Raw genomic sequence first — 56844 nt, forward strand, 5'->3', positions numbered from 1 at the left:
GCTCAACACAATACCAAGAGAAGGCGATCGCCGCGTCACGCAGCGTCTGTGACCAGGTCGACATGCGCTCAAACCCAATACGGTAAGCAAGCCCGATCAGCAACGGAATGTTCAACAGGCAAAGCAACAGCAACCGCATCGGGTTGGCGTAAAGACCAAGCTCCCACATTTCCATCGTCATCAGCATCGGCAGCGCAAATAACAGTGCACCCCCTAAGCCGCGCGCAAGGCCTGTAAAAAAGTCAGGGTGGATATTGGCAGAAGGAATTGTTGACGTGGAACGCACAATTAATACCTCATCATCGCGACCAGACAGATCTGAAACTTCCACGCCTGCAACATGTTCCCAGTTGTTCCCTTCGCATGCCGCCCATCAGAATTCTTGGGCTCTGTGGAAGTTTTTGGAACTTAACCTCTGGGCGGGAGTTCGGTATGAACATTACATCAGTGGAGAAAACCATGAAAATCAGCGTTTTAGCGCTTGCTGGCGCTTTCCTTGTCGCGCCGTCTTTTGCCTTTGCACGGGATAGTGGTGCCACTTCACCGGAAACCCGGCAGTCTCGACCCCGGATAGCAAAATCCAGATGCACCGGTGAAGGGCGCCAATAGCTTCACCGAAGATCAGGCCAAGAGCCGCATTGAAGAAGCAGGTTACAAGGATGTCACCGCTTTGAAACTGCGGGACGATGGTATCTGGGAAGCCTCGGCGATGAAGGGCACTGAAAGATGGAAGTGCAGCGATTACCAGGGTAACGTCACCAAGAAGGCGATGTAACCCACCCCCTCATAATAACACCTTCATGAACCAGGAGAAGAATATGCGAACTGTTACTGGACTTTTGATAGCTATTCCGCAGCGCAGGATGCGGTTGCACGCCTGGAAAGCGCGGGCTTCCCTTCAGACGATATCTCGATCGTCTCCACCACGATGACAGAGAAGCAATGCCGGCTCCGGAGCGGGTGTGGGCGCTGGCATCGGTGCTGCTGTGGGCGGTGCGGGCGGACTTCTCGCCGGTTTAGGCATCATGGCTATTCCTGGCGTCGGACCCGTGGTTGCTGCCGGTTGGCTCGCAGCGACCCTGACCGGTGCAGTTGGCGGCGCCGTGGTTGGCGGTGTGGCGGGTGGACTGATTGGTGCCCTCACTGAAAGCGGTGTGTCGGAAGAGGATGCGCATGTTTATGCTGAAAGTGTGCGTCGTGGTGGCTCGCTTGTGACTGCGCGTGTCGCCGACGAGCGCTATGCGGAAGCAGACGCCATCCTGGCCGGGACCAACAGAGTGGATGTCGCGACGCGTCGCAAGCTTTATACCGAGGAAGGCTGGCAGCGTTTTGACGCCGATGCTGATCCGCCCGAGGAAGTCGAGCGCGAACGCAGTCGTTACCTGTAAATGAAAGCGGGCGAAAGCCCGCTTGCTATGGAAGAAACGAATTGAATTTCCATTTCTTCCTCATTCGCAAAGGAAAATGTCTGATAATCCGACACTCCAGGATCCACGTAGCCTTTATCCGGCCCCACCGTTTCCCCAGCAACGCCAGGCAAGACCCGGCATTGCTGAAAGATGCAGCCGAACCCGATCACGGTGAACAATCCTATCAGGGTCACAATCGATTGGAGGGACGGCGCGCACTGATCACCGGCGGCGATTCAGGCATCGGGCGAGCTGCAGCGATCGCTTTTGCCCGCGAAGGAGCCGATGTGGCAATTTCCTACTTGCCGGAGGAAGAGAGGATGCGCAGTCGCTCATCGCTTTGATCCGCGCCGAAGGCCGCAAAGCGGTTGCCCTGCCAGTGACATCAGTGACGAAGTCTGGTGCCGCGAAATGGTCGCACAGGCAGCGCATCAACTCGACGGGCTCGACATACTGGTTATCAACGCCGGCCGGCAGCAGTTCCGTGAAGAGATATCCGAGTTGACCAGCGCGGATTTCGACAAAACCATGAAGACCAATCTTTACGCTCTGCATTGGATCGCTCAAACGGCAGAACCATTGCTGCCGGCTGGTGCAGCGGTAATAACTACCGCCTCCATACAGGCATACCAGCCTTCGGAAATCCTGCTTGATTATGCCACGACCAAGGCCGGTATCGTTGCCTATACCAAAGCCCTGGCCAAACAATTCATCAAAAAGGGCATTCGTGTGAATGCGGTGGCTCCCGGACCCGTCTGGACAGTGCTGCAGCCTTCTGGCGGGCAACCCGATGAGAAGGTCGTTCATTTTGGTGAGAACAGCGATTTCGGTCGACCGGGTCAACCCGTCGAACTGGCCCCCATCTATGTATTGCTTGCTTCCAATGAAGCAAGTTTCATCAATGGAGAAGTCTATGGTGCCACAGGCGGCAAGGGCATCGGCTAGATTCTGCCTTCCGGGTTTTCAGATGACTATCCACTATCACAACAAGGGTGCCGGTCGGCACCTTTTTCCAGTATGTCCAACCAGTCAACGGCATGGCGGGAACCAATAGTTATACCCGCCGTTGCCGTCCGTCATGACTTTGCAAACGGAAAGCGAAGTTCTGCAAAATGGATATCGTCGCTCATCGATATCGATTATTATCGTCGGCAATCTGATCACCGCTCTGTTTGTCGCGAAACAGCAATGGGCCTCAGGACCGTTTTCAAGGCCCAGGCGGTCGGTGATTAAAAGGATGGGTCGATCTTCCCTCTATGATCAATTGCAACAAAGGCTCAAGATAGCGCTGCACATGGGTTTGTCCGGTCTTCAAGGTAAGACGCCCACCACTGCCCCAGCGCCGTCGGAACTTGAGACCCCACGAATACGCCGGGGATCGACACAACGCCACCCGGACGACAAGCGAGAATTGCCTGGTTAAGGGCATAGGGCCGCTCACTGGCAGTAAGGCTTGATTGCGGGGTTTCGATCACCCGCCCGCTCCATGACTTTCCATGCCCTGCTTCGATCACCGCATCCGGTCCTGACCGTTGGTCAGATCGATAATCTGCTGCTGAAGCTCCTCATCTGTGTAATCCAACACGTCTGCTCCTGCCTGCCGAGCCAAAGCGAGACGTTCTGGAATGGTATCAATCGCTATGACTTTCTCCGCACCCAATAAAAAGGCCGACTTGATTGCAAAAAGGCCGACTGGACCACAACCAAAAACCACCACGCTCTGTCCGGGCCGAATGTCGCAACTCTCCGCCGCCATATAACCGGTTGGAAAAATATCTGACAAAAAGAGGACCTGGTCATCGCTGAGCCCGTCCGGTATCACGACCGATCCGACATCGGCGAAAGGCACCCTGAGATACTGCGCCTGCCCACCTGGGAAACGTCCGTAAAGCTCGGAATAACCAAAGAGACCCGCCGTTGGATAACCGATCTGCTCAGCCTGCAAGGCAGCTTTTGGATTCGAGCGCTCACAGAGCGAAAAAAGACCACGGCTGCACATTCGGCACCCACCGCACGAAATCGTAAAAGGCACAACAATGCGGTCGCCCACCTTCAACTTGCGGCTTCCTTTGCCGACCTCCACCACCTCGCCCATGGTCTCATGGCCCATAATATCGCCGGCATGCATCCCTGGCACAAAGCCACCATAAAGATGCAGATCAGAGCCGCAGATGGCACAGCTTGTCACCTTGATGATCGCATCGCGCTCATCCTGGATGATTGGATCGTCTACTTCCTCACAACGTATGTCGCCAGTACCGTGCCACGTTAACGCCTTCATTGTCTTCTCCCTGTTTGCAACTGCGAGCATGCCCGCCCACGAGATGGCTGACTGGACGCCCGGGTTTCCGTTCCCATTGTTCTCATTTTCATCCCCCGAACTCGTCCGCGCGGGAACTGTTCCATTTGCACAGGCTTTTGGTTGGGTGGTTTCGCAAAGCAAAGGGAACAAGTCCTTTTCAGCCGGGTTCGGCCATCAAGGCATCACGCCAAAGGGTGTCCCATGCGATATCGAGATATCAATCCACCCAATGAGTGGGGCGAAGCACCAGATCAACGCATTGCCGTCACACCCTCGACCGAAATGTACCTATTTGCCCTGCTTCCCCAGAAAGGGCCGAAGCACAGGATCGAGCCCGATTTCAGGCGGGCGGCTGGTCGCGGCCGCCTCTCCCGCCGATGCGAGACTGGTCGCCGCCGAAACAGAGTTCATGCAGGAAACAGATCAGCAGCCAATGCCCGGCTTAAGCCATAGTTCAGCGTTTCGCGACGAAAAGCTCTACCGTGTCGAGCAAATCGACCAACGCCCCGTCGAAGCGGCTCGCGGTCTGATCGCAACCGAGTTTGATGAGCAATGCCAGTCATTTCTCTCGCTGCCCAACCCGCGTCGTTAGCTGCGAAAAAACCTAAACGCGGTTGCGATTATTCACGCTGCCGCGGATTTAGGAGCGCGGAACTATCATTGCTTCGCAATGTGTTTGGTGGCTTTGACGACCAAGCCAGCCCTATGAGTGCGCACCCATCCATCAACTCGTATAGTCATCGTTGCGCAAACAAGGGTTGGATTGCGCAATGCATAAGCCGCTCCCGTTAAGGAGGGTTCAATATGGGGCTGCGTGGTGACGGCACCAAATTTGCGCCTCCCGCTATCGTCAACGCGCGGGCGGAAGGCGCTTTGCATCCCAGTTTGACCGCAGTTTCCCTCGCCCAGACGCGCAATTTTGCGCAGGACGCGTAAAATTCTGGATCGCCTTCTCGTCTTCAAGCAAAATCAGCCCTTCATCCATATCTGGATCAATTCCGGCACGTTGCAGCAGCGGCAGGGCACCATGCGTGAAAGCGATGTATTTGCAATGCGCAAAGGCATCCGACACGAAATCCCGCGCTGTCGCTTCACCGCATAAGCGCTCTGCAGCCTGTTCCGATAGCACGAGTGCGACTGCGTCAAACAGAACCGATGGACCTCCATCGACCATATAATCCGCAGCAATCAAGCTGCCATCCTCTGCCTCGACACCACCCACCTGCGGGGCAACGACCTCGACCATGGCATCGCCGCCTGCAAACCGATCTCTAAGCGTGTTGAAGATTCGGCATCACGCGCCCACCAGAACGCCGAGTTTCCGTCCCGCGAAGCTCTCGGGGCCATTTTTGATAATACTGAGCGCTGGCGAGGGCTCCAGATCCTGTCGCGGCGTAAGCGCGGGGTCCGCAGCAGCGGGCAGCGCCTGAATACCAAGCTTATCAGCGACGTTGGTTGCCAGACCCTCATCAATGTTAAGCAGGTGTGAAACCATCCTCTCCCGGATCTTCACATTCTCGCATCGACTTAATTCAAACGTCAGCGCGGCGGCGATATGATGCTGTTCCACTGCTGTCTGACTGATAAAAAACTGTCGTGCCTGACTGTAGTGATCCGCGAAGCTTTCCGGACGCAGTCGAAGCTTTTCCCCGCGCACCTCTGCGGGCTGGGTCGCAAACCCCGTCTGCGGATCTTCACGCGGCTCTTCCTGCCATGAATTGGGCTGATAATTCACCCGCCCACGGGATTTCGCATCGCCATGTGCCCATCCTGCTGAAAATGATGAAACGGACATTTGGGGCGTTGATCGGCAGATGTGAAATTGGTGCTGCCAAGTCGTTTAAGTTGCGTATCGAGATAGGAGAAGTTGCGCCCCTGAAGCAGGGGATCGTCTGAAAAATCGATACCCGGGGGCACGTTTTGCGTCATGAAGGCAACCTGTTCCGTCTCGGCAAAGAAGTTATCCGGCATGCGATTCAGCACCAATCGGCCGACCGGTATCGGGCGAGAATCTCTTCAGGAATAATCTTGGTGGGATCCAGCACATCAAAATCAAAACTGTCGGCAAATTCTGGTCGAAGACCTGCAGATTGAGTTCCCATTCCGGGAAATCCCCGGCCTGTATGGCGTTCCAAAGATCGCGGCGATGAAAGTCGGATCCGCCCCATTGATCTTGACGGCCTCGTTCCACAGCACCGATTGCAATCCGAGCTTTGGCTTCCAGATGAATTTCACGAATGTGGATTCGCCCCTGGCATTGACCAAACGGAAGGTGTGGACCCAAATCCTTCCATGAAACGGAAAGAGCGCGGTATGGCGCGGTCAGACATCACCACATGATCATATGCATGGATTCCGGCGTAAGGCTGATGAAATCCCAGAAATTGTCATGCGCTGATTGCGCTTGCGGAAACCGCGATCCGGCTCCGGCTTCACCGCGTGAATGATGTCCGGGAATTTGATCGCGTCCTGAATGAAGAAGACCGGTATATTGTTGCCGACAAGATCCCAGTTTCCTTCCTGGGTGTAGAATTTGACCGCGAAACCGCGCACGTCCCGCGCCAGATCAAACGATCCTTTTGAGCCCGCCACCGTGGAAAAGCGGACAAAAACCGGCGTTTTCTCGCCAGCACGCTGAAAAAGATCTGCCCGTGTATAGGCAGCCAGCGACGCATAATTCTCGAAATAGCCATGCGCGCCATATCCCCGTGCATGAACCACGCGTTCGGGAATGCGCTCATGATCGAAATGAAAAATTTTCTCCCGAAAATGAAAATCCTCCATGAGAGCCGGGCCGCGCGACCCGATCTTGAGACTGTTCTGATCGTCGGCTATCGGTACGCCCTGGGCGGTGGTCAGCCGCGTCTTGCCCTCCTCGACAGTCTGATGAAGCTCTCCTCCCGCCCTCTTTCAAGCTTCTGGTCGTGAATCGTGGCGGTTGCAGGCTGGCTTTTCTTGGCTGGCATTCGCTCTCTCCTTCAAGAACTGCGCTCCTAACCCGCCGATTGGTTCAAGGTTCCCTAACCTTCAAGCCAAAGCTGCTTTTGTCATATCATATCTAGCCAGGAGGTTCAGCGGACATCTCATCCCAAATTGCGACCAATGCAGTGGAGGGAGCGCGAAACATTTTGCAGTTGCTGTGGTTAGGTCAACCGCGACAATGCCGATCCATAACCGGTCAATAGCGGGGGTATGGCCGCCCCCCGACACCAAGAAACAGTCCGGTGCGCCCGGTGCTGGTGTGACAATAAAGGAATAATCATGAGCAGCCGATCACAGAAGCCGTTGAAGCTCTCGCTCTCAACGCGACATTGAAAACGTCTGACAAGCAGTCCTCGACAAAAAGCTGTTATCCTATGTCGAAACTGAGGCTTCATCCGTTTGGTGTGGAAACCGAGCATGTGCTTCTGACAGATTTTACCATTGCGTCTGGCGTCAGCTCGGATGAAGGTGGGGATGATCAATGGCCCGAGCTGCGACAGAAAATCGTCGAAGCCGATATTATTCTGATCGGCACGCCGATCTGGCTCGGCCAACCATCCAGCGTCTGCAAACGCGCTTTGGAACGTATGGACGCGTTTTATCGGAAGCCGATGACAGAAACCGCATGCCCCCTACGGACGCGTCGCGGCTGTCGTTGTGGTAGGAAACGAGGACGGAGCGCATCATGTTTCGGCCGAGCTTTTTCAGGCGCTCAATGATGTTGGCTTCACATTGCCTGCCAACGCCGTCACCTACTGGGTGGGCGAGGCCATGCAGTCCACCAACTTTATCGATCTCGACGAGATCCCCGAAGCCGTTGTGACCGCCACTAGGCTGCTGGCCAATTGTGTTCACCTGGCTGCATGTTTGCGAGACGAGCCTACCGGGCTTCACGTGATACAGGGCGAAACTCCGATAGCCGCTTTCTTAGCCGGAACGCGATGTTGGGATGGCCGTAACCATCACGTCAGTCTGCGGGCAGGCGGGCGGCTGACATAAGGACTTCCTGAAAGCCAAAACCGCCAGGCAACGTCCTGCGCGCGGCTGATCCCGATGCGAGGGCCTGTTTCAATGCGTGGATCCGCCTGTGAAGCGATCAGTTCGAACGGCTGATCAAAAAGTGGCGCGCCGTCAAGCTCAGCGGTAACCCCCATCGCCTGGGCAAGTTTCGCAGGTCCTGAGCCCAAAGCCAACTCATTGCTGGTCCCTCTTCTTTGTTGCATGAAAGCAAGACCCTTGGCGGGTGCTAGCGCTCGCAACAAGACAGCAGAACCATCCAGGCAGACAAAGTTCAAACACCAATGCAGACCGTATATTCGGTAGACATAAGCATGGCCAGGAGGTCCGAACATCGAACGATTTCTTCGGGACGGGCCTTTGAAGCTGTGGGAGGCGGGATCCATCCGGTTATAGGCTTCGGTCTCCACAATCATGCCCCAACTCCCTCAAGCGTTAGCCCCAGCCGATGAGCTGCGGTGCCACTACACTCGCATCGCGGGCAAAGAAAGATTGAAGATCATTATTTTTCAATTGGGAACATCTCCCTAAAGCCGGCGGCGTTCCGTCTTAAGTTGGCGCGACGGGATTGCACGTTCCCGGCAAAACATCAACTGTTCCGACGCTTCCTTGTTCCCTGGCTGCTGACCCTATCGCCCCCTCTGCCGAACCGCAATGGCGCACATTTTCTCATCGGTCGAGAAATTTGCCTGTCAATTGGAGCGGTAGTCAAACGGGCTTGCGCGCCAATTCGCTGCAGGAAAGTTTTTGAACGCCAAAGCGGAAGCGCGGCAATTGTGAATATGCGCAATGAAAACTCTCCCAAAGCCAGGGTTTATCTTCGCGCTTCCGCAGCCCGCGCACGATCCAGATCGTAAGCCACGCGACCAAGGTCGCTCATTGCCGATGTCATGCGCATCGCGGGTTCATGTCGGGGAACAAAGCTGCTTCGCAGTGGTTGGGGGCATGTTCCACAAGAGGAGATTTAGACATGACAGAAGCAAAAGAATGGCTCGTGCAGTGGCTGCGTGACGCCCATGCCGTGGAGGAACAGGCGGAGACAATGATGAATGGCCTCTTGTCCCGGATTGAGAACTATCCGGTGCTGGCCGAACGCATTCAACAGCATGTCGAGGAGACCAAAGACAAGCTTCGCGTCTTGATCAATGCCTTAAGATTCTCGGCGAGTTCCTCGGCGCTTAAGGATGCGGGTGGTAAGATGATGGCGATGGCACAATCGCTGAGCGGGTATTTGCAGGCGACGAAATATTGAAAGGTTCTCTTGCCAGCTATTCGTTCGAGAACATGGAGATCGCCTCCTACCGTATTCTGATTTCGGCAGCCACCTTTCTCGGTGAATCCGACATCGCGCGGCTTTGTGAGCCTTCGAGAAGAACAGCAAATGGCGAAATGGCGAAGATCATCTCGATGAGACGACGCAGATGTTCCTCAACCGCAGCCTACACGAAGGCGTTTCCGAGCGATGACCCTGGCTCTGCGAAAGTGCGGTTGCAGGTCGTGCAACCGCATCGCGTCCAACAAGCCTGCGCAACACGCGGCACAGCCTGCATGAGATTGTAAACGCGATCTTTATTGGCAAATGATGAAAACATAATGGGAGTCTCAAACATGCCTGCCAAGTCAAAGCGCAACAACAAGCAGCGGGTGCGGACCTTGCCGCAAAACGCGGAGACAAACCAAAGCAGAGCTTCGGGGAGCCTCGAAACAAATGGAAAACACGATGAGTAAAAAGCTCGAGGAACTCGCTTCAACCAAACACAAGGGCAAGCCTTCGCATAAGAAAAAGCCTGATCGGGAACAGTCTGAAGGCATCCAGTTCAAATTATGGCCTAGGGATCAATTATCGATCAGTGTGTCTCGCGCTCCTACGCATTCGTTGAAGTTCGCCACGCTTAAATTGCCATAGGCCGTCGCCCGCCTTCCGTTGTAGGACGCATGGCGTGTGATTTATCGAAATGCTAATCTATGTCCTGCTGTAAAGCGGGTTCATTTCTTGCTGTGTTTCACATTATATTCACGACATGCTTTGGCATCCTGTCCCGGCGCGCATTTCCTTAGCTTTTCTGCCTTGCGTTGCGCATCTTCCTGCTGCTCCTGCGGAATTTCGGCGCCGATTTGCTGTTGGGTGGAACAGGTTTAGCGCCCGTAGTGGAATTGTTGCCAGGGACCTCGGGTTCTTGTCCACTTGATTGATTGGGAAGGCCGGATTCTTCAGCCGATACGGCACTCGGCAGATGACACAGTGCCATGGTGAAGAGGACCGCAGCAATGGTGGCAGGTTTCATGGTTCCTCCTTAGGCTGGGCTAGCCCTTGACTGCGCTTGCTCCCCATCTAACATCCCAGCGGTTAGAATGTTCCGCGCCGCTTCTGGCAACGATAATCATTTTGGGTATAGCCCAAGACCTCCAGCGTCGATGGATTGATCGTTCTCCTTATCGACAACGCGTGGGTTGAAGCCTTCTGCGGACAATGGTTGCGACAAAAAAATCATTGGCAGAGAACAGAGCCTCATGATGTTTTTCGCTTTGCCTTCCTCCGCTCACCTCAACATTTAACCAAACGAGAAGGATGACTGCGACCCCGAGCACTGCAGACAGCACTATGGAAGCTGCATGAAGGCCGCTATCAAGCCGCGTGGAAAGCTTTGGCTTGCCAAATCTGTCTCGGCTCTGGATCATTTTAACATTGAAACATCACCAGATAAGCAACCATTGCCAGAAGACCGAGGTCCATGCAAAATCCTGCCCAAGCGTTGGATTGCCCGGTACGCCCAGAATCTACGGCAACAGCAGCAAACCGCATAGACAAGCGGCGAAACTGGCAAAGTAGCGTCTGAAGAAGCGAGGAACCATCTGAAATCCGGATGCGTTATTTTGCAATCAGTTGCTTATAGCAACAATGGTGCGATGGATGGAAACGACATCGTGACGGGGCAGTGTAACTTTAACCTATGCGCGAACAGAGCTGTATCTATGATACTGATATCATGCGGATTTCAAGCATGCTATTTCACGCCAGGTCTGCATGGCTGGAGTTTCATGTGGCTTAGGTCCTTTAAAATCCTGTTGGATGAAACCGGGAAAACAATCTGGCTTAGATTGGGGATGTTTCTGGTCACTCCCACTATGTTTCTACTCTGGAGATGGATTAAGAAGTGCTTTCTTCCATTTAATTAGCTGGAAAAGTCATAATTACATCAATCTCCGTGCCCCTTGATCGGCCGGTCGAGACGACGTTGATTGGCACCAATGGCGCCAGTTCCGGTGTTTGCTATTGTCAGATGGCGGGCAAGGCCGGTCAACGCATGGCGCAGGATATCGAAGGGGTTGTGCCCAAGGGTCCCCTTGTCAAACTGGAAGCCGGAAGTCTGATCGGCGTGTTGTTTCTTGAGCGTGCTGCAACCCTCGTCTGGCCTAGCATCACGGAACGAAGCAATGCCATGAATAGGGACGAGGATCTTTACGGCCGGACCATCATGTGGCGGGAAACCATGCACTCCTCGTTTTTCCTGCTCGACGCGCATTGCATTTTGTCCTGCCGCTGTTCCTCTTCCATAAAAGGTGGTGGACATTCGCAGTGCTGCTCGTCACAGTTCTGTCTTTCGCTGCCATGCGATTGTTTCAGTATCGCCCGTCAAGTGCTGTGCGCGCATTCAGATCGGTGCTTGCCGGTCTCTGCGCCAGCCCTTGGCGACAGCAGACTGCGTCCTGGCGTGGATTACGGTTTTGAATATCGCATTGAAGGCAAAAAGCGCTTCAGACATTAAGGCGTATTCGCTGTTTGTTGCGGATGTCCCCCGTGCAAAGCTCCACGCTTTTGCAGGGTTTTTTGAGTGCGCAGAGCACGGCAGGAACAAAAACCATCTTTCGCGGTTGTTGTCTCAGTGATCAGGTGCCGAGGAGACCGCGGGGCCAGCGACGGTCAAGTTCTTCCTTCTCGTCTCGCGGCAGCAAGACGCTGCGGGTCAGAATTGAGCAGTCTGGCATCACCGCTTTATAGTGGACGTCTCGATGTGGCACTGACAGCTTGATGAGGACAGTCATGGCCCGCGATAAACTCGCAACCTACAAAAAAAAGCGCGACTTTGAAAAGACGCAGGAGCCAAAGGCGCGAACCGGCCAAAGGCCTCGAAGCTGCGCTTCGTTATTCAGAAACATGCTGCGACGCGACTGCATTACGATCTGCGTCTCGAACTTGACGGTGTTTTCAAATCCTGGGCCGTAACCAGAGGACCCTCTCTTGATCCCGGCGACAAGCGCCTGGCGGTCGAGGTCGAAGACCATCCGCTTGATTACGGGGATTTCGAGGGAACGATCCCCAAAGGTCAATATGGCGGCGGCACTGTGATGCTCTGGGACCGTGGTTACTGGACACTAGAAGGAGAACTGACCGCCGGCGAGGCGCTTGCCAAAGGCGATCTGAAATTCACGCTGGAAGGTAAGCGACTGCATGGCAGCTTTGTGCTGGTGCGCATGAAAGCGGATCACAACGGCTCCAAGCGCACCAACTGGTTGCTGATCAAGCATCAAGACGCGTTTTCCGTGTCCGGCGACGGTGCTGCCGTTTTGGACGACAATGACACCTCTGTCGCATCCGCTCGTTCCATGCAGATGATAGCAACCGGCAAAGGCAGAAAGCCGCGCCCTTCATGGTTGAAACTGACGCTATCGCGGCAGACGCCGTTTGGGAAAGCGGTCATGGCCTTGCTGCTAAAAGCGCGAAAAGAACAAAAGGATGTCGGAGACCGCCAAGTCAAAGCCCGCCACCATGCCGGACTTCATCCCACCCAATTATGCGAAACCCGCGAGAGCCGCCGGCTTCGAAAACTGGATTCACGAAATCAAATTCGACGGCTACCGCATCCAGATGCACGTCAATTCTGGCATAGTCACCTTGAGAACCCGAAAGGGTCTCGACTGGACAGAAAGATTTCCAGCCATTGTAAAAAGCGCGGCAGCACTCCCCGACGGCATCATCGATGGGGAAATCTGCGCCCTGGACGAAAGTGGAGCACCTGATTTTGCAGCGTTGCAGGCAGCTTTGTCCGAGGGCAAAACCGATGCCCTGGTTTATTTCGCGTTTGATCTGCTTTTTGACGGCAGCGAGGACCTGCGGCAACTTCCGCTCACCCACCGCAAGCAACGACTCGATCAGATGGTAGAAAGCGTCAGTGAGGATCCGCTGATCCGCTATGTGACACATTTTGAAACAGGCGGGGAAGCGGTTCTGCGTTCCGCCTGTCGTCTTTCGCTGGAAGGCATCGTTTCCAAACAGGCGGACGCCCGCTATGTCTCAAGTCGTTCCGACAGCTGGGTCAAGTCCAAATGCCGTTCAGGCCATGAAGTGGTGATTGGCGGCTATGCCGCGACCAAGGGCAAATTCCGTTCTTTGCTCGTCGGCGTCAATCGCGGCAGACATTTCGTATATGTTGGTCGTGTCGGCACCGGCTATGGCGCAAAAACCGTTGCGGGCATTCTACCGAAACTTCGTGCGCTTGAGGCCAGGAAATCGCCTTTTACCGGTATCGGTGCGCCCAAGGGAGGCACCGATATCAAATGGATGAAACCGCAATTGGTCGCAGAGATACAATTCGCCGGGTGGACGGCAGACGGCCTCGTTCGCCAAGCGGCGTTCAAAGGGTTGCGCGAGGACAAGCCAGCGAAAGAGGTGGTTGCCGAAAAGCCGGCAGCGCCGAGCGACGTCGATGTCCCTGAAAACGACACCGCAAAGCCTGGACTTATTCTCGCCTCTCAAGCAGGCGGCAAACCCAATATCATGGGCGTATTGATTTCGAGCACTGATAAGACACTCTGGCCGGATGCCGGGGATGGAAAGCCGGTCACAAAACTCGATCTCGCCCGCTATTACGAGGCGGTGGGACCGTGGTTGATCAACCATGTCAAAGGCCGGCCCTGCTCGGTGGTTCGCGCGCCCGATGGTTTGCAGGGCGAGCAGTTCTTCCAGCGTCACGCGCTCCCAGGTACCTCGAACCTGATCGAACTTGTAGAGGTGTTTGGTGACAGGAAGCCCTATCTCCAGATCGATCGGGTGGAAGGGCTCGCAGCAGTCGCTCAAATGGGTGGCGTCGAACTGCATCCGTGGAATTGTTTATCCTATGAACCCGAAATCCCTGGTCGGCTGGTGTTTGATCTCGATCCTGGCCCTGACGTGGCTTTTTCGAGCGTTATCGAAGCGGCGCTGGAAATGCGCGATCGCCTTGATCAGCTTGGTCTGGTCAGCTTCTGCAAAACCACGGGCGGCAAGGGACTGCATGTGGTCACGCCGCTTGGCCGCGGCAAACGCAAAAAACTCAGCTGGGCAGAAGCCAAGGGTTTCGCACACGATGTTTGCCAGCAAATGGCCGGCGACTTGCCCGACCGCTACCTGATCAAAATGGCCAAAAGCCAGCGCAAAGGCCGTATTTTCCTGGACTACCTACGCAATGACCGCATGTCGACAGCCGTTGCACCGCTCACCCCGAATGCGCGAGGGCAACGGTGTCGATGATGCTCAACTGGACCCAGGTCAGAAGGGGCCTCGACCCCAAGCGATTTACAATCCGGACCGTTCCCGCGCTGCTCGGAAAGAAAATGGTCTGGGAGGACTATTTTGACGAGCAACGTTCTCTGCGTGAGGCGATAAAGAAGCTCGAAAAATCGATACGTCCACCAGCTTGAGCAATCGTCAGCACTGTACGCGCACCCGCGATGAGAATGGGGTTGCATTCGTAGTGCAATATATGAATCCTTTTGTAACATCGTATTTCTGCAAGTGTTTGCACCACGATTTGTGAAGCTCGGGTGCCCTTCGCGTAACCGGAGCATATTTGTTGGCGGTGGTTTAGTTTTTTGAGTCAAAGTCAGAAATATTAAACCCTGTGCATATCGCGTGTTCCGCATCGATATTTCATGGCTATGGGATTCCTGATTTTGGCAAATCATGATTCTCTTTTTGGTATGCCGAAGAGAACGCTTCCCTCGCCTGAGCATGCTGACACGCTTTCACTGAATGCGTTGCGCAGTCTGGTCACGGGTTTGGTTGAAAAGGCAGAACATGCAGAGGCTCGACTTGAGAAACTGGAAGCTGAGAATGCAGCACTCCGTGAGGAGAATGCCGAGCTGCGTCTGGAAAACACCCGGCTTAAAGTTGAGAACCAACTCCTTCGCGATGAAATTGCGCGGCTGAAAAACCTGCCACCACGACCGCCGTTCAAACCGTCAGGCATGGACAAGGCCACAGACGCGAAGGTTCACGACAGCAGCGGCGGAAACCTCGTGGGCCCAAACTGGACGCGGACCGCGTTGACCGCGACGTTGTTCTTCATGCCGATGTTCCGGCTGGATCACGCTTTAAGGGCTACAAAAGCTATTACGTGCGCGACGTGGTTTTGCGTGCTGAAGTTATTCATTACCGGCGCGAATGCTGGGTGACCCCGGACGGTAAAACAATCCTTGCGCCTGCCGGAATTGTCGGCGGCTACGGACCCAATCTGCTGCGGTTGTGTTTAATGCTTCATGCACAGGGCCAGGTGACGATGGAACGACTATCGACGCTGTTGAACGATATCGGCGTGGATATCTCGAAACGACAGGTTGTTCGTCTGCTAACCAGGAACCTGGATGGTTTTATCGCTGAGGATGCTGCGGTTCTGCATACTGGTCTTGTGTCGGCAGACTATGTAACGGTCGACGACACCGGTGCTCGTCATGCCCGCGATAATTTCTATACTACTCATATCGGCAACGCGCATTTTAGCGTCTTTCGCACCACAAAGACGAAATCACGGCTGAACTTTCTGTCGCTGCTGCGTGGCAATTATACCGACTATGTTCTTAACGATGCAGCATTCGATTATTTGCAAGCCCGTAACATTGATCCTGCACTCATAGCCCGCTTACACCCCACAAACCACAGCACTTTCCCAATCAGGTGCCGTTTCTTGAACATCTGCTCAGAAATGGCGTCGATATCTTCGACAACAATACGGTCCGCATGTTCGGTGAAGCTGGTCTATGGGGAGCCATCCGATATCACGGGCTTATGGGCAATACGGTCATTGTCTCTGACGATGCAGGGCAATTCCGGGTTGGGGAGCATGCATTGTGCTGGGTGCATGCTGAACGCTTGCACAAGCTGATGCCAGCAACGCCCCAGCAGGTCGGACATGTCGAAACTCTGCGCAAACTCATCTGGCTCTTTTACAAGCTTTTGAAAGACTTTGCCCGAAGTCCCAGCCGTCGTGCAGCTCAGGCCCTTGAAGTCAGGTTCGATCGGATATTTTCCATTCGCACCGGATATGCTGATCTGGATAAGCTTCTGGTGCGCTTACCGCGCCGTAAGTACGAATTGCTGAAAATTCTCGAACGACCCGAAATCCCGTTACACCAATGCGTCCGAGAACGATCTGAGGAGTTGCGTCACCAAACGCAAGATCTCTGGCGGTACCATGAGCCGGGATGGGCGTGTCGCCCGCGACCATGCTCGGTCTCATGAAGACCTGCAAAAGCGGTCTGTCCTTCTGGCATTATCTCGGCGACCGGCTTGGCGTGCCCGGTCAACAGCCAGCGACCCCTGAACTTGCAGCTCTCATTATCGCAAAAGCCTGATCACGCTTACTTGCGACCACCAGGCTTTGAAAATGGGACTACCTGCCCTGCTTTTGCCGGCACCTCATCCATAATATGGCGGTCTGTCAGTGTCAGTAATGACGGTGAAACGTTCCACTGCTTGTCGTCATCCGTATGCACCGTCACCGTCTTACGATTGCAGCGCAGAACAAAGCCCCGATTTACGGCTCCATCCGGCCCTGTAAACGTCACGCCGCTGCCGATCCTGATATCCTGCAACGCTAAAGCCGTCTTTTGCTGATGCAGATATTGCAGGCGCTCAACGATGCGACGGTTCAGCGCCATCAGCGTTGCTTCATCCAGACTATCAATGTCGATCTCAGTCATCCGCGCCTTCTTCAACATGAAATTGAAGCAATCTTCTCTCACAGACCGGATTATGATACATTGCAAGTCAGCGCGCAATTGCACAGTAAAATAGCACCGCCAACGGATGTGCCCGCGTACGACTTTCTGGCGGGATAGCACGACTTTTCTTCGAACTAACCTTTTCAATAGATTACACAAATATCTCTATACGAAACCGAATATTGCTCTAGCTTTCGTTACTCTGATGTCAACATTACGGGTTTATAACATCCGATAAGTACAGGTTATCGAAGCTTATTGATTTGACGCCGCAAATCAGCGAAAGTCAGGGCAAAATGCGAGGAACACATGAACAAAACATACGACAACGACGCCGCTTTTCAGCGCACACTTCTTAGCTGGCATCAATCTCGCAGACAGATGAGCCGTCGCGCAGTCGATGGATTCGCTATGGCAATAGCTTTATCTGTCTGGCTCGGTTCGGCAGCAGCCATCGAAATCACTGTCCGGCAAGCCGAAGGCTTCGACTTGCGCGTCATTGACCAGATGTTGACTTACTTTTTGTGGACATCGAGCGCTTTTCTCACGTTGCCTTTTACGCAGTATCGTAAGCGGGGCCGTGAAATAAATGTATGGATCTCTGAAACTGTCACCGGCGCCGCAGGCCTGATCATTGGTCTCTGCTGCGGCTTGGCTCTTCCAGTGCTATTTCGGGAAACAGATCCTTCAGCTATCAAAATATTGCTGACCGCGCCAATCCTTTGGATTGGTTTCGAAGCGTTTGCTTTCGTGATGTGCTCAGTGCGGCATCTGTCGGAAAATTTCTACGGTCCGCTTGCGGAATAATCCAGGCGGACAGGAAATCTCATTTTGCCAAACAGCCTGAGAGAACGACTGAGATAATGAAAACTCCGTGTATTCTCGATATCACAATCCGCCATCGAACAGCGCGCCGAAACGCTCCGATAGCCGCTGTCTGATGATCGACATGCCGGATCAGGATGTCGAGACATCAGTCAATGGTCGAATCAAGGCTCAATGGCCGCAACCGGCAGCCCCCTCCCCTTTCCGGCGCCGGAAGCCCTGCTCCTGAAATTCGTCGCCCATCATTTGTGGCGGCCACAGCAGCGCGAGATCGAACCCGATCACGGCATGCCTACCGGCGTGGAAGAGGAATTGCGCCAACAAGGCTTTTTGCGTGTATCCGGGCCGCATGCACCAGCAACGGTGCGCCGGCGTCTGGCCAACTGGTCGACGCTGACCCGCTGGCGCGGTCTGGAGGTGCGTTTTCATCGCCGTCCGTCAAATCGGCCGTCCGGCTTGCGGTGCGCGCCCTGAACCGGCCGCGCAGCCGCAAAGTGCCCATGCGATTACCGGCGATATTCTGGACAAGCTGCTGGCAACCTGTTCCGGCGGATCTCACCGCTTTGCGGGATCGGGCTATCCTGATGGTAGCCTTTGCCTCGGGCGGGCGTCGGCGCAGCGAAATCGCAGGCTTGCGCGTAGAACAACTGGTCAAACAGGTGCCTGTCACTGACGAGGATGGTTCCCCCCTTCCCTCGCTCGGCATCCATCTCGGTCACCAAAACCAGTGGTGCCGGTCACGATGAAACCGTCTATCTGACCGGCCGACCCGTCGAAGCCCTCACCCGCTGGCTGGAAGCAGCTAGGATCGACAAGGGCAGCGTGTTTCGAAAAGTCGATCGATGGAGCAATGTGTCCGCGCGTGCGCTGGAACCGCGCCGTCAACCGGATCGTCAAACAGCGCGCAAATGGCCGGGCTCGACGCAAGTGAATTCTCCGCGCGGCCTGCGCTCCGGCTATCTCACCGAAGCGGCCAATCGTGGCATTCCGCTCCCCGAAGCGATGGAGCAATCGCGTCATCGCTCAGTGCAGCAGGCATCCAACTATTACAATAATGCTACAAGGCGAAGCGGTCGTGCGGCCAGAATGCTATGAAGATAACTGCCATGGGATAGCTATTACGCAGCCCGGATCTTTGCTCTAAGGACGTCTGCAATAATTGAATATACTTGAGCGGGATTATGATAATGCAATTGCGCTAAAGCACCGATTGCACTTGTTAGAAATCCTTGCCTCAAAAATAGCTTTTCAACGGCCGCTCGATGCTCTACTCGCGTGAGAGCGTTGAGTTGTAGTCCTTGAATAGTCCTATGGCCTTTTAATGATCGTTTTTGAAAAACGTATCCCTTTTACCTTGATATGATTGCTGAAAACGTCGAGATGTGGATGTACCCAGCGAAAGTCTGCTGCGGATGAAATCGCGACTGGTGGTATGTTTCTTGAGAGCACGGGGCTACAATTTATTAAGCCCTCCTCCAGAAACTTTATTAGATCGCCTTTTAGTTTTCGCAAAGCAGCTTATAACTCCTCGCTTTCTGATTGTTGCACGTTGAGCATGAAAGCGCCAGATTAATTTCGAAGGTGAAAGCGGGGTGAGCAGATTTTTCGATGATATGTTCAAGCTCGGTGTCACGGTAATCGCCAAGCGGTCGTCGACAGTAGCAGCAGAGAGAGCGCTGAGCATGCCTTAGTGTGCTTTTTAGATTCTGCTTGAATTCGGTGACAATCTTTGCGCGACTATCCCAATTGCGACCCGCAAATGATGCAAGCGTAACTCCGCTTGCGTAGGTGGGCGTCGGTAAAATGCGTTCGAAGCCTATATTCAATCTCGACGATCTCCATCCAATAACGCATCAACAACCGCACTTAAAGGGTCGCTTTCCGACGCCTCGCGCAAATGCCGCAGTCTCGGCAAAGCATTATGAAATCAGCACTTTTGTCAGATCGTTTTCAACCAGATTAACGGCTCTTTGAACAAGGTCGACTACATTGAGGTTCCGGCTCGAAGCGATGCCGAACTGATCGAAAAGAATACTATCACTTGATGCGCCAAACTGGACCGGAGCCGCAGGCATGACGTCCATAGGGATACTCAAATCGACGATCATGCTATCGGGTTTTGCAGAAGCTACAATGAGTGGCGAGTGTGTAGAAATAACGAGATGACCATCTTGCATTAATTCACACAACTCAGGACCGTTCTCATAAAGTCTTGTTGCCACTGAGGATGAAGGCTGTTTTCCGGCTCATCAATCAGCACAATAGATTCCGCTGTAACTGAAAACCCTAACGCCAGAAGACTGGTTAGCATGTGGTATTCACGAACTAAGCTCGTAAGCCGAAAACGGTTCTTCGCCCGGACGCTGTACAAAGGCTCGATCGATAATGAGTATATCAAGCTAATAACCCAAGCCTCACGGCGCGGTTCTCTGGAGTGTCAGTGACACTAAATTGATCCAACGTTGTTTGGAGAGATTTTCCTTTGCGCTCCGTTATTAGGACGTTCAAGAAATCGAAATCGTCCCCAGAAAATTGGGCTACCACACTTTGAGCGGTAGCCTTAGATATGCCGCCTCGATTTTTCGTTTCTGCGTTTTCGTCCAGAGCTATAGCGAGGATTTCGTGCGGCGTTTTCGATGGAAACCGCTTACGGAATTTGGGATCGTAGCGGATATCTAGACTCAGCCTGGGAAGAAGCCCTGAAAATGAAAACGTCCTTTCGAAGAAAGGTAATCGAAACCGCTCTTTCATCGCCGGGTTCAACGCGAAGATAACTGCAGTTTCCAGAGGAAGCTTTTTACTGAGTAAATTGGTCCCGGCGCGTTGGCCGATATAATGATAGTTTGCCACGTCGTATTCTGTACGGCGCCCACCCTGCATCTTCACGGGAAATCTGTCAGCAACCGATCCCGAAAAGCAAACTACTGGAGTCGGCGTGGGTGCCTGATACTGGCCGCAAAACTGTACTCTCGTCCGATGGTCCGGCAGTATAAGCGCCGATACGAGATCCCGAAGCACCGAGCTCTTTTGTGAGCCGTTTTGACCTGTAAGTAGCGTGAGTTCAAAACTTGGACTTAGTACACCGGTATTGAACTTTAATAACCGCTGATCTCCTGAGCGGTCGTAATATTTCAAACTCTGAATTTTTGGCATCTTCCCCGCCTCAGGTCTCATCCATTCGAAGCTCTTAGTCCATCAAACTTAGCTTTTACTAACTGTTTGGTTTGGGAAAGAACCTCACAGACTCTGACAATCGCACTTCAAAGTTCGAACAGACTCAGTTGGCGACCTTCAAGCTCTGCGATCAGCCTGTTCTTCGTTCGTGGACTACGGAATAGCTGATATTGCGCTGCGCTTTTCGCTGTTGCACATGCGTTGGCGACCAAAGTAAGGGCATCAAATACTAGTTGTTTCGCGTCAGATCCGAACGGTATGGGCAACTTCTTCTGAGTGCAGATAAGATGCGCCGCATAGAGTACAAACCAGTGTCCATATACTAAGTACTGCTGCTCGCCTGTAGACTCTATAGCGTCCCGCTGCTTAGCAACGTAGTCGTCACGCATATCTTCTATCAACCGATAGAGTTCAACAAGACGACATAGTTCCTCAATGGAATAATTCTCGTGAAAGATCCCTGCAAACCGCTCGCCAAAAATCTTATCGGAGTCCGCCTTAGCGCTATCCGGCTCCCCCAACTCGTATGAAAGTAGTATTTGGCCAAGCTTTAAGGCATCGAGACGGCGCCCGGGTCCTTGTCGGCATGCATATTTCGTTTGCGTTCGAAATAATAACCTTGATTTAGAAAAGCTATCTCGAGCTTTTTGAGTATCGGATGGTTAGCTCTTAGATCTCGAGCTTGAATGCGAGCTTGACTGTTAGTTGCAACTGCTACACGCTCCGCAATATCTCCTCTCGCCGTAGCGTAAACCCTGACCATAATCACAATATTTTCGAATGCGTCTGGGGAACGATTGTAGGCTTCCAATAACGAATGCGAGGTTTGAGCACCATTGACGATCTGAAAATCTTCAATCTTAATCACCGGGTTCGAATGACCCTTTTGTAGGCATAATCTTTGCAGGTAATCGTTATGCCGTTGTTCAGATACAAAATAGATGGCTATCCTCGGACACGGCTGTTTGGATAATATTGCTATTATAGCCGCCGGTTGATCCGAGAAAAATGCGCAGGTTTTCGTCGAACAAATGTCGCTTGATGGATTTGCCATCTGACGTTCGTATCATATCAACGAAAGAGCGTGCGTCCACGGATGCGATAACCCGCGTATATCCCCGTCACTCGCTCAAATGCTTCCTACCAATAACTTGCAGATACCCATTCTCACGTTCGCGACCGGTAGCGCCGATGTCCCTCATAATTTCGGCAGGACCGTATAGTTCATAATCAACGCTAGGCATCGAATTAAGCGTACTATCGAGAATCGTGGTTGCCGAATGAGACAAGCCCTTCCCGTTGCTACAAAAAACAACCTTATAACGGCATATTACGCCAGTGCGGTGGAGCTGCCAGATTCGCGAAACAGCATCGGCAAGTTGAAGGTTCCCCGTTTTCGTAAGCCTTTCTTCTCTGCCAAAGAGACAATGCAGAAATGACCCAATTTTAAGAACCTCCGCGTCATTTATCGTTCGGTCCGTGGAGGTCGAGAGATGTCCTGTGCTTTGATTGAAAGACCAGAACTTCAGCGTGATCCTCTCTCTCAAGAATTTCAATTGCATCGACCCACGAGATCGTTTCCTCCATCGACAATCATCTCAGGATAATCGGAAGATCGATCCGGAAAAAACTGCTCCAGCACCAGATAAAGGAATGCGAGAGACTGTTTTGAAAGCGCATATCTTGCCTTTGCAGCCGACACTCTGGCTTCGACAATATCCCACTCGACTAAAGAAACAGCCGGCATTCAGACCACCCCATATACCCCTACATGAATGCACCAAGTTAGTTGGGACGAACACGCAAGTGGAAGCAACATTCTGAGGCACTACCGTCTTATCAACATTAAAGTGCACCTCAGAACTGCCCCACCGAACTGCCAGCTTGGGTTGGGATCATAAACTCATGCGACAACCTTATCGTTCTTGACTATTCGTCTGCATTTAACTTTGTGACGTTTCGCTCCCAGACAAAACCAATCTCAGTAATTTTTGTCCGCCGACAAAAGTAGGAAAATATTACTTTAAATCAATATGATAACGGACCGGAGCGCGAGCTATAGACCCCGCGAAGGCGTTAACTTATTAACTTTAAATTTGTTGCAGATCCCTAAGAATCGGACATAATAACGGTTAGTTTGGCCATTCTGTCCAAAAATCGTTTTTATGGAAATCAATGGGTAATGAACGAGATCTCGCTCAAAAAGCCGAAAGCCACGCTTAAATTCGAAAAACACATCCTCGATCAAGGGGATCAAATTTCGAAGAAGTTGCATTTGCTCAGCGTTCAGAACTTCCCAGATTCTGGAAAAAAGACACTTCGTTCATTCTCTCTTGCAGAAGCATCACAATATATAGGTGTAAGCCAGAGTCACCTTAAGAAACTTCATTTGGAAGGCAAAGGCCCCGCTCCTGAAACTTCGCCGTCGGGTCGGCGATCGTACACCGCTGAGCAGATGCATGACATTCGCCAGTATCTTGATCAAAACGGTCGATCGGAAACACGTAATTACGTCCCGCACAGAAAGCCAGGCGAACATCTTCAGGTCATAGCGGTCGTTAACTTCAAAGGCGGCTCTGGGAAAACTACAACTACCGCCCATCTGGCCCAACATCTGGCTCTTACTGGTCATCGCGTCTTGGCAATCGACCTCGATCCTCAAGCCTCGCTTTCGTCACTGCACGGGTTTCAACCGGAGTTGGATCAGGTCCCTTCAATCTATGACGCGATCCGATATGATGAGGAGCAAAAGCCGCTCTCTGAAATTATTCAGAACACCAACTTTCCTGGACTGGACATCGTTCCTGCAAATTTGGAATTGCAGGAATTCGAATATGATACCCCCCTCGCAATGAGTGACCGCAATTCGAATGCTGGTAAATCATTCTTTACCCGCATCTCGAAAGCCCTCGAAGAAGTTGACGATCAATACGACATCGTCGTCATTGATTGCCCTCCACAGCTTGGCTACCTGACTATAACGGCGCTCACGTCAGCCACGGCAGTTCTTATCACGATACATCCCCAGATGCTGGATGTGATGTCGATGGGCCAGTTCCTCCTGATGCTTGCAATATTCTCGAGCCTATCCGCGCTGCCGGCGCAGAGGTAAATCTGGAATGGTATCGCTACCTTGTAACCAGATACGAGCCAACAGATCAGCCACAGGCTCAGATGGTGGCTTTTTTGCAGACATTGTTTGGCGAGTTTATCCTCAAGAACCAGATGGTCAAATCAACCGCTGTCTCAGATGCAGGGATCACAAAGCAAACGCTCTATGAGGTCGAAAAAAGCACGATGACACGTTCCACCTATGAACGTGCAATTGAATCATTAGATGCCGTCAATGGCGAAATTGAAGGCCTTATCCACGAATCTTGGGGCAGATGAGTTTGTCTGCTGACAAATTCAGCATTTATGATTGCAAATTCAGTGAGATAAGCGATTACGGAGATTGAAATGGCTAGGAAAAATCTTCTGGCGGGACTTACGGGTCAACCGAAGAGCCAGTGACGTCAATTATCGGATCGGTGGCGCATCCAAATCCATGATCCGTTCTGTTAATGAGCTTGCGCGTCAAGCTGACGCTTTCCTGAAGGCGAGCAAGTCGTCGACCTCGATCCAAATGTTATAGACAGTTCTTTTGTATCTGATCGTCTTGGTACTGATGGTGAAGAATATCAGCAGCTTCTTCAAGCTATCCAGGAACGGGGACAGGACAGCCCTATACTCGTTCGTCCTCATCCAAGCGTAGATGGTCGTTTTATGATCGTCTTTGGTCATCGTCGTGTAAACGTAGCCCGCGAGCTCGGACGCAATGTTCGAGCAGTTGTAAAAGCACTTGACGACAAAACACATATTATCGCGCAAGGACAAGAGAATTCGGCTCGAGCAAATCTCAGTTTCATTGAAAGCTCTTTTCGCAAAAATCTTGAGACACTCGGATATGACCGTGAAACAATCTCCTCCGCACTAGCAGCTAATGCGGCAGCGGTTTCAAGATGATTTCCGTAACGTCCCGTATTTCGCCGCAACTCGTCAACATTATAGGATCAGCTCCTGGGTAGGGCGCGAACGCTGGCTTGAACTAAGCCTTCTAGTCGAACGTAAGGCCGCTGCAATTTCCGAAATCGTAACTTCAGACGATTTTGGTTCAATAGATAGCGACGAGCGTTTCAATCGGGTCTTCACTGCGGCGAATGCCAAAGGCAAGCCGGTCAAAAAGGAACGAACCACACCAACGGCAAAGTCGTGGGGATCTAGCGAATTTGCCATTACGATGAGTCAAAAGCCGAAACAGGTCGATTTCTCTTTCAAAAGCGAGAAAGCTAGACCGTTCGGCGATTGGTTATCCGAGCGACTTGAAATCCTCTTTGAGGAATTCAAGCAATCAGAAACCAAGAATGGAGATTGAGCCGCAAAAGAAAAAGGCCCCCAAACGTTGCCGTCGTGGAAGCCCTTCTCGATGTTTTAGCAGACTGAGAATCGCATTTCCCCGAATCGGTGTCAAGAGTCATAAGCGTCATTTTGGCGGGTGGATTTCTTTTGCCTTTTGAAAGGTGAGAGGGAATGCAAATTCTGGGAACTGTCACGTCCGTGTTTCGCGGGCGAAGGAATAGTTTCGCCCAAAATCCTGAACTGCAGAATAAGCAGGGCGGGGGTAAACAGATGGGTGATTTACAAACAGCTCTGTGTGGCCAAGTCAGCACTCGATCTCAATGATCGCTGCCTTGCTGTGCTCAGTTCGCTTTTGTCATTTCTCCCTGACGACGACATGAATGAGAAACCGGCCTCGTCGTTTTCCATCCAATCGCCAACTATCGCTGCACGGCACCTGCCTGAATCAACGCTACGCCGTCACCTGGCTTCATTGGTTGAGGCCGGGATCATTGCGCGCAAAGATAGCCCAACCCGCAAGCGTTATGCGCATAAGGACAGGGAAGGGGCGTTGAACTGCCTTCGGCTTTCCTTTGCGCCCTTGTTGATCGCGCATCTGAGATTGCCGGTATCGCAGATAAAATCCTTGCGGAGCAAAAAGCCTTGAAACGGCTTCGCGATGAAGTGTCCGTCATGCGCAGAGAGATCGCTTCGGCTTTTTCAGAAAACGCGGATGGGTCCGGTGACTTTATTGAGGGTCTTGAAGGGCTATTTGTTCGCTTCCGTGACGTTGTAGACGCTATTCCTCGCCGAGCATCCCTCGATGAGCTGATGATTATCAAAGCCAATCTGACAGCCATATACGATGAATTGGTTATCGCTTTGAAAACATGGCAATTGTTCCAGAAATGAGCGGCAGCGTCGCTCAATTGAGCGGCAGCATAATGAATCCTGCCAGAATCCCTTTAAATCTCAAAATAACAAAAGATTGATTTGAAGGCGTCTTCTGGAAACGACGGTTCCTGAGAGCCTCGAAGACGAGAACCGCATTCGGGTTTCACCTTCCATTTCGCTCGATCAAGTGCTGCGAACATGTCCGGATATTCGCGAATATGGAGCGCACGGCATCAGCACATGGCGAGAGCTTCAAGATGCTTCACAGATCGTTTCCGGCTTCCTTGGTATAAGTCAGTCGGCTTATGGTGAAGCTCTGAGGCGTCATGGGGCAGAAGCTGCGTCGACGGCGATTGCATGGATTCTGCAGAAGCTGTCGACCATCAATTCGCCTGGTGGTTATTTGCGGTCTTTGACGCAAAAGGCGAGGGCAGGGGCTTTTCCATCAGTAAGCTTCTGTTTTCGGGATGAAAGCCAATGAAAGCTTGGCAATAGCAGGGTCGCAGTGAATTCCGACGCGCAGGGACGGACATTGTACAACAACAATCCTTGAAGTGTCATGCTTAGTGTTATATATAGTCAGGGTAGATGACTGTGCAGATTTTAAGAACGCCTGGTTCGAGCGGTTTGCTCGAAAGCAGAGGATTACGGACGTCGCCTTGATAGAAGCGGTGCGTCGTGCCGAGCGCGGTCAGATAGACGCCGATCTCGGTGGCGGTGTCATTAAGCAACGAGTCGCCCGGGCAGGACAGGGAAAGTCGGGCGGGTTTCGCACGATTATTCTATATAGGCAGGAGCGGCGGGCATTTTTCGTGTTCGGTTTTGCAAAGAATGAGCAGGCCAACATTGAAGACGTTGAAGAAGTTCAATTCAAGAAGATGGCAAAGGAACTTCTTGCGTTATCAAATGAGCAAATGGCGCTGCTGATCGAGAGAGGGCGTTTTTCGGAGGTTGACGATGGTGAAGAAATATAAGAGCGAAGCAATGGCGGCCATCCACGAAACTATGGAGGGCCTGTTTGAAGTCGGCGCGATCGACAAGCAGACTATGCGAGAATTTGATGATGCTTGCCTGACCGCGATTGAGCCCACCCGGAAGAGATCCGCTCCATTCGCGAGCGTGAACATATATCGCAGCCTGTCTTTGCCCGCTATCTCAATGTGAGCAAGGGTCTGGTGTCAGATTGGGAGCGCGGAGTGAAGAAGCCTGGCGGACCTGCATTACGGTTATTGACCGTTGTTCAGAAAAAAGGGCTAGAAGCGATTGCCTGATTACAAAAAAAGCGATCAGATGGGCGGGCCAATTTATGATCGTTTATTCCGTGAACACCACCAGGACGCCGGATTTGACGATTCTTGCGAGTTCTTCTGCATCCCAGTTTGTAAGACGCACGCAGCCATGGCTCGATGTTTTGCCGATGCGTGAAGGGTCAGGCGTGCCATGAATACCGTAAGTGGGTTTGGAAAGCGCAATCCATACCGTACCGACGGGACCGTTTGGCCCAGGCGGAATGGTCAGAACGCCTTCATTGGCTCCCTGTTTGAAGTTGATCCTGGGATTGTATGTATAATTGGGATTGTTCGCTATTCGTTTGACCTGAACCGTGCCCGAAGGAGAAGGAGTGTCCGAAGAGCCGATCGTTGACGGGTAGGCTACCTTCAGCTTTCCATCTGAACCATAGCCCCGAACCTGTTTGCGACCTTTATCTGCTATGATATGGGCAATCGGCGTGCGTTTGGCTTTGCCGAGATTGGGAACTTTGATGATCGAGCCTGGTTGATTGAAATTCACCCCTGGATTGATCTCTTTGAAAACCCTCATCGATTTGAAACCGCTCGGCAAGCATTTCCGTGACTGAGGTATAAGCCATTGCCGGCAATTGGGCTTTCAAAGCGTAGTCAGCGGGGATTTCTGCAACAAACTGCCTGCCAACATCTTCATTTGTGATGAGGTAATCCTTGAAAGCTGGTCCGCCGGTATTCTCCAGTTCGGTCTGAACCGCTGCGGGATCGGCTGGATTGATAAATCTACCCGTGATTTCGCCAAAAGCCGCAGCAGCCTTGTCGACATTGCTGCCGGAACGCCCATCGATTGCGCCGGGCGACGCTGCCTGCCCTGTTCAACATGATCTGATAGGCTGCAATCTGTTCTTTGGAATCAACGCCTCTTGGCATTTCTATCGCGGGTGCCATGTCGTCGGCGGTTGGAACATAAGTCGATGAAGTGTCCTGACGAGTTGGTTGTGTGCGATTGATGCTGCCAGTGGTCATCTGGTCCAGTTCGGCTTTGATCGGTGCAATTGACCCCACTAATGCGGGCGGTCGGATATCTTTTACCTGCAAAAGCAGTCCATTGATCGAGCGGTCAATTGAGGACGACGGCATAAAATGGCGTCGGTGCTGGTCGAAAGATTGCCGCACTATCCCATGTTCAAAAAATAGCGTCGCTGCGTTGCCCGAACTGACAAGCACGCCGGAAATTACAACAATCCTCAACGTGAATTTAGATAAAAGTGCGAAGTGCGACATACCGTAAGCCTGATTGGACCCGATAAGTATTCGCCGGATTATGGTTAAATATTCGTTTGCGGACGCTTCTCTAGGCAAGAAATTGGAGTGAACACAAACCGAGAACTCTCGCTCGGCGTAGCTGCGATCATAACGCGATTTACGCCGTTACCCCATCTTATTGGCATGTCAGCTATGCGAAACTGGCCCTTCTGTCTGAGATCACGCGGACCTATATGCTGTTTGCAACAAAGAGAGAATTTTGAGGAGAGAAATGAACCTGATCCGCTCGTACAGCAACTGGCGCCGTTATCGTAACACTGTAAACGAACTGAGCCGCCTGAATGCTCGTGAACTGAATGATCTGGGCATCATGGCTTCGGAAATCCCGTTCTTAGCTCGTCAGGCTTCAGGTCGCTAACAAATTTTGATTATCGCTGAGGCCGTTCCTCCCAATTCCTCGGCGATCTAAGACCAGACATCCTCCTCCCAAGGTCTGGTCTTCCTCATAAACACCCGTCGCTCCTCCAGCGGCGGGTGTTTTGTTTTTGGGGGAGCGAAGGGCAACCCGCAGGACTGGAATTGCGGGGTATGTGCCTTCGAGTGCCAACTGTCGACCAGAAAAATGGACGGGTTGGCGCAGACGCCCGGTGCTGCGGCCGATCTTAAGCCTTACCGAGACGCTTGCGCAGTTCGGCGTTTTCTGCTCGTAGCTTACTGGCCAGTTCCTTGCGCAGTTTTAGATTTTCAGCTTCGAGCGTCACCAGAGTCTTCAGGTCATCACCTGAAGGCGCCCTTACCGCTGTTGGTGCTGCCTTTTCTGCGTTCTTCCAATTGTAATAAGTCTGTTCACTGACTTCCGCTTGCTGCAATGCAGCTTGCAGAGTGACCTTTCCCCCTTTTGTTGCTTTTTCGATAGAAGCGAGAATGGCGGCACGCTGCTCGGGACTATATCTCTTGACCGTGCGTTTTGCTGGCTGTGTTACAACGGGTTTAGCCTTCGCGGCAGCTTTAGGTGCTTTGGCAGGTTTGGTGCCGACCTTTGTCGCCGTTGAAGGAGAAACAGCGCTAGTCTTTGCTTGTTTTGGCGCAGCCTTTTTCCGGGGAGCGCGTGTTTTTGGCATGTCACCGACAGGTTCAGCAGCATTGATTGCAGTTGCAGCAGGTTTTGCATCGGTAATTGTTTCATCAGCCATGTTGAGTTTCTCCTGTGTTGGCGGACGGGCAGTTACTTATTTCGGGGACAGACAGATCAACGCTTAATGTGGAAGTAAAGTCGTGTAGTTCATGGTGAACTTACGAAAGAGATTTTCCGAGAGGCTGTTGTCACAATTGAATGCAGTGCTGAACATTGAAAAACAGGCTGGAAATCGATAGGTAGAGTCAAGCGCTCTTCTCACCCCCTTCTGTCATATTTCATCTGAAAGCCATTCACGGATGAAGAATCCAGTTCGCAATGTTATCGTCGAATATAAGAACAAGCGTGCCCGCAGGGGGAATGCATCCTTGTGGGGAAATCTGGATTTGAAGTCGATCGCCCGGGAAGTTGAAGCGGATACGTCGCAATCTCCGATAGATGTTCAGGCAGGAGCTCAATCCCCCGAACCAATGCACGACAAGGCTGAGACAGCCGACCTGGAATTCCTGCCGCTGATCGCGGCTACTGCTGAAACCGTTGCGGACGAGCGAGCTTTCTGTCATTGATGCGGTAGAGCCAGAAAAAGAATAGCGCCCATTGCGGTCCAAAGCCAGAAATTGCCGAAGAAATTGTTGTCAGAAAGAAAAATCGCTCTGTTCGGCGCAGCGTGAAGAAGGTTGCTCGAAGAAAGAAAACTGCGAGACCTCCGGTCGCAGAGACGAACAGCCCGTCCGAACTACTGTCCCTCGAAAGCGAGAATGCGTCTCTCAAGCGCGAACTGCTTGCGAAACTGCGCGCAGAAAATGACGCCTTGTTCGCGCTGCTCAGACGAGCCGATCTGCGGACCACCCAGTAGATAGGTCCGTTTTATTCAGGCCTGCATGTTCATTGGCCCGACGACGACCTGGCTGAAACTGGCATGAAGCAATACCAACCGCGTGTTCTGGTCATTTGGGGTGTCCGGTTTATCGTCGGCAAGGCTGTCGCGTGTCGGGAAGCAGGCAACACCAAGTCCGTTTTGGCGCGAACGGGGAGGTTGATTGACAATGAAATCATGGAGTGAGCGCCTCGTCGCGGGGCTGAAGAACTGGCGATCGCGCAACAACGACACCGGGGCGGATGCAACGTCTGGTGTACAAAGCCCAGCCGATACGAGCCCAGAGCCATCTGATGACGGTTCAAAGGCAAAACTGTCGATCAGGGTCACGGTGGAAGACTTTGAAGGAACAGGCGTTGATGCAATTCCGCAGATAGAACCGCCAACGCCACTTGAAGCTTCCCAGTGCTTGCGAATGAAGTGCAGCCGCCTGAAGCATTGTCAAGTCAGCCGGAGCCGACGCACGAGGCGGCGAATGAACCTTCCACCTCATCATCTGTTTCAAAACCGACGCAAAATCTGTCCCGGGGAAGATCATCAAAGTCCAAGGATGGATTGATGGCAGGCAATGACCTGACGGTGTCAGACGGGAAGGGACTCAGCTAACGAAGCGGCTGAGAACAAAAGCGTCATCAGCAAGAGGAAGTTGCAGTTCGATCATGAATTGCAGAAGGTCACCATCAACACGACCCCGGCAAAAGAGCTTGAAGAAGCAGATGGCAACGCATCCATCGGGGCCGAGCCAGTAAACCCATCGGAAGCGTTAGTGTCGTTTGAGGAAGCGAATGCACTTCACGAACCGTCTAGTGGTGCGGAGCCACCGAGAATAGAGCAGGCGACAGACAAAGATGCGACGATTCCTGGGGCGTCCATGTCACCGCAAATGCGCTCCCGTGACCGAAAGCCCAAAGCTACTGATGAACTGGTGACCGACGAAATGCTCGCAGAACTTGAAGCGGAAAACGCCCGCCTTAAGCGCCTTCTCCGTGAAAAGCTGAGTGCGATCAAGGATAATTCTGAGAATTGAACTAAGGGTCGCGTGCGACACCGCCAGAACTACCGTCGAACGATTTTGAACATAAGGATTAGTGATGGCTGTTACATTGTTGCATGGAACCGGTAATCTTGTCTGCGACGGCGTGGATGCGGGCCGGGTCGAATTCAGCATCGCCAGTCCGGCTGATGGGCCGGACATGACAAGATGTGGAAAGGTCTGGGGCAACAGGCAGGCGATAGCTGCCTCGATGGATGCTGAGAAGATTGAGCTGATTGTGTCAGAGCCGAGGTGAGACGCTTCTCCTGGATCTCCAGGATCTGGATCGCGATGGTGGCGCCTTGTTCTCTGTTTTACAAGCCACAGCTGCTTGACGACGGCGGAGCCGTGAGAGCAAACCGGATCCTTCGACAGTTAGGTTGCAAGGCATGGCATTCAGTAGATTCAGTCCCGATCTGCTTGAAGCTCCTTCTCAAGTTCCGTCCACCAAAAAATGCCCATAAAGGGACGGTTTGCCGTTGCTTATCAGAATTAAACCCGAGAACAGCTCGTCGGCGGAAACTTGGCTAGGGCAGAATTGTAATAACGCTTCAGACCGGTCGTTAAAATTACCCAATCGTGATTGATCGGTTTCAAACTTCAGGCGGCAATTGTTAATATCGTCGCGTGTAAACATCGCGGAAAACGTGACCGGAGGTGTCTACATGTCCCCGGCGGTCCGGGAAGAGCGCCGGGGATTCAGATTATTTGAGCGTTATTAAATGCGAATGCTGCAATGACGAATTGCCGAGAAGGTGAATTCTTCACACCAATGAGAAGGTAGCAGCTTCTGATGAACGTTGTCGGTGAGCATCGCCCTGAACAAATGGGACAAACTGGACAAATGGATATAAAATCCTTATATTGAGCTGCATGAAGACGGAGTACACCCATGGCTAGTCCAATATGCAGACGCACCACAGTAGCCGCACCGACGTAGCAGAACGTGTCACCAACAAAGTCACGAATGCGCTCAAAAGCGACAAGGCATTTGAGTCAGGAACGCTTGCGCTTTCAGCACAGCGGGAGCCGCATCAGCGGCCGTACTCGATCTCCCGCTAGAAGCCCGGCAGGAACTTCGGAAGCGGCAGGCCGAGTTGACGCACGGCATCAACCGACTGATTAAATCCTTTGGCAAAAAGCCGGGTTACAGCAAGATTGGTCTCACGAGACCTGATGTCGTTGAACCTTCCAAGGGCGACGGTCTTGGTACGATTGTATCCGATGAAGAAGGACAACGGCTACTCAATGACATTGCAGTTGCCCGGAAGATTGAAGACTGGGCCGGAGGCGTTGGCGCAACCGAGCTCAGTCGCGACTACGGCATTCCTCGCTCGACACTCCATCGCTGGCAGCATTCCAACGAAGTAATAGCGCTTCTCAAGGGAACTAAAAAGCATGTCTATCCGACTGAGCAATTCATTGACGGACGCCCCGCAAGAGGGATTTCCACCATCATCGATATAATCGGTAGTCATCGAATTGCTTGGCTCTGGCTACGCCAGGTCAATCCCGTCCTAGGTGGGCGGAAACCTATCGACTGTCTCAAGCAGGAGCGCCTTGATGAAGTCATCGATGTTGCTCGTGCATATTTCGAAGCGCATTGATGCTTCATCCGGATATCCTGCAGCAACTTGCCGTTCAAGTAGATGTCAGCAATTATGTGCGGATTCTCCCGCGCATCTATGCGGCCTCGCCTTTAGGTATGGGGTTTGGACTTACGCGGTTCTCAAGTCCGAAGAATAAATTTCAATTGCTCTACCTTGCGCAAAATCCGATGACGGCAGTTGCTGAAACGATAGTGCGAGATAGGTTTGAAAAGCGGACCGCTACCTTATGCGCGAAGAGCTTGATCGCTATTCAATTGCTGTGATCCGTAATCCGAAGCCGCTATTTTTGCTCGACTTGCGCTATGAGGGCGCCAGCCTGCTTGGAATATCGACCGATACCGTACGCGCAAAGGCTCAAGCCGCAGGTAGACGATTAAGTCAGGAAATCTACGACCAAACCGAATTCGACGGCATCATTTATATGTCTCGCATTACAAACAAGGAATGCGTCGCTGTTTACGACAGGGCAGTCCACCTCAATCTCGAGACCGACGCCCCAGCCTTAAACTTGACGAGGTTATCAAGCTTGACCGATATTTTTGAAGTTGTTCGTCACTTTAATCGTAGAACCATAACATCCGACATTCAAACCGGCCAGACGCCTCAGCGATTTAGGCAGTTGCCGTCCTCCGCAATTCTGAAAACTGAAGTGGTAAGCGGCTATGCTGCCGTCAGCGGTAGTTGGTTCGAATAAAATACATGAAGTTGTGACGGCTGTTACGTTGTTCCATGGAACGGGCAATCTCGACTGCGATGGCGTTGAATTCAGGTTATGAGTTTGGCATCGACCTGGCTCTGCAGGTTGGAAGTGTTCTAACCACGGGGAGCAGATCACGCAGCAAGCTATGCGGAAGATTTGCCAAGAGTTTCGCAAGTTCCACGCGTTCTTTGGCTTCCTCCTCACTATTGCCCCACAAATGAGGCGCTGCTTCATAAAGCATATCGATGGGTATAACGCCGAGCACTTCGCAGATATGAATCATGCGAGTGACATGAAGCTTTGAAAATGCCCGTTCATATCGGCCATAAACCGGTGTCGAAAGCCCTATTAGAGGGGCAAAGTCGGCTTGTTTGAGGCGCGCCTGTTCACGCGCTTCGCGGAGGTACTTCGCAAGCCGATGATCGATTTCTTCGAACGTACTTATCCCGTTAAAACCAGGACGCCTAAAGATTGGCTTATCGATTTCAGGATCATTGGTTTTCAAGGAATGCTCGTTTGAGTAATCTAGTGACTCACTTTTCACTTTCAACTCCCTCGTTTTCAGCGCCATCACGGTGATCGCTAGAGATGCTCCGTTATAATAGCATTTCAGAAAAGTGATTTATTCTTCTTTTCATATCAATCTTCATGGCCGGGAGCGACGTCTTTTCCGCCTCTAATGCGAAAACAGGTGTAGACGGTTCAGTGTTCAAACTGACGTTTACCGTCGCAAGTTCCATCAAACCACCCGACAATCGTGATATTCTGCGGTTCGCTGACCCGCGTGAGCGAAGCCTACATCTTTCAAGCAGATTGGGCTGGACACCGTGTCCATATTATTGCGAGAAGTTCATGAATCTTCGTATCTTGGTGCGCTGACGACGGCTAGGCAATTCGCTAAAGTCGTAGCGGAAGTTCCGAACATCCCACAACTCAGCTAAAGTTGGCCAATCTTTCAAAAATCGCAGTACCCTATGGGCCGCGATTAAATTAAAAGGAAAGATTCCGACGGACGAATGGCCGCAATTCAGACGTAAAACTTCAGGTCTACGAGCACCTTTTTCTAACACATCAACTACCCGATCCGAAAGATTTGGACATACGATCGTATCGTCTTTTCCTAACACAAACATCATATTCAGGTGAGGTCGTGTTAGCCTTGAAAGATGATTTTCAAGATCGATTAGACCCCAAGCGCTTTTCAATTCGTCTAAAGACATTGCTGGCTCGATACGGCTACGCAGCCCTCTTAAAGTTTCCGCAGTCCATACCAGTTCGGCGGGTTTAGCTGGCGATACCATCAGGACTGCCTTACGCACTTTTTCTTCGTGCGCAGCGATGAGACCTGCAACCAAGCCACCTATACACATCCCTACCACGGAGATTTTATAGTATCCCTGCTTACCGAGCCAACGTACAAGTTTGCGGCCATCCAGAACCGCCTGGCGCATCGAACGGATGGTAAGGTTTATATCGGCATTCAAAGCTTTTCTTCGGAAGTCGTCAGAACCACGCCTGAAGTGATACGGAAGGGTAGCCTCGACAACGGTGATACCCCTAGCTGCGAAAAATTTTGCGAATGCGGAATAACGATTGCGTGCGTACCAATGATGAAAGACAACGATAGCGTGTTCTTTCGTTCCGCTGTCAGTTATCTCGCATTCAAATATATTATTCTCTTCCTCTTCAGTCGTGATGTCAGATTGGAAAACAACCTGGTCTGTGCTTTCGCTTAGTGGTTCAGGCGGCAAAATAGGAGAGAAAAATGCCTGCGCGTTGAAATTTTCATCGAGCTCTAACTCTATGCTGTCGACGCTTTTTGCTTCTTTCTTGTGAACTGCGAATGTCAATGAGCTATCATGCATAAACTTTATAGACCTGTGTTCGATGAGCTTTTGACGTTGTAATGATTTTATAATGTGCTTGCGATCATGTCTGCGTGCTAAATAGCGAAACATATGTTCCTCCTGTTATCACAGCGTTAAATGGATCGACCTTTTTGCCGATAATGATTTAGTCAAAATAATCATGCTTTTAACTCTCACTGCGCGCCTCTCGTCCAAGGGGTCGTGAACCGCTCAGTGACCGTCATACAGTCCTCTGAATTCAGCATCGGCATAATATGCGATCTTGTTGGCGACGATCGGCCGTTGGCCTGCGAGGAAGAGCAGTTCGAGATGTGGCTGAAGATTGCGGACTTCATCGGGGGTGAGCAAGGCACGCGCTGTATGGTGTTGGGCGTGAGAAATACCAGACTGTTGTGAATCGAGTGCCCGGCTCATGGTCTGGAAAACCACGGTTTCCTGTCCGAGCAAATCGGAGACGAATTGGGCGCTGTCGTGATCGTTGACACCGAAGACTTGCAGGACGCCAGCATTCGATAGAAAGGTGCCAGCGCGCTTTCCGTAGGTGGCGCGAAGCTGGTGAATGTCCTGCAGGATGGGCCAGAGCTGGACACCGTAGCCTGCCATAAGCCCCATTGCGCGTTCCACCGGTGCCAGGTGGCCAAGGGCTGCGAACTCATCCAACAGATAGAGAACCGGGGTAACCGGTTTGGCTTGATCCCGGGCCATGTCGGTCAGGCTTTGCGCGACGAGCAGGCGCAGCCAGCGAGAGTAGGTGGCGAGCCGATCGGGGGGGGAAGGACGAGAAACACCGAGATATTGCGGTGCTTGAGATCAGCAAAGCGAAAATCAGATCTGGCGAGGATCGTAGCCATGCGTGGACTGTCGAGAAAATGGGTATGACGCTGCGCGGCGGAAAGTACGCCAGCACCTTCCCGATCGGATTTACCAAAATGGCGGTTTGCGGCGCGGGCAATCAAACCAGCTGACGCTGTTGAGGCCTGCATTTCTTTCAGGAGGGCTACGAAAGCTTCAGGGGGGGGAGGGTGAGATAGTCTCGCAGGGTGGCGAGGTTTCGCCTGTCGCGCGGCTCGCTGGCGACAATATGAAGGATTAAACCGGCAATGAGTGCTTTCGCTTCCTCATTCCAGTGCGCGCATCCCCACTCATGCCCGGTTCATCGAATACGAGGGCGTCGGCTAGCGTGGTTGCATCTTCTGCGACATCGAGCCCTGTGGGATCGAGATTGTCGAGTGGATTGAAGGCAGCGGAGGGCTGACCGGTAACACCGAAGGGATCGAGGACATGAACGGGGCCAAATTGCTGTCGGGCGCGGACGGTGACCTTGGCGTTTTCGCCCTTTGGATCGATACAGATTACAGATCGATCGGTGATGAGCAGGTTCGGGATAATTGTTCCCACGCCCTTACCGGTACGCGTCGGTGCCATTGTGAGCAGATGGGCCGGGCCTTCATAGCGAAGCAGTTTTGCGGACTTCGGATCGCGGCCGATGAGCAGGCCGGAATCGGTGCGGGTGCGGGCAGCGGTTTCCTTATCGGTGGCGAAGCGGGCAGACCCGTGGGTTTCGCCGTCAGGATCCCCGAAATGATTAATTAGCGGATTGGTGATGAGGCGGAACAAGAGGAGAAGTACGAATGCTGTAAAGGCAGTATTTCCCACATACCAGAGCGTATCACCGCGGTCGATATTGAGAGAACGCATCGCATATTCCAGGATGAAAGCGAACACAAAAACGACAACGAAATAGAAGATGCCTACCTGAAAGATCGTTCTTCCATAACGGAATGGAACAGAAAGAAGGGAAACCAATGCCCACAGCGGATCTCGCGCAGCAGCACGCAGCATGTTCCTGAACGCTGCGCATGCAAGTGTCGCCTGATTCATTAACCCGCTCCTTCGTTGCTTGCACGGTTGGACGTTTTCCCGATCAGATCAGCAAACAGTACCCTGTCGGCTTCGCGCGTCAGAAACACGGGCAGCTCATTCTTCAGCCATTCTTTCAGGCGTTGGGAAAGTTCCTCATCGTTTCCGCTTTCAACTCGATGCAGCACTAGCGCACCAAGCAGCACCTTTCGGCGTGTATCGTTGGCGCGCTCCTGTTTCGATAGTCTGGCTTTCAAAGCGGAACGCTGCGCATCCAGCTGGGCCAGACGTTCTTCGATGGATTTGCGTGCCACACTTCTACTCCCTTAAAATCTCATTGAGCTTGGAATAGTTTCCCTTACTACGGCTTTCGCCAACTTCATGTAGCGGCAATGGCTACGAACTTACGGCAGAAAGTGTGGATCATCGGCTGTGGCGGCATTTCATGCCGTGTACTGGTCGCCGGAAAGATGATCCTGAGAATCTCATTATTACTTTGAAAACTGTCGCCATAACGTTGTCAACCGTCTGCGTGCATCCAGCTGGGATATCCGAGCTCACAGATACACGTCCCTCAGCCGTTTGAATGCGGATCTCTCATTGGTGTATTCGGTCATTTAAAACCGCCCTCATTGTTGCGAGGTTTTGATCTGAGCAGCGACGTTCACCCTGTTTCATCGCCAATCCAAAACTTCGGTCATTGCAGCCAGGATTAGCTTCAGTTTTAAAGCATCGATGCTGCTGCAGGTTAACACCGAAAGTTGAGAGAGCAAAGCGAATGGAATACGAAGGGCGCACTTACGAGTTGCTTCGCAACTCAGAGCGGTTTAAGCTCATTTCATAGACGGATTTATTTGTTTGGGGCTGAGGATAGTGATGTGGCGATCTATCATCTGAGTATGAAGCCGATTTCCCGATCTAGGGGACGAAGTGCTGTTGCTGCCAGCGCCTATCGCTCGGCGTCAAAGCTGACGAATGAGCGTGACGGAATTACCCATGATTACACCAACAAAAGCGGTTTGGAACATGCCGAGATCGTCTTACCGGAAGGTGTCGATGCGGAATGGGCGCGGGATCGTTCAGCCTTATGGAATGCAGCCGAGCTTTGCGAAAAGCGCAAGGATGCACGTGTCGCACGCGAGTTTGAAATTGCATTGCCGCATGAGCTGACTGCGGATCAACGGCTTGAGGCAACGCGGATTTTCGCCCATGAGCTTGCCGATCGTTTTGGCGCGGCAATCGACTTCGCCATTCATGCGCCGCAAGACGACAGCGACATTCGAAACCACCATGCGCATATAATGATGACAACACGGCAGGTGAGGGGGGATGGTCTCGCTGACAAGAACCTTCTCGAGCGTGAAAACAAATGGCTTCTGTCAGCGGATCTGCCAACCACGGATATGCAGCTTCGTGATCTCCGCATGCGATGGGAAGGGATTGCGAATGAAAGCCTTGCTCGGGCCGGACATGATATTCGCATTGATCACCGTTCGCATCTGGAGCGGGGTCTCGAGATTGCGCCGACGGAGCATATGGGGGTTCATGCGACGCAGATGGAGCGGCGTGGTCTCGTCGTGTCGCGGTCGCGGCTGGATGAAGATGCCGCGCGGCGCAATTCGGAGCTGATCCGCGAGAAGCCGGAACAGGTTCTTGAAATCATCACGGGAGAGAAAAGCGTCTTTGACCGGCGTGACGTTGCGCGAGCGCTGCATCGCTACATCAACGATGACATTGGAGAGTTCCAGAGCGCCTTTGCCAAGGTGATGGCGTCATCGGCCCTTGTTGAACTACAGGCGGAAAGCCATGATCCGGTGACGGGTGAATTCGAGTTAGCGCGTTATTCGACGCGCGGAATGGTCGAGATCGAATCCGGTATGATCGAATGCGCGCAGCGGATGCACGCGTCGCACAGCCACAGGCTGAGCGATCATCATGGTGTCGATCGCAAGCATGTCGAACAAGCGATCGGGCGTCAGGATGCTGCGATCCGGACAAGCGTTTCCAGCGATACCGCTGACAAGGTCGAGCGGGGTGATCTAGATCGCGGTGAGCGCGATCGGCTTATCGACGCTGCACGTCTCTCCGATGAGCAGCGGCGGGCGATTGAGCATGTCACTGGGCCGGAGCGCATTGCTGCGGTTGTCGGTTATGCGGGTGCTGGCAAGAGTACGATGCTGGCGGCGGCGCGTGAGGCATGGGAGGCAGAAGGCTACAGGGTTCACGGTGCAGCCTTGTCGGGTAAGGCAGCCGAGGGCCTGGAGGAGAGTTCTGGAATTCAGAGCCGCACCCTGGCATCGTGGGACATGAGTTGGCAGAACGACCGTCGCACGCTCAATCGCGGTGATGTGTTTGTGATCGACGAAGCAGGCATGGTGGGAAGCCGGCAGCTCGCCCGGTTCGTTGGCGAGGCCGAGGCACGCGGTGCGAAGATCGTCCTTGTCGGCGATCATGAGCAGCTACAGGCAATCGGGGCCGGCGCACCATTCCGGGCGATCACCGAGGAAATTGGTCATGCCGAGCTTTCCCAGATACGCAGGCAGCGTATTGACTGGCAGCGGGACGCGTCGGTTGCCTTCGCCACGCACCGAACGGCTGAGGGTCTGAGCGCCTATCGGGATCGCGGCAATATCAGCTTTGCCGAGACGGGCGAGGATGCGCGCGGTCAGATCGTGCGTGATTACCTTGCCGACGCGCAAGTGCGTCCGGACGGCACCCGGATTGCGATGGCGTATCGCCGGGCCGATGTTCGCGCCATCAATGACGCGATCAGAGCTGAGCTACGGGCCCGGGACAACGTGCCCGGCGACAGCCGGGGGCTGTCCGAGGGCGAGCTGGCGCGTGGCGCCCTCGGGAAGGGGCTGGTCTTCCAGACCAATGACGGCAAACGCGAGTTCGCCCCGGGCGACCGCATCGTGTTCCTTGAGAACAATCGCGACCTTGGCGTAAAAAACGGGATGTTGGGTACCGTCGAGCATGTTGAGGTCGGCCGACCGGGTGCTGGCCCCAGGATCGTCGCGCAGCTCGACGGGGCGAGCGGTAAGGAAGGGCGCAGCGTCAGCGTGCCGATGGACGACTATCAGGCGGTCGACCACGGCTATGCGACGACAATTCACAAAAATCAGGGCGCAACCGTGGATCGTGCCTATGTGCTGGCGTCGAGAACGATGGACCGGCATCTAACCTACGTCGCTATGACCCGGCATCGCGACGGAGTGCAGCTCTATGGGAGCCAGGACGAGTTCAGCAAATCGGAACTTGGCCGGCAGGTAGGTCAAACGTTGGCTGTGGGTCGTCTGATCGAACATGGGGCCGCACCGTTCAACCACAAGGAAGGCAATAGTCAGAGCTATTTCGTGACGCTTGAAAACGATCAAGGTGAGCAGCGCACGCTATGGGGCGTAGATCTTGAGCGCGCCATGAAGGCTTCGAAACAGGCACCGCAGATTGGGGACAGGATCGGCCTGCAACATGTCGGTTCGGAGCCGGTTCGCCTTCCAGACGGAACGGAGACGCACCGGAACGCTTGGAAGGTTCAAGATGCGGGCGATCTTGCTTATGAGCAGCTTAAAAAATCAGCTGTCACGGTCGGGCGTGAAGGAAACGACACTCGACTATACCCGCGACTTTGCCGCGCGCCAATTTGCCGAGCGGCGGGGGATCGCAGAGCAAATGGGGATCGTAAGCGAGATCGAGATCCCGGCGGAGCGCGCCGGGCTACGTGCGGAGCGGGAATCAACGGCCGCGGATAACGTCGGTGATCGACAACAGCGCCGCAATTCGTTCGAGGGCCTGAAACTCGGGGCGCGGCGCGGCGGCCGAGCGGTTGCAGCAGGATCGCACCGGTGAGAGTGGCTCGCCGGTCGAGCAGAAACGGCCGCAGCAAGCCGAGAAACAGCGCGGTGGTATGTTCTCTGACCTCAGGCTCAATGCGCGTTCTGGGCCGTCCGAGCAGCGGGAAGAACTGCCGGGAAGGGAGAAGAGCTTGCAGTCGGTGCCAGTACAAGACCGCCCCGATACTGACAGATTGGCCGAGCGGTCGCGACGTCAGTCGCCGCTTGAGGCAGCCGTTGACCGCTATGTGCGGGCCTATCAGTCGCTCGATCAGCACCAACGTGATGGCCTGCCGGTTCTTGACATGCAGCGGCAGGAGATGCACGCGGCCGGCCAGCAGCTCGACCAGGTGCGCGCGGGGACAGAAGAATTGATGGTTTCGACACTGCAACATGATCCGCAGACGGCGCGCGCCATTACCGAGCTTACCGGTCGGGAGCGTGTCGCCCATGTCATCAAGGGCATGAAGCGTGAAAACGCCGCCCTGCAAGACCCCAATGTCAGGGCCGAGCGGTTCGTGAACCGCTGGCAGGAGCTGGACGGTCAGCACCAGACGCTTCGCGGCTGGCAGCACGACGAGGCGCGGGGCAAGGTCGAAAGCCAGATGAGCAGCCTCGCCAAGAACCTTGAACGCGATCCTCAGGCGGAATCCATCGTGCGTCATCGCAGCAAGGAGCTTGGAATCGAACAGGAGCTTGATCGCGATCAAAGCATTGCCCGTGTGCTGCAGAGGCAGGTAACACGCGGCCAGCGGATTGATCGGGGCTCTGGCATAGAAATGTAAGGCAGGGAGAACATGACGGAACTCGACGACAACAGAGACGGCATTGGGCTCGCGACGCGTGAAGAAGATTCAGGCGATCCGGCGGCAGCCTTCGATGCGCTTCGACGCACGATCGAAACGCAGGGTGCACAAATTGGGGCGGAAATGACCGTGATGCGTCGCGGCATCGAAGCTGCTTTCGACCAGCTCGAGAAGATCGAGCCTCAAGCCGATTACAAGCCCCAGCTCGCACAACTTGTACAGGCGCTCGACAATGTTGCAGAGCGTTTGCACGGCGTCGAGCAGTCACCCATTCTTCGACAGGGCGCGCAGCACTATGCAGGGGTTCTCGAGCGCAGCGGCGAGGCTCTGGTAAGGAACGCCGCGCAGCAGCTCGAACGACATGCCTTCGACCTTGAACGCGTCAGTCGTAATCTTTCAGCACGTGTCTCGGGAGCGCGCGAGCGCGGTAGACAAAACAAGTGGGTCATTAGCGCGGCGGCGTTCGGTATCATCATCGGTGTCCTGGCGACATTGTTTATGCCACGCATACTGCCTGGAACGGTTGATATGGCTGTTGCCTCCATGGTCATGAACAATGACCGTTGGAAAGCTGGGATAGCCCTCATGGAATCTGGAAGTCCCGGAGACTGGCGTAGCCTCGTCGAGGCAAGTGATCTTGTGCGAACTAATCGGGAAGCCCTTGGTGTGTGTTCCGAGGCAGCTGTCAACGCAAAGAAAGATCAGCGGTGTACGATTACCGTGTCAACGCCTGCACAGTGAACAACAGCTAGCATTCGTGCGTCCTGCTCTTATCACAGGAGGGCCAGAGGGACGGCCCGGGGGCAGGCATGAGGCAATGAGGCTTTGAGTATTAGAGGAAGCACTTAATCACTCAAACAGTTCGGTGTGGGTGCCAGCGCACACGAAAATCACGCTGTTGTCCTCGACCTGATACACCAAGAGGAAATCGCCGCTGATAAGACATTCGCGATGGTCGGCGCAATCCCCTTTTCAGGGCGTGGTCAAGCCGTTCGGAGCGTAGCGGCTCGTCATTCGCTATCAGGAGTAACGCAGCCACACATTGCCCGTCCGATTTTCCGAGACGGGCTTTTTTTAAACGGTCTTTCAATCGCCCATTGCAATGATGTACTGTCATGCGCTCGTGGCTGCTGAGTAGTGCTTGACGATCAGCGAACCTATATCGTTGTTCAAAAAGCTCACGTAAACTGAGCGCGAAATCGGGCCATGGCAATCACGCTAATGGTGGTCTTGGGGCATGAAGTATATACAGGAAATATCGCGGAGACGGCTGCCCGCAACCATTCGAGGGCGTCGCGTTGGTTTCCCGCTGAACAACGGTTGGCGTGAACGATGAAAGAACACTTAGGCCGCCTGCGCTCCGTCGGAGATTACAAGCGTTTTCCGCGATCTGCTTTTCGCGGCTTGCTCCCAAAGGAAATCACCGGAGAATGCGATGTGCTCCCATCCCACAGGTGAGGTATGCGCCATCATCGCGTCACCCACGACCTTACCGGTCGAACGTAGATGCGCAAGCGCATCTGCCATGTAAGTCGAGTTCCAGTAGACGATCGCGGCAATGACGAGGTTGAGACCGGACGCGCGGTACTGCTGCGCCTCATGGCTACGATCGATAATACGGCCCTGCCGAAACGTGCAGATTGCCCGTGTAAGGGCGTGACGCTGCTCGCTTTTGTTCAGTCCGGCTTGGCAACGCTGGCGCAGCGCCGGATTCTCCAGCCAATCCAGCATGAACAAGGTTCGCTCGACTTTGCCGATTTCCTGAAGGGCGACATCGAGCTGGTTTTGCCGCTCGTAAGCTGCGAGCTTTCGTAGCATGGTCGAAGGAGCGACATGGCCCGATTTCAGCGATGCGACGAGCCGCAACACATCATCCCAATGCTCACGTATGATGTCCGCGCGAACCTTTTTTCCGAGAAGAGGTGCCAGATCCGGATAGCTGCCAGTCGGCTCAATAGGAATAAGACGCCGATCCGGGAAATCGCGCAAGCGCGGGCAAAACCGGAAACCAAGAGCGGCACAGAGCGCGAAGACGTGATCGGTTGCTCCGCCAGTGTCGGTGTAATGCTCCGAGATATTGAGATTCGTGCCGTGATGCAGCAAACCGTCGAGAACATAAGGCGCTTCGTGGGTAGCTGCCGAGATGACCTTTACGTGGTAAGGGCCATGCTGGTCGGACACATGGGTATAGAAGCCGAACCCCGGATCAACGCCGTATCGGGCATTCACATCACCACCGGTCTTTGCCCGTTTTCCGCCTCGGAAGAATTGGCCGTCTGAGCTTGAAGCCGTGCCGTCGCCCCAGATCGAAGCGATTGGCAAACGGTGGTGTGCATCTATGATCATTGCAAGCGCGGCGGCATAGGTATCGTCTCGAATGTAGGCGTCCTTGGTCCATATCAATTGATCTCGGCTGATGCCTTCACTGGCACGGGCCATGCGGGAAAGACCGAGATTGGTGGCGTCGGCGAGGATTGCGGCCAGCATTGCGCTGTCGTTCGGGCATGTCTGTCCTGTTCTCAGGTTCGTGAACGCTCCGAGAAAGCCGGTCTGGCTGGCCACCTCGTGCAGCAATTCGGTAATTCGTATGCGCGGTATCATACCCTCGACTTGGCTAACGAAAGTTTCTGCGCTAGGGGAAGTAGCTGATCTTAAAGGAGTTATGCTCAGGCGGTTTCCATCGAAGTTGACGCCTTCGACCTGGCTTTTCTGAAGACGTTTCGAGAACCGCTTCAGCCGCCAGTCCAGTTCGCGGCCCCGTTGCTCTAGCCAATCGTCAGCAGATGCGGGCAACGCCAGACCCTTGGTGACAGCTCCAGCCATTTGCGGAGGCAGGAGATAGCTGTCGAAGCGGCGATATGACGATGAACGCTCTACCCAGACATCACCCGACCGCAGCTTATTGCGTAGATGTGCGAGTGTGGCGACCTCATAAAGCTTACGATTGATCTTGCCGTCCGGGCCGACCACGATCTTCTGCCAATCCTTTTTGAACGGCATAGGCGCATCGGACGGTAATTCGCGCTTTCCGGTTCGGTGGGCCTCTCGTAATACCTTTACAGCCGAAATGGTCCGCGCGCTGCCTTTACTGGCCTTGAACTCAAGCGCCTCGATCAGCGCTGGCGCAAACTTTCGCAGTGTCGCATAGCGGTCAGCGGCAACAATGAGAGGATCCTGATCCGCAGTGTCCGCGATTTCTGCAACTTCGTGGCGCGCTCGCAGCAGATTTGCCCAGCCGACCGATGCATTGATCGTGTCGACCGGATCGCTGTCAGTCTCGATGGCTTCTGCCAATGCATCAATCGTTCCTCGAAACAGGCGCATCAATCGGGACACATCTTTTGCCGTCGCCTCATATTTCCGGGCCTTGGCGTTCTTGGCGCGGGTGAACATCGAACCAATCAGCTTATCGGCCATGTCGATCGCGGCATCTGTCAGCCGTTCTTCGGCGTCGATCAGAAACGCAACCAATGTGGCTCGCCGTCGTGAAAGGGTGTATCGCTCGATCATGTAGGATGGCGACATACGACCCTCGCGGACGAGCTGGCGATAGCGGTCGGGATGCAGGGTGGCACTGTTGGCAGCGGGAATGCCTATCGTGCGGACAAAAGATAGCCGTTCCAGAATATCGCGGACACTGTCAGCTTTCGCTGAGACGGGCATCGTCTTAAGCCACGCCAGAGACGACAGACCGTTCTTCGGATCAATCTGAACAAGGGAGTCGAGAAGGTCGAACTGGTGAGAGGTCAGGCCGCCGATAAGCGCCTGGCTGGCGTGTTTACGAGCTCGCGCCCTCCCGGCAATTCCCGCCCTCTCGATTGTCGAGATCGTAGGAAGCACGATGCCCGCCTGCCGCAATGTCGTGACAATATGCACGGCGATCGGCATTCCTTTATCAGTCGCCGTCGCGGCGACCGCTCCCGCATCGATCATCATGGGGATATCGCTGCGCTCGGCCGCGCGCACACCCATCATTTGGGCTAATTCACGCGCATGATCGCTCATCGTCTGGCTTCGAACGCCATAGCTTGCAAGATCTTCAGGCCGAACGTCGATCTGCTCTGCCACGAACGAAACCATCGAAGCCGGGATCGTGCCGAGAATTCGGGCCAGAGGCACACCCGGATGACGCAAGATGCAAAGCTGCAAGGCAAAACCGAGCTTGTTGTGATCCTCACGGCGATCCCGGATCAGGGCGAGGTCATCCGGCTCAAAGGTGTAGAGGCGGGCCAGGTCGTCCCGGTTTTCGGGAATGGATAAGAGCTGTCGCCGTTCATGCTCGGTCAGAAGTTCATGTTTGCGCATCTCTACCCTCTAAATCGTCTACAAAAGGGCTTAATAGTCTATGGACAGCAGGGAATAAAGAGACGTATTCTAGGGACTATTTTTCAGTGGTTGAATGAGGCCGGTTCTCACCGTCCACAGAACGGCCGTTTCGGAGACGCCATCATGGGGGCAATTCTTGGCTATGCGCGCGTCTCGACCGGCGATCAGGATGTTGCGGGTCAGACGCTGCGTCTCGAACAGGCCGGAGCGATCAAGGTGTTCACCGATGTGAAGTCCGGCAAGAGCATGGATCGGCCCGGTCTCGCGGACCTGATTGCTTACGCTCGTGCTGGCGACACACTGGCGATCGTCCGGCTCGACCGTCTCGGCCGGTCACTGGCCGAATTGCTCGAAACCGTGAAGATGCTACGAGAGCGCCAAATCGACCTGCTGAGCCTTGAGGAGAAGATTGATACTTCATCGGCGGCGGGCGAGCTTATCTTCCACGTATTCGGCGCCATCGCTCATTTTGAGCGACGGCTGATTTCGGAAAGGACTAAGGACGGTATCGCCGCAGCAAGGGCTAAGGGAAAGAAGCCCGGCCGCCAACCACTGGACCTGAAGAAAGTCGAAGCTGCCATTAAACTCATCGAAGCAAGAACATCGCCAACAGAAGCTGCACGGCAACTCGGGCTCGGGCGATCAACTGTATACAGGGAAATGCGCCGACTAGGTCTTAGTCGCCCTGCATAAACGTCGTTTCTATCCGTCTCCGTCGTAAACGATATGTCTTTCGCTCTACCAGAGTTGCAAAGGCGGCAGTCCTTCGCGATTGTATGCTGCCAAGACAGTGTTGTGCATTAGAACCATGATCGTCATCGGCCCAACGCCTCCGGGTACTGGTGTAATGGCACTGGCGCGCTCGAGAGCGGCTGGGAAATCTACATCGCCCAGCAGCCGCTTTTTGCCATCCAAAACTGCTTTCGTGGTTCCCACATCGATCACAGTTGCTCCCGGCTTGATCCAATCGCCCTTGATCATTCCAGCTTGGCCCGCTGCTGCTACCACGATATCCGCCTGACGCACTTTGTCAGCCAAGTTTCGCGTTCGGGAATGTGCCATCGTTACCGTGCAGTTCGCTCCCAACAATAATTGTCCCATCGGCTTGCCGACCAGAATAGAGCGACCGATGACGATCGCATCGAGGCCGGTCAGATCACCCAGTTGATCGCGAAGAAGCATCAGGCACCCGAGCGGTGTACAGGAGACCAGGCCAGGTCGCCCGGAGACCAGACGACCGGCGCTTTCGGGGTGGAGACCATCAACATCTTTATTCGGATCGATTGCCTGAATAACCGCCAGCTCATCAATGTGAGCAGGAAGCGGCAACTGTACGAGTATGCCGTCGACCTTATCATCGGCATTTAATTCTTGGATGAGTCCCAAAAGCTCGTCCTGGCCTGTCTCGGCGCTGAGAATGTGCTGGAAGCTGGCCATGCCAAGCTCCTGGGTCTTCCGACCCTTGCTTCGGACATAAATCTCGCTGGCCGGATCACTACCAACAAGTATCACCGCCAGACCCGGCACGCGTCCGGTCTTTTCCGTAAAAGCTGGGACAGCAGCAGTTATTCGGTCTGCCAGGTCGTCAGCGTAGGCTGTTCCATCAATGATTTTCGCGCGCATGTGGGCTCTCTCTTAAGAAAGTGATCGGATTGTCCGAGGCCCAGGCGAACGGCGCATGTTTCGCGCGCTCCCCGGTGGTCTTCCACCTCAAATCGCCAGTTGCGCACGCCTGAACTTAAGCGGGTCCAAACTTCACGTCAAAGTCAAAATTCGGGGCGAGTTGCTTCAGAAGTCGCGATTTGTTCACGCATAGCGTTGTTTGGCGGGAAAGCAGCGCGACGCCCTCTATTAGAGCTCCCGACGGATCACCAAGGCGTCTGTCCGGATGATTTAAGAACCTGCCTCAGCAGGCACAATGTGGCGGCCTGTTTGTTCTCGTCGAGTTACTCCAATCCGATGGGCGCGACGATGCCGGATGATCGCAAAGTGAAGATTCTGGATATCCTTGCGGAACACAAGGTCCCTCTCATTGAGGATGACACCTATGGAGATCTTGTTCTTCGTGGTTCGCGTCCTAAGCCGTTTACTGCTTTCAACAGCAAGGCCGAAGTGTTTTACTGCTCTTCTTTTTCGAAGTCTGTCGCGCCTGGATATCGGATTGGCTGGGTCCGGGTAAAGACACGACTTGATGAAATAGCAGATCGCAAATTCGCGGCCTCCCTTTGCAATGCCATTTTGCCACAAGTAGCCATGGCACGCTTTATCGAAACCGGGGCCTACGCTCGCCACGTTCGAAAAGTATTGTCCGCTCTGCGCAATAACTTGGTGCGATCGCGCCTACAGATTGCCTCAAGCTTCCCTGCTAGCACAAAGATATCAGATCCAGCGGGAGGCTTCGTTTTATGGCTCGAATTGCCGCCTGGCTTTGACAGTGAGGAGCTTTTCCAGATCGCATTGAAGAAGAAAATCTGTTTTGCGCCTGGAACAATATTTTCTGCAACAGACACCTACAGGAATTGCCTGCGCATCAGCTGCGGACATCATTGGGATGACAGCATATCGTCAGCCATACTGACGCTTGGCGGTCTTGCAACGGAACAACTTTTGGATGTGACTACTTCGGGTTCAATCGAGAAATTCCCGTTGAAGGAGATTCCCAAGGGCGCTTAGAGTGTCATTTCGCCCCCAGCCGGAACCGACCCCATTTTGGGATTTCAGAATTTCACTCGTCTGGATTACGCAAAAAAAGAGGGCCGTAGCCCTCTTTCGGTCAGTATCGTAGAAATGATTAGAAGCTAACTTTCAATGACGCGTTGACGCCATTTCGTTGTGCTCCAGAGCCGAACTGACCGCTATAGGACACACCAAGCGTGGCATCCTCAGAAAGCGAGAAATCCAATCCGGCCTCGATGATTGCGGTGTCCTTGGCTATCGGCGCACCAGTAACGGTGAAAGCGTTCGAGCCCAAGAAGCTCGCGGTCGAAACAGGGTTCACGTCTCCAGCTGCATGTCTCCAGCCAAGATCAGCGCGAGCGGTAGTGGGGATCGATCCCAGATCAAATGTAGTCGAAGCTCGGAATCCGAGGGTGCTGAACGTGGTGTCCGTCGTGTCGGATTCCATGGATAGCGCTGCTGCCGTCTGGCCGTCCTCGTTGAATCCATCAGTTTTCAATCGGACATAGGACAGATTGGCGTACGGTTCGAGCACAGCCTTCGGGAGTCGGATTTTGTATCCGAGCTCACCGAATATTTGGAACGTTCCCGCATCGTAGTCAGCGCTCAAGCTATCATTGAAAACGGGGAAGGCGACAGAACGGTTCATATCCAACTGATGCCAAGTGTAAGCGAGACCCGAGCTGAAAGCCAAGGCGTTGCCGTCAGACATCTGCCATTCGGTGCCCGTGTAAGCACCAATGGTGTAGTTATCGCTGCTGCCGGATGATGCGCTGCTATCGACATCGAAGGAGGTATGACTATAGCCAGCCAGGAGTCCGAGACGCCAGTTTTCATAAACAAGCCCGTCGATACCTGTGACAAAGCCGCCAACTGACGATTTCATGCGGCTAGTGTTGCTGGTCGAATCCTGTTCACTCCAAGCGCCGTAAACGTATCCCCATCCCGTATAGAGGTTGCCAGTATCTGCTTGTGCTGTCACGGTCTCGAAGGCTTCAGACTTTTTGGCTTCAGAAGCATAATTCATCGTGGCCACTGGTGCTGTCGGCGTCGATCCGTTGGCTTGTTGCAGCCGATTGGTGATTGCGCTGTTGATGAACTGCGACTGATTGATCAGAGCACCTTTCGCAGACGCGTAAGCCTCACCTGACAGATTGTTAAATGCAGCACGGGCTTCATCGGCTGAGAGCATCAAGAGCCTGTTGTAAAGGGCCAGAGAACTTCCTGTCTGTGAAAGGGAATCCAGTGCCTGGGCGGCATTGCCAAGTTGTTTGAATAGGGCTTTGAGCAGCTTTCGCCTGTGTTTATCAAGCGGTCATTTCGGTCGTGTAGTCACGCCATAATGCAAATGCATCGGTACGTGCATGGCGGTAGGAGATAGCAGTGAGATTATAGCGGCGAGGACGGAAGATGGTGTTGATTTGATCGTGTGCTGACAAGAAGCGTTGGGCTTGACGAGGCGATTTGAACCGCCCCATGATTTTCTCCCGTTTTCGGCTCAGGCGGTGCGAATTTTCAATTCTGTTGTTCAGGCCTTTATGAGCACGATGATCGGCATCTGGCGCGATTTTTTTGTACTGGCTTGGTATAGCTGCGCAGCTTATCCGTCACAACGACACGTGGTTGACCGTATTGCCGGATCAGTCTGGTGAAAAAACGCTTGGCAGCCTTTGTGTTACGGCGTGTTTGAACCAGAATATCAAGAACATCGCCATCTGCGTCAATGGCCCGCCAAAGCCAATACTTCTTTCCCCCCAATCGTGATGACGACCTCATCAATGTGCCATTTGTCGTTTGGCTTTGGTCGATCCCTGCGGATACAGTCCGCAAAATGACGACCAAAGCGATTAATCCAGAGGCGAATGGTTTCCCGGCTGACAATGACGCCGCGCTCGGCAAGCAGGTCTTCCACATCGGCCGTGCTCAGCGCAAACCTGTAATAGGTCCATACTGCATAAGCGACAATCTCACGCGGAAAACGAAATCCCTTCAACCGGGGAAAAGAACTCGGTAATTTCATGCCTCATCGATACCGGAAACAACTAGATCAAACAACTTGGCAGTGCCAATCCGAGGATGACGGCGGCAGTAAGTACTTGGGAGAGGGATGTGTGATCGAGACGTTCAAAAGTCCACAAGGCATAAATGCTGACCACAATGGCGATGACATATCCTGGCATTGTGAAGCGGATGAAGGGTTCCCACCATGGCATTCCCTCTGAGATGCTATGTGAGCCCTTAAAATGAAGCGCGTAAACAAAACCGTGCATCAGGGTAACGGAGATAAGGGCGATACAGGCGGTATTAAACGGGCTGATCTTATACGCAATTAGGATCATCTCATCAGTGGGGGCGACATTGAGACTGAGAAACAGCGACCCAACCAACATCATGAAAAGCTCATGCAGATATCCGGTTTCGCCTTCATATTCACCGTCTTGCTTTTCCCGCTCTTCCGAGCGCAATCCAAGCTGACTGCGTCCGAGCAGTGCGCCAATACTGGCTGGCACAGACTGCAAAGCAATTTTGGCCACCATTATGCTGATGGTCAACTGGTCATCAATAACGCCCAGAATAAGCAAAATGGTGGCACTTACGGCGATACCCAGCCCGTAAGCTATGACAGCATCACGCAATGCATCGCGCCAAGTGGCGGTCTTTTCAAATCCTATCCGTTTGGCGAGCACCCAAAGCAAAGGCAAATTGAGAATGCAAAGTAGCAGCAGACGCGTGCGATTTACGTATAGGCCGAGGAACCACATTTCCATAGTCATCAACATCGGCAGGGCGAAAAGAAGTGCTCCTGCAACTCCTCGCGCGATACCGATAATGAATTGACTGGCTTTATGATCCCCAGGTCTACCTGCTGCAATTGCCACCATGAAAAGCCTCCAGCTCCATGTCAGCATTAACGCGTGTTTCAGATACTGGTTCCCGGCTCAGGTAGACGGATCGATAAGTGCGATGCCAAACTCTGGACAATAGCGACGCCGCAACTCTTGAGGTGTCTCCCTAATGATTACTTCGAGGGTCGGCTTTACATAACCTTTGACAAAATGGCCGCCCCGCGTGTGCCCATTTGCTAGGCCCAAGACAGCATGCAAATGCGGATTTGGCTTTCCCTTCTCATCGAGCGTGATATCGCCTATCAGGCTCAAAACCTCGCTTTGAGCGTCGACGGTAATATTTACATAAGATTTTGATGTCAGATCGAAAAAGGCTAGCACGGCAGTCTCAAACGCGCCGATGGCTTTAACTGAAGCTGCAGTAATATCTTGTATGATTGCGAAGTCTCTAATGGTTTCGAAAGCTTCTTCACCGGGGTCAACGATAAGCATAAAAACACGTTCACCGTCATTCAATAACAGCTTGCTTTGCATAATCTTAATCCCTTTCTCTCCAGTAGAGGGACACCAACCAAGTAAGTTACCAGAGAAAATATGCGATTTGTCAACTAACGCGGCGCAGATGACGCCCTTCTTCGATTTCTTCGACGATCTTGTTCACAAATGCATCAAGATCTTCCGGCGAACGGGATGTGATAATACCTTGATCGACTACAACCTCTTCGTCCGACCACACGCCACCGGCATTTCGCACATCTGTCTTAATTGAGCCGTAGGAGGTTACATTTCGTCCTCTGATCGCATCTGCTTCTATCAATAACCAGGGCGCATGGCATATCGCGGCAACGATTTTGCCAGATTGGGTAAATTCGCGCACAACACGCATGGCGTTTTCCTCAGTTCGCAGTTTATCAGGATTAATCTGACCACCCGGAAGCACAAGCGCATCGAAGTCTTCAACATTGACGTCCTCTGCCAAAAAATCGACGTTGACTGAATCACCCCAATTTGCGTTGTCCCAACTCTTGATCGCACCGCTTTGAATGGACGCGATTTTTACGTTTGCACCACGGCGCTGCAGTTCTTCATAGGGAACACGGAGCTCTGAACGTTCATAACCGTCAGTTGCCAGAATAACGATTTTTGCATTTTTTATAGCTGTCATATTTTGGTCCTTTCCAATTTCTCGGTATTTAGTCGATGTCGTTTGATGGCAGAAAATTAGACATCTTAGCATTGGGATCTATTGAGAATTTCTAGCAGGCGGAGCGCGCACTGGACGGGTAAGAAGCTCGTCTGCCGTTTCGTTGGCCATCAAGGGAAAACGGAAAAATCCTGATGTTCTTCAGCACCGTCGAGTCCGTTTGACACAGCGCGGCTCCTGTTAAACCAACGTAAGCAAAGAGGGATTGTTCCGTAGATTGTGCCAGTCCGTCGTATTAAACTTTTTTAGTTAGGGGCGGCGGAGCTGAGTTTGATTTATTAAGCAAGTAGTTCGAAAGCGCAGAGATTTTAAACAAGCACCAATTCGGGGTGAAGTTATCTCGCCGTTTGCTAAGCCATCGCTGGCTGAACACTTTTTAGGCTGGTATTTCAATGCCTCTAAAGCACTATGAAATGGCAGAATATTGCGTGTTGTAAAAATATATGTCTACTAGTGCACTGACGTATTTATAGCTTTAAGCTATTGATTTGACCTTATTAATGAGCGGGATACGAATCATGCTGTTGTGTTGCGCTCAAGCGCCTCAGTCTGCAATAAGTTTTTCAAGGCTTTCAAAGGTGTTGTCACGTTAACTGGGCTACAGTTGCCTGCCTGACGGTTTGGGCGTAAATTTTGGCGATGCAGACATCAGATATCATCTTCAAGCGTCACCGTTTTCCGCCACAGATTATTGCTCATGCGGTGTGGCTTTATCTGCGGTTCAACCTTAGTCTGCGTGAAGTTGAGGAAATGCTGCTTGAGCGTGGAATCGACGTATCATACGAGACAGTTCGTCGTTGGATCGCCAAGTTCGGCCCCCAGATCACACGCAACTTGCGGCGGCGTCAGGCGCGCCCCGGCGATATTTGGTATTTGGACGAAGTGGTCGTCAAATGCGCTGGAGAGAAATTCTGGCTCTGGCGTGCGGTGGATCAACATGGCTCCGTTCTCGAAGAAATCTTGCAGAAGCGGCGTGATAAAAGGGCGGCAAAGCGACTGCTCGTGGCGTTAATGAAGCGCTATGGCTTTGCTCCCAAACGGATCATCACCGATAAGCTCCGCTCCTACGGTGCAGCAAAGGCAGAAGTGGCACCCGGCCTTGGCCATTGGTCGCACAAGGGCCTCAATAATCGGGCCGAAAATAGCCATCTGCCGTTTAGGAAACGGGAGCGAACCATGCAAGGTCATCGGTCACCTGGAGCGTTGCAACGGTTCGTCTCCATGCACTCAGCGACCCGCAATTGTTTCTCTGTTCCATCTCGTCGCCGAGCCGCACACACAATTCGCTACCATCGCCTCGAAGCTTTCGATGCATGGAAAATTGCGGCCTGTTTCGCCTGAATATCTACGAGCCCCTGGTCTTTCCGGCCAGAGAAACTTAACGTGACAACACCGCTTCAAGCAATTCTTCACTGAACGGACGCTGGCCAAGCATACGCTCTTAAAGGAGATCAGAATGTTCAAGCATATTCTTATTGCGACGGATGGCTCCGAACTTGCAGAACGATGTGTTGGCCAAGGGCTCTCATTGGCCCAATTCCTGCGATGCAGGGTAACTGTTGTAACTGTAACAGCACCATATAGCAATTCAGGCATATTTGGAGGTATGCTTGATGATGACGATATTGTCGTTAGATATAATCAAAGCTGGGAAAAATTTGCCTCCAAGGTTCTGGGTCACGCAAAGGACTTGGCAAACGACCTACAGGTTGAAACCGATGTTGTGCACCTTATAAATCCCATTCCATCGGATGCAATAAGCACGGCAGCTGACTCGCTCCGCTGTGACCTAATTGTGGTTGCAACTCACGGTTATTCGGGAGTGCAACGCCTTGTTCTGGGCAGCCAAACCAATGAAATCATTACGCAAGCGAAAACATCAGTGCTCGTTGTTAGGTAGTCGCGAAAAGGCTTTCAACGACTAGCACGGCGGCTCCGGGATTAGAGTTATTTGTTCATTTTCATTTAAAAGTGATGGCGCTGGCCGCAAAAGAGTCCCTATTTTTTAGCCAACCTTCGAGAATTGCCATACGGTTCGTCGAAACTGGCTCCGTTGCGATACAGGATATATGCCGCCACGATGAAGATGATCCCTGCGAATATGCTATTGAAGGCGTTCATGTATGCACTCAATCGCCTGGCGAGCATCATTCCGAATACCCCTCCTATGATGCCACCTCCGATAAACTCAGCTGCAAGCCACCAGTCGATTAGACCGGAACTGGCATAGTTCAAAGCCGTGGCCAGTCCGAAGGCCCCCATGGAGAGAAGGGACGTGCCGATTGCGTTGATCATCGGCATACCTGTTGCCAACATCAAACCGAGCACAATCAGGAAACCCCCGCCGATACCGAAGAATCCGGATGCTGCGCCAGAGGCAAGAGCTATAGCTGCTGTAACGAGACACATTCTTAAATCGATCGGGCGGCACTCGACGTCCAATCTCTTTTTGGGCTTCAACATGAACTGCCCAATGACGATCATGAGGATGCCGAACAGAAAGATGAGACGATCACCGTCTCAAGCTTTTCCAAGACTGGAACCGATAAGTGCCCCGATAGCGCCTAGTGCTGAGAAGACAGCGCCACAGCGCCACCAGACGTGCCCCTTCAAGGCATGGCTCGTAAAATTCGCGAACGCGTTGAACGAAACCGCAAGTGCACCCGTAGCGATGGCGACATGGGGCCGGCTCACACCGACAACATACAGGAGCAACGGTGTCGCAAGAATGGAGCCGCCGCCGCCGAGCAATCCCAGCATAAAGCCGACAATACCGCCAGAACCTATTGCCGAAAAGATAGAATTGCTCAACTCTGTCTGCTCCAGATTCTGTCGTGCACGATCATCCCGACCAGCATGGCAATGACGAAGAGAACAGTTTGAGGCAGCCCCATCGACAATGACGCGATAGCGGGACCGGGACAGAAGCCGCCAATACCCCATCCCAGACCGAACAGTGCCGAGCCAATGATTAAGAGGGGCATCGATCCGTCGACGCGTTGGCACATGAAAACTGTCGTCGAATGTTGGATGCTGCATCCGCTTCGTTATTTGAACACCAATGGAGGCGACGATAACCGCGCCACCAAGAACAAAGGCAAGACTTGGATCCCATACGCCGAAAATGTCGAGAAAACCTCTTACACGAACGGGATTGAGCATTCCAGACATAGACAGTCCAAAACCGAAAATGGCACCGGAGGCAAGAGCGCTGCAGAATTGATAAAACTTTAGGTTCATAGCCCCAGACCTCGCAGCACAATAACACCAATCATTCCTGTTCCCAGAAAGGTAGCAACCGCTGCAATTGATCGCGGTGACAGACGAGCCAGCCCCAACACACCGTGCCCACTCGTGCAGCCAGATCCCATGCGCGAACCGAAGCCGACAAGAAGTCCGGCGACGATGATCAGTGGCCACCCAGTAGTAATTTGCACAGTGGGCCAGGTGCCGAAAGCGGTCAGATAAATAATTGGCCCGATTACCAGTCCCACGACGAACGCAAGGTTTGTTAACGACGCGCTTCTCTGTAAAAGTCGCCCGACGATTCCGCTTACTCCAGCAATCCTGCCGTTAAGGATCAGGAGCATCGCTGCTGAAATAC

At 53.1% G+C, this 56844-nt stretch carries 51 protein-coding genes, 19 pseudogenes and 1 riboswitch (1 of these 71 only partly in view); of the genes and pseudogenes, 36 read left to right on the plus strand and 34 right to left on the minus strand.

Features of this window, described 5'->3' with window-relative positions; translation table 11 throughout:
* A partial coding sequence (locus C9380_RS28175) for a DUF2391 family protein (RefSeq protein WP_252869937.1) occupies positions 1-289 on the minus strand: 289 nt, incomplete at its 3' end.
* A gap of 170 nt (positions 290-459) precedes the next feature.
* Here C9380_RS28175 and C9380_RS28180 point away from each other — a divergent pair.
* The 3 pseudogenes from C9380_RS28180 (at position 460) to C9380_RS25995 (ending at position 2354) form a co-directional block, all read left to right on the plus strand.
* Positions 460-775 (plus strand): annotated as a pseudogene (locus tag C9380_RS28180) (PepSY domain-containing protein).
* Between the two features lie 43 nt (positions 776-818).
* Positions 819-1388, plus strand: a pseudogene (locus tag C9380_RS25990) (general stress protein).
* Between the two features lie 76 nt (positions 1389-1464).
* Positions 1465-2354 (plus strand): annotated as a pseudogene (locus C9380_RS25995) (SDR family oxidoreductase).
* Positions 2355-2535: 181 nt separating this feature from the next.
* On the opposite strand, the pseudogene C9380_RS26000 reads toward C9380_RS25995, so the two are convergent.
* Positions 2536-3690, minus strand: a pseudogene (locus C9380_RS26000) (zinc-dependent alcohol dehydrogenase).
* A gap of 28 nt (positions 3691-3718) precedes the next feature.
* Here C9380_RS26000 and C9380_RS26005 point away from each other — a divergent pair.
* Entirely contained in the window at positions 3719-4303 is a 585-nt protein-coding gene (locus C9380_RS26005; protein ID WP_128095106.1) for a hypothetical protein, read from the plus strand.
* A 258-nt stretch (positions 4304-4561) separates the two neighbouring features.
* Here C9380_RS26005 and C9380_RS28185 read toward each other — a convergent pair whose 3' ends face one another.
* From C9380_RS28185 to C9380_RS28785, 4 genes and pseudogenes are all read right to left on the minus strand, one after another.
* Positions 4562-4957: a type 1 glutamine amidotransferase family protein gene (locus C9380_RS28185; RefSeq protein WP_252869911.1), complete on the minus strand. Its 396-nt coding sequence runs from the start codon at positions 4955-4957 to the stop codon at positions 4562-4564.
* A gap of 48 nt (positions 4958-5005) precedes the next feature.
* A complete protein-coding gene (locus C9380_RS28190; protein WP_252869912.1) occupies positions 5006-5446 on the minus strand; it encodes a catalase-related domain-containing protein in 441 nt (146 codons plus the stop codon).
* On the minus strand, positions 5443-5682 hold the full coding sequence (locus tag C9380_RS28195; RefSeq protein WP_252869913.1) for a catalase: 240 nt from the start codon (positions 5680-5682) through the stop codon (positions 5443-5445). Before C9380_RS28195 ends, C9380_RS28190 begins: the two co-directional genes overlap by 4 nt.
* A pseudogene (locus C9380_RS28785) lies at positions 5672-6519 on the minus strand (catalase). The gene C9380_RS28195 and the pseudogene C9380_RS28785 overlap by 11 nt, the downstream one beginning before the upstream one ends.
* Here C9380_RS28785 and C9380_RS28210 point away from each other — a divergent pair.
* Complete coding sequence (locus C9380_RS28210; RefSeq protein ID WP_252869914.1) at positions 6451-6639, plus strand: hypothetical protein; 189 nt, start codon at positions 6451-6453, stop codon at positions 6637-6639. The pseudogene C9380_RS28785 and the gene C9380_RS28210 sit on opposite strands and share 69 nt — an antisense overlap.
* Before the next feature lie 344 nt (positions 6640-6983).
* Positions 6984-7566, plus strand: a pseudogene (locus C9380_RS26015) (flavodoxin family protein); the annotation flags it as partial.
* Positions 7567-7655: 89 nt separating this feature from the next.
* On the opposite strand, the gene C9380_RS26020 reads toward C9380_RS26015, so the two are convergent.
* Positions 7656-8126 (minus strand): DNA-3-methyladenine glycosylase, encoded by a 471-nt coding sequence (locus C9380_RS26020; protein ID WP_353954671.1) that lies wholly within the window; start codon positions 8124-8126, stop codon positions 7656-7658.
* 554 nt (positions 8127-8680) lie between these two features.
* Here C9380_RS26020 and C9380_RS28215 point away from each other — a divergent pair.
* The 3 genes and pseudogenes from C9380_RS28215 to C9380_RS28225 all read left to right on the plus strand — a co-directional run.
* Positions 8681-8962: a DUF892 family protein gene (locus C9380_RS28215; protein ID WP_252869915.1), complete on the plus strand. Its 282-nt coding sequence runs from the start codon at positions 8681-8683 to the stop codon at positions 8960-8962.
* Positions 8959-9270, plus strand: a complete 312-nt coding sequence (locus C9380_RS28220; protein WP_252869916.1) for a DUF892 family protein — start codon at positions 8959-8961, stop codon at positions 9268-9270. The genes C9380_RS28215 and C9380_RS28220 overlap by 4 nt, the downstream gene beginning before the upstream one ends.
* Positions 9271-9332: 62 nt before the next feature.
* Positions 9333-9496, plus strand: a pseudogene (locus C9380_RS28225) (DUF3008 family protein); the annotation flags it as partial.
* Between the two features lie 268 nt (positions 9497-9764).
* Here C9380_RS28225 and C9380_RS26035 read toward each other — a convergent pair.
* Positions 9765-9995 carry a hypothetical protein gene (locus tag C9380_RS26035; RefSeq protein WP_128095107.1) on the minus strand — a complete coding sequence of 77 codons (231 nt, stop codon included), beginning with the start codon at positions 9993-9995 and terminating at the stop codon, positions 9765-9767.
* 912 nt (positions 9996-10907) lie between these two features.
* Positions 10908-11282 carry a hypothetical protein gene (locus C9380_RS26040; protein ID WP_128095108.1) on the minus strand — a complete coding sequence of 125 codons (375 nt, stop codon included), beginning with the start codon at positions 11280-11282 and terminating at the stop codon, positions 10908-10910.
* On the opposite strand from C9380_RS26040, the gene icmT reads away from it, so the two are divergent.
* The 3 genes and pseudogenes from icmT (at position 11189) to C9380_RS29010 (ending at position 16317) form a co-directional block, all read left to right on the plus strand.
* Positions 11189-11440, plus strand: a complete 252-nt coding sequence (gene icmT, locus C9380_RS28790; protein WP_217284129.1) for an IcmT/TraK family protein — start codon at positions 11189-11191, stop codon at positions 11438-11440. The genes C9380_RS26040 and icmT overlap by 94 nt on opposite strands.
* A gap of 312 nt (positions 11441-11752) precedes the next feature.
* A pseudogene (gene ligD, locus C9380_RS26045) lies at positions 11753-14388 on the plus strand (DNA ligase D).
* Between the two features lie 279 nt (positions 14389-14667).
* Positions 14668-16317: pseudogene (locus C9380_RS29010) on the plus strand (IS66 family transposase).
* 6 nt (positions 16318-16323) lie between these two features.
* On the opposite strand, the gene C9380_RS26060 reads toward C9380_RS29010, so the two are convergent.
* A complete protein-coding gene (locus C9380_RS26060) occupies positions 16324-16680 on the minus strand; it encodes a hypothetical protein (RefSeq protein ID WP_128095173.1) in 357 nt (118 codons plus the stop codon).
* A gap of 315 nt (positions 16681-16995) precedes the next feature.
* Here C9380_RS26060 and C9380_RS26065 point away from each other — a divergent pair, with 315 nt between their 5' ends.
* Complete coding sequence (locus C9380_RS26065) at positions 16996-17493, plus strand: hypothetical protein (RefSeq protein ID WP_128095110.1); 498 nt, start codon at positions 16996-16998, stop codon at positions 17491-17493.
* A 189-nt stretch (positions 17494-17682) separates the two neighbouring features.
* Positions 17683-18606, plus strand: a pseudogene (locus C9380_RS26070) (site-specific integrase); the annotation flags it as partial.
* A 404-nt stretch (positions 18607-19010) separates the two neighbouring features.
* Here C9380_RS26070 and C9380_RS28795 read toward each other — a convergent pair.
* From C9380_RS28795 to C9380_RS28245, 6 genes are all read right to left on the minus strand, one after another.
* A complete protein-coding gene (locus tag C9380_RS28795; RefSeq protein ID WP_164844757.1) occupies positions 19011-19337 on the minus strand; it encodes an HNH endonuclease in 327 nt (108 codons plus the stop codon).
* 93 nt (positions 19338-19430) lie between these two features.
* On the minus strand, positions 19431-19688 hold the full coding sequence (locus tag C9380_RS26080; protein WP_128095111.1) for a hypothetical protein: 258 nt from the start codon (positions 19686-19688) through the stop codon (positions 19431-19433).
* Entirely contained in the window at positions 19688-19822 is a 135-nt protein-coding gene (locus tag C9380_RS28800; RefSeq protein ID WP_128095112.1) for an AAA family ATPase, read from the minus strand. The genes C9380_RS26080 and C9380_RS28800 overlap by 1 nt, the downstream gene beginning before the upstream one ends.
* 83 nt (positions 19823-19905) lie before the next feature.
* Entirely contained in the window at positions 19906-20664 is a 759-nt protein-coding gene (locus tag C9380_RS26090; RefSeq protein ID WP_128095113.1) for a P-loop NTPase family protein, read from the minus strand.
* A gap of 571 nt (positions 20665-21235) precedes the next feature.
* Entirely contained in the window at positions 21236-21739 is a 504-nt protein-coding gene (locus tag C9380_RS28240; RefSeq protein ID WP_252869919.1) for an AIPR family protein, read from the minus strand.
* Positions 21740-22237: 498 nt separating this feature from the next.
* On the minus strand, positions 22238-22432 hold the full coding sequence (locus C9380_RS28245) for a hypothetical protein (protein WP_252869920.1): 195 nt from the start codon (positions 22430-22432) through the stop codon (positions 22238-22240).
* Between the two features lie 435 nt (positions 22433-22867).
* Between C9380_RS28245 and repA the strand changes: the two are divergent.
* The 8 genes and pseudogenes from repA (at position 22868) to C9380_RS26120 (ending at position 27227) form a co-directional block, all read left to right on the plus strand.
* Positions 22868-24075 (plus strand): annotated as a pseudogene (repA, locus tag C9380_RS26100) (plasmid partitioning protein RepA).
* Positions 24076-24315: 240 nt separating this feature from the next.
* Positions 24316-24690: a ParB/RepB/Spo0J family partition protein gene (locus C9380_RS28805; protein WP_353954673.1), complete on the plus strand. Its 375-nt coding sequence runs from the start codon at positions 24316-24318 to the stop codon at positions 24688-24690.
* Positions 24668-25099 carry a plasmid partitioning protein RepB C-terminal domain-containing protein gene (locus C9380_RS28810; RefSeq protein WP_353954672.1) on the plus strand — a complete coding sequence of 144 codons (432 nt, stop codon included), beginning with the start codon at positions 24668-24670 and terminating at the stop codon, positions 25097-25099. Before C9380_RS28805 ends, C9380_RS28810 begins: the two co-directional genes overlap by 23 nt.
* 279 nt (positions 25100-25378) lie before the next feature.
* Positions 25379-25722 (plus strand): annotated as a pseudogene (locus C9380_RS28250) (helix-turn-helix domain-containing protein); the annotation flags it as partial.
* Between the two features lie 3 nt (positions 25723-25725).
* Complete coding sequence (locus C9380_RS28255) at positions 25726-25974, plus strand: hypothetical protein (RefSeq protein WP_252869922.1); 249 nt, start codon at positions 25726-25728, stop codon at positions 25972-25974.
* 169 nt (positions 25975-26143) lie between these two features.
* Positions 26144-26437 carry a replication initiation protein RepC gene (repC, locus tag C9380_RS28260; RefSeq protein ID WP_252869923.1) on the plus strand — a complete coding sequence of 98 codons (294 nt, stop codon included), beginning with the start codon at positions 26144-26146 and terminating at the stop codon, positions 26435-26437.
* 94 nt (positions 26438-26531) lie between these two features.
* The gene (locus C9380_RS26115) at positions 26532-26930 is read left to right on the plus strand and encodes a type II toxin-antitoxin system RelE/ParE family toxin (RefSeq protein ID WP_128095175.1); all 399 of its coding nucleotides are present in this window, start codon (positions 26532-26534) and stop codon (positions 26928-26930) included.
* Positions 26914-27227: pseudogene (locus C9380_RS26120) on the plus strand (helix-turn-helix domain-containing protein). The gene C9380_RS26115 and the pseudogene C9380_RS26120 overlap by 17 nt, the downstream one beginning before the upstream one ends.
* 43 nt (positions 27228-27270) lie before the next feature.
* Here the strand turns inward: C9380_RS26120 and C9380_RS26125 are convergent.
* Positions 27271-28166: pseudogene (locus C9380_RS26125) on the minus strand (L,D-transpeptidase); the annotation flags it as partial.
* A gap of 571 nt (positions 28167-28737) precedes the next feature.
* Between C9380_RS26125 and C9380_RS26130 the strand changes: the two are divergent.
* The gene (locus tag C9380_RS26130) at positions 28738-28884 is read left to right on the plus strand and encodes a DUF1127 domain-containing protein (RefSeq protein ID WP_094515340.1); all 147 of its coding nucleotides are present in this window, start codon (positions 28738-28740) and stop codon (positions 28882-28884) included.
* A 244-nt stretch (positions 28885-29128) separates the two neighbouring features.
* On the opposite strand, the gene C9380_RS26135 is transcribed toward C9380_RS26130, so the two are convergent.
* Positions 29129-29659, minus strand: a complete 531-nt coding sequence (locus tag C9380_RS26135) for a transposase (RefSeq protein ID WP_128095114.1) — start codon at positions 29657-29659, stop codon at positions 29129-29131.
* Between the two features lie 241 nt (positions 29660-29900).
* On the opposite strand from C9380_RS26135, the gene C9380_RS26140 reads away from it, so the two are divergent.
* Positions 29901-30167, plus strand: a complete 267-nt coding sequence (locus tag C9380_RS26140; RefSeq protein ID WP_128095115.1) for a hypothetical protein — start codon at positions 29901-29903, stop codon at positions 30165-30167.
* A 305-nt stretch (positions 30168-30472) separates the two neighbouring features.
* On the opposite strand, the gene C9380_RS26145 is transcribed toward C9380_RS26140, so the two are convergent.
* Positions 30473-30808 carry a hypothetical protein gene (locus C9380_RS26145; protein ID WP_128095116.1) on the minus strand — a complete coding sequence of 112 codons (336 nt, stop codon included), beginning with the start codon at positions 30806-30808 and terminating at the stop codon, positions 30473-30475.
* A 316-nt stretch (positions 30809-31124) separates the two neighbouring features.
* On the opposite strand from C9380_RS26145, the gene C9380_RS26150 reads away from it, so the two are divergent.
* The 5 genes from C9380_RS26150 (at position 31125) to C9380_RS26165 (ending at position 33815) form a co-directional block, all read left to right on the plus strand.
* Positions 31125-31505 (plus strand): hypothetical protein, encoded by a 381-nt coding sequence (locus tag C9380_RS26150; protein ID WP_128095117.1) that lies wholly within the window; start codon positions 31125-31127, stop codon positions 31503-31505.
* 64 nt (positions 31506-31569) lie between these two features.
* The gene (locus C9380_RS26155; RefSeq protein ID WP_252869924.1) at positions 31570-31767 is read left to right on the plus strand and encodes a hypothetical protein; all 198 of its coding nucleotides are present in this window, start codon (positions 31570-31572) and stop codon (positions 31765-31767) included.
* A gap of 841 nt (positions 31768-32608) precedes the next feature.
* On the plus strand, positions 32609-33118 hold the full coding sequence (locus C9380_RS26160) for an antitoxin Xre/MbcA/ParS-like domain-containing protein (RefSeq protein ID WP_252869925.1): 510 nt from the start codon (positions 32609-32611) through the stop codon (positions 33116-33118).
* On the plus strand, positions 33118-33384 hold the full coding sequence (locus C9380_RS28265) for an RES family NAD+ phosphorylase (RefSeq protein ID WP_252869926.1): 267 nt from the start codon (positions 33118-33120) through the stop codon (positions 33382-33384). Before C9380_RS26160 ends, C9380_RS28265 begins: the two co-directional genes overlap by 1 nt.
* Positions 33348-33815, plus strand: a complete 468-nt coding sequence (locus C9380_RS26165) for a hypothetical protein (protein ID WP_252869927.1) — start codon at positions 33348-33350, stop codon at positions 33813-33815. The genes C9380_RS28265 and C9380_RS26165 overlap by 37 nt, the downstream gene beginning before the upstream one ends.
* A 76-nt stretch (positions 33816-33891) precedes the next feature.
* Here C9380_RS26165 and C9380_RS26170 read toward each other — a convergent pair whose 3' ends face one another.
* From C9380_RS26170 to C9380_RS26185, 4 genes and pseudogenes are all read right to left on the minus strand, one after another.
* Positions 33892-34392 carry a helix-turn-helix domain-containing protein gene (locus tag C9380_RS26170; protein WP_128095176.1) on the minus strand — a complete coding sequence of 167 codons (501 nt, stop codon included), beginning with the start codon at positions 34390-34392 and terminating at the stop codon, positions 33892-33894.
* A gap of 265 nt (positions 34393-34657) precedes the next feature.
* Positions 34658-35779, minus strand: a complete 1122-nt coding sequence (locus C9380_RS26175) for an alpha/beta hydrolase family protein (protein WP_128095118.1) — start codon at positions 35777-35779, stop codon at positions 34658-34660.
* 120 nt (positions 35780-35899) lie between these two features.
* Positions 35900-37570 (minus strand): annotated as a pseudogene (locus tag C9380_RS26180) (type IV secretory system conjugative DNA transfer family protein).
* Complete coding sequence (locus tag C9380_RS26185) at positions 37570-37863, minus strand: mobilization protein (protein ID WP_094515347.1); 294 nt, start codon at positions 37861-37863, stop codon at positions 37570-37572. Before C9380_RS26185 ends, C9380_RS26180 begins: the two are co-directional and overlap by 1 nt.
* A 564-nt stretch (positions 37864-38427) precedes the next feature.
* Here C9380_RS26185 and traA point away from each other — a divergent pair.
* The 3 genes and pseudogenes from traA to C9380_RS26200 all read left to right on the plus strand — a co-directional run bounded on the left by traA (position 38428) and on the right by C9380_RS26200 (position 42929).
* Positions 38428-41398 (plus strand): annotated as a pseudogene (gene traA, locus C9380_RS26190) (Ti-type conjugative transfer relaxase TraA).
* Positions 41399-41534: 136 nt separating this feature from the next.
* Positions 41535-42167, plus strand: a complete 633-nt coding sequence (locus C9380_RS28270; protein ID WP_252869928.1) for a hypothetical protein — start codon at positions 41535-41537, stop codon at positions 42165-42167.
* A 12-nt stretch (positions 42168-42179) separates the two neighbouring features.
* Positions 42180-42929, plus strand: coding sequence for a DUF6118 family protein (locus C9380_RS26200; RefSeq protein ID WP_128095119.1), 750 nt, complete (start codon positions 42180-42182; stop codon positions 42927-42929).
* Between the two features lie 108 nt (positions 42930-43037).
* Here the strand turns inward: C9380_RS26200 and C9380_RS28815 are convergent, their stop codons facing one another.
* Both C9380_RS28815 and C9380_RS26210 read right to left on the minus strand, forming a co-directional pair.
* Positions 43038-43106, minus strand: coding sequence for a hypothetical protein (locus tag C9380_RS28815; RefSeq protein ID WP_345772269.1), 69 nt, complete (start codon positions 43104-43106; stop codon positions 43038-43040).
* Positions 43107-43532: 426 nt separating this feature from the next.
* On the minus strand, positions 43533-46493 hold the full coding sequence (locus C9380_RS26210) for a Tn3 family transposase (protein WP_128095120.1): 2961 nt from the start codon (positions 46491-46493) through the stop codon (positions 43533-43535).
* 144 nt (positions 46494-46637) lie between these two features.
* Here C9380_RS26210 and C9380_RS26215 point away from each other — a divergent pair, with 144 nt between their 5' ends.
* Positions 46638-47207 carry a recombinase family protein gene (locus C9380_RS26215; protein WP_128095121.1) on the plus strand — a complete coding sequence of 190 codons (570 nt, stop codon included), beginning with the start codon at positions 46638-46640 and terminating at the stop codon, positions 47205-47207.
* Between the two features lie 45 nt (positions 47208-47252).
* Here the strand turns inward: C9380_RS26215 and folD are convergent, their stop codons facing one another.
* The gene (folD, locus tag C9380_RS26220; RefSeq protein WP_128095122.1) at positions 47253-48137 is read right to left on the minus strand and encodes a bifunctional methylenetetrahydrofolate dehydrogenase/methenyltetrahydrofolate cyclohydrolase FolD; all 885 of its coding nucleotides are present in this window, start codon (positions 48135-48137) and stop codon (positions 47253-47255) included.
* Positions 48138-48168: 31 nt separating this feature from the next.
* A riboswitch (ZMP/ZTP riboswitch) is annotated at positions 48169-48250 on the minus strand.
* A gap of 82 nt (positions 48251-48332) precedes the next feature.
* On the opposite strand from folD, the gene C9380_RS26225 reads away from it, so the two are divergent.
* Positions 48333-49187 (plus strand): aminotransferase-like domain-containing protein, encoded by an 855-nt coding sequence (locus C9380_RS26225; protein WP_353954675.1) that lies wholly within the window; start codon positions 48333-48335, stop codon positions 49185-49187.
* A 118-nt stretch (positions 49188-49305) separates the two neighbouring features.
* Here C9380_RS26225 and C9380_RS26230 read toward each other — a convergent pair whose 3' ends face one another.
* The 5 genes and pseudogenes from C9380_RS26230 to C9380_RS26250 all read right to left on the minus strand — a co-directional run bounded on the left by C9380_RS26230 (position 49306) and on the right by C9380_RS26250 (position 53201).
* A complete protein-coding gene (locus C9380_RS26230; protein WP_353954676.1) occupies positions 49306-50481 on the minus strand; it encodes an autotransporter outer membrane beta-barrel domain-containing protein in 1176 nt (391 codons plus the stop codon).
* Between the two features lie 16 nt (positions 50482-50497).
* Positions 50498-51210, minus strand: a pseudogene (locus tag C9380_RS26235) (IS6 family transposase).
* A 22-nt stretch (positions 51211-51232) separates the two neighbouring features.
* Entirely contained in the window at positions 51233-52072 is an 840-nt protein-coding gene (locus C9380_RS26240; RefSeq protein WP_128095124.1) for a TIGR02587 family membrane protein, read from the minus strand.
* A 57-nt stretch (positions 52073-52129) separates the two neighbouring features.
* Positions 52130-52570 (minus strand): PPC domain-containing DNA-binding protein, encoded by a 441-nt coding sequence (locus tag C9380_RS26245; protein ID WP_128095125.1) that lies wholly within the window; start codon positions 52568-52570, stop codon positions 52130-52132.
* A gap of 70 nt (positions 52571-52640) precedes the next feature.
* On the minus strand, positions 52641-53201 hold the full coding sequence (locus tag C9380_RS26250) for a type 1 glutamine amidotransferase domain-containing protein (RefSeq protein WP_128095126.1): 561 nt from the start codon (positions 53199-53201) through the stop codon (positions 52641-52643).
* 678 nt (positions 53202-53879) lie between these two features.
* On the opposite strand from C9380_RS26250, the gene C9380_RS26255 reads away from it, so the two are divergent.
* Both C9380_RS26255 and C9380_RS26260 read left to right on the plus strand, forming a co-directional pair.
* Positions 53880-54581, plus strand: coding sequence for an IS6 family transposase (locus tag C9380_RS26255; protein ID WP_128095127.1), 702 nt, complete (start codon positions 53880-53882; stop codon positions 54579-54581).
* Between the two features lie 115 nt (positions 54582-54696).
* Positions 54697-55140, plus strand: a complete 444-nt coding sequence (locus C9380_RS26260) for a universal stress protein (protein WP_128095128.1) — start codon at positions 54697-54699, stop codon at positions 55138-55140.
* A gap of 98 nt (positions 55141-55238) precedes the next feature.
* On the opposite strand, the pseudogene C9380_RS26265 reads toward C9380_RS26260, so the two are convergent.
* The 3 genes and pseudogenes from C9380_RS26265 to C9380_RS26275 all read right to left on the minus strand — a co-directional run.
* Positions 55239-56051, minus strand: a pseudogene (locus tag C9380_RS26265) (sulfite exporter TauE/SafE family protein).
* Positions 56048-56480: pseudogene (locus tag C9380_RS26270) on the minus strand (DUF6691 family protein). The pseudogenes C9380_RS26265 and C9380_RS26270 overlap by 4 nt, the downstream one beginning before the upstream one ends.
* Positions 56477-56844, minus strand: the 3' portion of a protein-coding gene (locus C9380_RS26275) for a YeeE/YedE family protein (protein WP_128095129.1). The gene runs 43 nt beyond the window's last position; 368 of the gene's 411 nt are visible here — the last part of the coding sequence; the start codon falls outside the window, past its right edge — the gene reads right to left on this strand; it ends in the stop codon at positions 56477-56479. The pseudogene C9380_RS26270 and the gene C9380_RS26275 overlap by 4 nt, the downstream one beginning before the upstream one ends.

It is taken from the genome of Brucella pituitosa (assembly GCF_003049685.1).
In the GTDB taxonomy this organism is placed as follows: Bacteria; Pseudomonadota; Alphaproteobacteria; order Rhizobiales; family Rhizobiaceae; genus Brucella; species Brucella pituitosa.

Coding starts and splice junctions, on each gene's coding strand:
- C9380_RS26005 (WP_128095106.1), top strand. CDS start 3,719: ATGCCCGCCCACGAGATGGCTGACTGGACGCCCGGGTTTCCGTTCCCA.
- C9380_RS28185 (WP_252869911.1), bottom strand. CDS start 4,957: ATGGTCGAGGTCGTTGCCCCGCAGGTGGGTGGTGTCGAGGCAGAGGAT.
- C9380_RS28195 (WP_252869913.1), bottom strand. CDS start 5,682: ATGCCGGATAACTTCTTTGCCGAGACGGAACAGGTTGCCTTCATGACG.
- C9380_RS28210 (WP_252869914.1), top strand. CDS start 6,451: ATGATCGAAATGAAAAATTTTCTCCCGAAAATGAAAATCCTCCATGAG.
- C9380_RS26020 (WP_353954671.1), bottom strand. CDS start 8,126: ATGATTGTGGAGACCGAAGCCTATAACCGGATGGATCCCGCCTCCCAC.
- C9380_RS28215 (WP_252869915.1), top strand. CDS start 8,681: ATGACAGAAGCAAAAGAATGGCTCGTGCAGTGGCTGCGTGACGCCCAT.
- C9380_RS26035 (WP_128095107.1), bottom strand. CDS start 9,995: ATGAAACCTGCCACCATTGCTGCGGTCCTCTTCACCATGGCACTGTGT.
- C9380_RS26040 (WP_128095108.1), bottom strand. CDS start 11,282: ATGTCCACCACCTTTTATGGAAGAGGAACAGCGGCAGGACAAAATGCA.
- C9380_RS26065 (WP_128095110.1), top strand. CDS start 16,996: ATGAACAAAACATACGACAACGACGCCGCTTTTCAGCGCACACTTCTT.
- C9380_RS26080 (WP_128095111.1), bottom strand. CDS start 19,688: ATGCAAGATGGTCATCTCGTTATTTCTACACACTCGCCACTCATTGTA.
- C9380_RS28800 (WP_128095112.1), bottom strand. CDS start 19,822: ATGCTAACCAGTCTTCTGGCGTTAGGGTTTTCAGTTACAGCGGAATCT.
- C9380_RS26090 (WP_128095113.1), bottom strand. CDS start 20,664: ATGCCAAAAATTCAGAGTTTGAAATATTACGACCGCTCAGGAGATCAG.
- C9380_RS28240 (WP_252869919.1), bottom strand. CDS start 21,739: ATGGCAAATCCATCAAGCGACATTTGTTCGACGAAAACCTGCGCATTT.
- C9380_RS28245 (WP_252869920.1), bottom strand. CDS start 22,432: ATGCCGGCTGTTTCTTTAGTCGAGTGGGATATTGTCGAAGCCAGAGTG.
- C9380_RS28810 (WP_353954672.1), top strand. CDS start 24,668: ATGCGGCAGCGGTTTCAAGATGATTTCCGTAACGTCCCGTATTTCGCC.
- C9380_RS26130 (WP_094515340.1), top strand. CDS start 28,738: ATGAACCTGATCCGCTCGTACAGCAACTGGCGCCGTTATCGTAACACT.
- C9380_RS26135 (WP_128095114.1), bottom strand. CDS start 29,659: ATGGCTGATGAAACAATTACCGATGCAAAACCTGCTGCAACTGCAATC.
- C9380_RS26140 (WP_128095115.1), top strand. CDS start 29,901: ATGAAGAATCCAGTTCGCAATGTTATCGTCGAATATAAGAACAAGCGT.
- C9380_RS26155 (WP_252869924.1), top strand. CDS start 31,570: ATGGCTGTTACATTGTTGCATGGAACCGGTAATCTTGTCTGCGACGGC.
- C9380_RS28265 (WP_252869926.1), top strand. CDS start 33,118: ATGCTTCATCCGGATATCCTGCAGCAACTTGCCGTTCAAGTAGATGTC.
- C9380_RS26165 (WP_252869927.1), top strand. CDS start 33,348: ATGCGCGAAGAGCTTGATCGCTATTCAATTGCTGTGATCCGTAATCCG.
- C9380_RS26170 (WP_128095176.1), bottom strand. CDS start 34,392: ATGGCGCTGAAAACGAGGGAGTTGAAAGTGAAAAGTGAGTCACTAGAT.
- C9380_RS26175 (WP_128095118.1), bottom strand. CDS start 35,779: ATGTTTCGCTATTTAGCACGCAGACATGATCGCAAGCACATTATAAAA.
- C9380_RS26200 (WP_128095119.1), top strand. CDS start 42,180: ATGACGGAACTCGACGACAACAGAGACGGCATTGGGCTCGCGACGCGT.
- C9380_RS26210 (WP_128095120.1), bottom strand. CDS start 46,493: ATGCGCAAACATGAACTTCTGACCGAGCATGAACGGCGACAGCTCTTA.
- C9380_RS26215 (WP_128095121.1), top strand. CDS start 46,638: ATGGGGGCAATTCTTGGCTATGCGCGCGTCTCGACCGGCGATCAGGAT.
- folD (WP_128095122.1), bottom strand. CDS start 48,137: ATGCGCGCGAAAATCATTGATGGAACAGCCTACGCTGACGACCTGGCA.
- C9380_RS26240 (WP_128095124.1), bottom strand. CDS start 52,072: ATGGTGGCAATTGCAGCAGGTAGACCTGGGGATCATAAAGCCAGTCAA.
- C9380_RS26245 (WP_128095125.1), bottom strand. CDS start 52,570: ATGCAAAGCAAGCTGTTATTGAATGACGGTGAACGTGTTTTTATGCTT.
- C9380_RS26250 (WP_128095126.1), bottom strand. CDS start 53,201: ATGACAGCTATAAAAAATGCAAAAATCGTTATTCTGGCAACTGACGGT.
- C9380_RS26255 (WP_128095127.1), top strand. CDS start 53,880: ATGCAGACATCAGATATCATCTTCAAGCGTCACCGTTTTCCGCCACAG.
- C9380_RS26260 (WP_128095128.1), top strand. CDS start 54,697: ATGTTCAAGCATATTCTTATTGCGACGGATGGCTCCGAACTTGCAGAA.